This window comes from Rhizobium sp. ERR 942 (assembly GCF_007828395.1).
GTDB classification, from domain to species: domain Bacteria; phylum Pseudomonadota; class Alphaproteobacteria; order Rhizobiales; family Rhizobiaceae; genus Rhizobium; species Rhizobium dioscoreae.
Window position 1 is genome coordinate 392,660 of record NZ_VIUA01000006.1, and the last position, 55,035, is coordinate 447,694.

Genomic DNA, 55,035 nt, shown 5'->3' on the forward strand with positions numbered 1-55,035 from the left:
CGAGCCGCGGCGCGAGGAAGGAAACGCCGAAGCCATCAGGCGCGCCGATGCGCACCGTCCCGGTGATCGCGCTGTCGAGGTGGCCGACGCTCGCCTGCGCGCGCAGCATCTCCGTTTCCATGCGCTCCGCCGCATGCAGGAAGATCTCGCCTTCGGCGGTCAGATCACAGCCATTGGTGCGGCGCACGAGCAACCGTGTCTTCAAGCGCTCTTCCAGCGTCGTCACGCGACGGGAGAGGGTGGCGTGGTTGACGCCCAGCCGTTTCGAAGCGGCCAGGATCTGGCCCGTGCGTGCCACGGCCAGAAACATGCGGACATCATCCCAATCCATTTACATACCCTCTCTTGCACAAGAAGGACTTCAATTTTTGCACAACGGTTGCTTATAGCAGCTCATTGATTTGTGCAAATTGAAGTGCCATCCTGTCAGCATCCAAGAAAACGAGGAGGCACATCCATGCGTGAGATCGGTCATTTCATCGGCGGCAAGCACGTCGCCGGTACGAGCGGACGCGCGAGCAACGTCTACAATCCGGCAACCGGCGAAGTGCAGGCAACCGTCGCGCTCGCCAGCGTCGAGGAACTGCGCGCAGCCGTCGAAAATGCCAAGGCCGCTCAGCCGAAATGGGCCGCGACCAACCCGCAGCGCCGCGCCCGCGTCTTCTTCAAATTCGTCGAGCTTTTGAACCAGAACATGAATGAGCTGGCGACGCTTCTTTCCAAGGAGCACGGCAAGACGGTCGAGGATTCCAAGGGCGATATCGTCCGCGGCCTCGAAGTCTGCGAATTCGTCTGCGGCATTCCGCATCTGCAGAAGGGTGAGTTTACCGAAGGCGCCGGCCCGGCGATCGACATGTATTCCATCCGCCAGCCTGTCGGCGTTGGCGCCGGCATCACGCCGTTCAACTTCCCGGCCATGATCCCGATGTGGATGTTCGCCCCGGCAATCGCCTGCGGCAATGCCTTCATCCTGAAGCCGTCCGAGCGCGATCCCTCCGTGCCGCTTCGGTTGGCCGAGTTGATGATCGAAGCCGGCCTGCCTGCCGGCATCCTTAACGTCGTCAATGGCGACAAGGCCGCCGTCGACGCCATCCTGACCGATCCGGACATCGCTGCCGTTTCCTTCGTCGGCTCCACGCCGATCGCCCGCTACGTCTATGGCACGGCCGCGATGAACGGCAAGCGCGCCCAGTGCTTCGGCGGCGCCAAGAACCACATGATCATCATGCCCGACGCGGATATGGACCAGGCCGTCAACGCCCTGATGGGCGCCGGTTACGGCTCGGCCGGCGAGCGCTGCATGGCGGTATCTGTCGCAGTTCCGGTCGGCGAAGAGACCGCTAACCGTCTCGTCGAGAAGCTTGTGCCGAAGATCGAATCCCTGCGCATCGGCCCCTATACCGATGACAAGGCCGACATGGGCCCGCTCGTCACCAAGGATGCCTATAACCGCGTCAATGGCCTGATTGACCGCGGCGTCGAGGAAGGTGCCAAGCTGGTCGTCGACGGTCGCGGCTTCAAGCTGCAGGGCTATGAGGACGGCTATTTCGTCGGCGGCACGCTGTTCGATCACGTCAAGCCGGACATGGATATCTACAAGACCGAGATCTTCGGACCGGTTCTCTCGGTCGTTCGCGCCAAGAACTACGAAGAAGCGCTCGATCTGCCGATGAAGCACGAATACGGCAACGGCGTCGCCATCTACACCCGTGACGGCGATGCGGCCCGCGACTTCGCCTCGCGCATCAATATCGGCATGATCGGCGTCAACGTTCCGATCCCGGTTCCGCTCGCTTACCACTCCTTCGGTGGCTGGAAGGCATCGAGCTTCGGCGATCTCAACCAGCACGGCACGGATTCGATCAAGTTCTGGACGCGCACCAAGACGATCACTGCCCGCTGGCCGTCGGGTATCAAGGACGGTGCGGAATTCGTGATGCCGACGATGAAGTAAGCATCGCAATCACCGGCTCGTCAGCCGTCGTCCGGTATTTTCGGGCGGCGGCTTTTTTATTGCGTTTGCTTTCGATGGAGTCATCTTGTCAGGGCCGCTGTTTTCATCTAGAACAAAACAAGAACAACGGGAGGGCCGAGCGATGGCCATAACCTATCAGATCGACTATCTCGAATTTCCGTCAAAAGACGGCCTGAAGACCCGCCGCTTTTTCGAAGAAGCCTTCGACTGGAGCTTTGTCAGCTATGGGCCGACCTACCATGTCATCGAGGCGGCCGGAATAGATGCCGGCATTGACGGAGATGCGGGGGAGGCGGCCGGCACGCCTTTGCCCGTCGTGCGCACCACCGATCTGGAGGCCGCACAGCGCGCCGTCGAATTTGCCGGCGGCGTCATCACCCGTCCCGCTTTCGATTTTCCGGGCGGCCGTCGGTTTCATTTCCGCGAGCCGGGCGGCTGCGAAATGGCGGTCTGGATTTCCGTGCCATGAGCTTCGGGACATCGCCGATTGGAGATCGGCAGGGGCTGGACGGCAGGCTTTCTAAATAAGCTGAATATGAATTTCATATTTTGGAATTGTTCAAAACTAAGAAAGCCACTATATACGGGGTCAGCCCCTAAGCAGCCTTGATTCCAGGAGATCGGCATGCGCTTGACCAAGCAGACCAATTACGCCGTGCGAATGCTGATGTATTGCGCCGCCAATGAAGGCCATCTCAGCCGCATCCCGGAGATCGCCAAGGCATACAGCGTGTCCGAGCTGTTCCTCTTCAAGATCCTGCAGCCGCTGACCAAGGCAGGTCTCGTTGAAACTGTGCGTGGCCGCAATGGCGGTGTGCGGCTTGCGAAGCCGGCGACCGATATCAGCCTGTTTGACGTCGTCCGCGTCACCGAGGACAGTTTCGCCATGGCGGAGTGCTTCGAGGATGGGGTGGTGGAATGCCCGCTAGTCGATAGCTGCGGCCTCAACTCGGCGTTGCGCAAGGCGCTCAATGCTTTCTTCGACGTTCTGACCGAATATTCCATCGACGACCTCGTCAAGGCCCGCCCGCAGATCAACTTCCTGCTCGGCCTCACCGACAAAGATCACAAGGCGATTGCGAAGAAGCCGGTGGTCGCGGCCCCGGCCGCCTAATCGGTTATCCGAAGTTCGGTCATGTTTTGGTCCGCAGTTACCGCCGGTAGCTGCGGATTTTCGTTTGTATTGCCTCCTATCCGGGCAATAGGCCGTTGGCGGATGGAAAGAGGAAAACGGCAAATCATTCTGAATCAACTAAAAGCGTGTAATCTTTTGCCAGAAAATTACCAATTCAGAGGTTTTTTCGTCCAAAAATTTCCAAACTCTAGAAATTGGAAAAATTTTAGGCGGCGCTTGTTGCTTTCAAACTTAAAATAAAGTTCCATCGGCGCGATCCGGATGGGAACCTCTGGTGGTGTCCACGGCTTCAAAAGAATAACAAATCTGGGAAACGATATCATGAAAAAGATTTCTGTCCTGCTGGCAGTGACAGCCTTGGCTTCGGTCATGGCGACGTCCGCCTGGTCGAAAACGCTTGTCTATTGCTCGGAAGGTTCGCCGGAAGGTTTCGATCCCGGCATCTATACCGCCGGCACCACATTTGATGCTTCCTCGCGCACGGTTTATAGCCGTCTTGTCGAATTCAAGCACGGCAGCACCGAGATCGAACCCGGCCTCGCCGAAAGCTGGACCGTTTCCCCCGACGGCAAGGAATACACCTTCAAGCTTCGCAAGGGCGTGAAGTTCCAGACGACCGATTTCTTCACGCCGACGCGTGACCTCAATGCCGACGACGTCATCTTCTCGATCGGCCGTCAGCTCGGTACGGACAATCCGTGGGCCAAGTATGTTGCCGGCGGTTCCTATGAATATGCCGACGGCATGGGCTTCCCCAAGCTCATCAAGTCGATCGACAAGGTCGATGACCTCACCGTCAAGTTCGTTCTGAACCGTCCGGAAGCTCCGTTCCTCGCCGACCTCGCCATGGACTTCGCCTCGATCCTGTCGAAGGAATATGCAGACAAGCTGCAGGCCGACAAGAAGATGGAGCAGATGAACCAGCAGCCGCTCGGCACCGGCGCGTTCACCTTCGTCGCCTACCAGCCGGATGCCGTCATCCGCTACAAGGCGAACGAAACCTACTTCAAGGGCAAGGAGAAGATCGACGATCTCGTCTTCGCGATTACGCCGGATGCATCCGTCCGCGCGCAGAAGCTGAAGTCCGGCGAATGCAACCTCATGCCTTACCCGAACGCCGCCGACATCAAGGATCTGAAGGCTGACAAGAACCTCAAGGTTCTCGAACAGGCCGGCCTGAACGTTTCCTACCTCGCCTACAACACGCTCGTTGCGCCGTTCGACAAGGTCGAAGTTCGCAAGGCGATCAACATGGCCGTCAACAAGCAGGCCATCGTTGATGCCGTCTTCCAGGGTTCCGGCAAGGTTGCGACCAACCCGATCCCGCCGACCATGTGGTCCTACAACAAGGACGTGAAGGACGACGCCTACAATCCGGACGAAGCCAAGAAGCTGCTTGAAAAGGCTGGCGTCAAGGATTTGAGCATGAAGATCTGGGCAATGCCGGTTTCGCGTCCGTACATGCTGAACGCCCGCCGCGCTGCCGAACTCATGCAGGCAGACCTGGCCAAGATCGGCGTCAAGGTCGAGATCGTCACCTATGACTGGGCTCAGTACCTGAAGCTCTCTTCCGCCAAGGACCGCGACGGTGCGGCCATCCTCGGTTGGACGGGTGACAACGGCGATCCGGACAACTTCCTTGACACGCTTCTCGGCTGCGATGCCGTCGGCGGCAACAACCGCGCGCAGTGGTGCAACAAGGAATTCGACGATCTCGTGAAGAAGGCCAAGCAGACAGCCGACGTCAAGGAGCGCACCAAGCTCTACGAACAGGCTCAGGTCGTCTTCAAGCGCGAGGCTCCCTGGATGACCATCGACCATTCGGAAGAGTTCATCCCGATGACGAAGAATGTGTCCGGCTACTTCCAGGATCCGGTCGGCGTTCACCGCTTCGATGGCGTCGATATCGCCGAATAACGAAAAATCTGTGAGAATGCCCGGCTAAGACCGGGCGACCCGGCGGTCAGACACCCTGTCTGACCGCCGGAAAAATTTGGACATCTGCCATGTTGCGATTTCTTCTCAGCCGGCTAGCGGTGCTGATCCCGACATTTCTCGGCGTATCGATCGTCGCCTTCTCCTTCATCCGCCTGCTTCCCGGCGATCCCGTCATGCTGCTGTCGGGCGAACGCGTCATGTCGCCGGAACGTCATGCGCAAATCTCCCACGATCTCGGCTACGACCAGCCGATGGTGGTACAGTACGGCCGATATATCTGGAACGCCCTGCATGGCGACCTCGGTACCTCGATCACCACCAAGCGCGATGTGCTGACCGACTTCCTGACTTTCTTCCCGGCAACGCTCGAATTGTCGATCTGCGCCATGATCCTTGCGATCTGTCTTGGCATTCCGGCCGGCGTTTTCGCCGCCGTCAAGCGCGGCACATGGTTCGATCAAAGCGTCATGGGTGTGGCTCTTGTCGGCTATTCCATGCCGATCTTCTGGTGGGGCCTGCTGCTGATCATCGTCTTCAACGGCTATCTGCACTGGACGCCGGTTTCCGGCCGCATCGGCCTCATCTATTTCTTCAAGCCGATCACCGGCTTCATGCTGATAGACAGCCTCCTCTCCGGTCAGAAGGGCGCCTTCTGGTCCGCTTTGAATTCGCTGATCCTGCCGACCATCGTGCTCGGCACCATTCCGCTCGCCGTCATTGCGCGCCAGACGCGCTCCGCCATGCTGGAAGTGCTGGGCGAGGATTATGTGCGCACGGCGCGCTCCAAGGGCCTGTCGCCACTGCGCGTCGTTTCCGTGCATGCGTTGCGAAATGCGATGATCCCCGTCGTCACTACGATCGGCCTGCAGGTCGGCGTGCTGCTTGGCGGCGCCATCCTGACGGAAAGCATCTTCTCCTGGCCCGGTATCGGCAAATGGATGATCGACGCCGTCTTCAAGCGCGACTATCCGGTGGTGCAGGGTGGCCTGTTGCTGATCGCTGGCATCGTCATGCTCGTCAATCTTGCTGTCGACCTGCTCTACGGCTTCGTCAACCCACGCATTCGTCACTAGGAGCGGCCCCATGAGCACGGTTAGCGTCAAAACGGTTAGTGTCAAATCCGACCGTCCTTCCGCTCTTGCGGAGTTCTGGTATTATTTCTCTCGCAACAAAGGCGCCGTCATCGGCCTTGCGATCTTCCTCTTCGTCCTGTGTCTGGCAATCTTTGCCGGCGTCGTGGCGCCTCACAATCCCGATGCCGCTTACGGCAGCGACATGCAGCGCCTGCCGCCAGCTTGGGCGGAGGGCAGCAACAGCAGTTTCCTGCTCGGCACCGATGCCAATGGTCGCGATCTCCTGTCGCGCCTCATCTACGGCACGCGCTTCTCGCTGTTTATCGGCCTCGTCGTTGCCTCGCTTTCGGCGATCGCCGGCATCTTGATCGGCCTTGTCGCCGGCTACGCCCGTGGCCGCATCGATACGATCATAATGCGCATCATGGACATCATTCTTGCCATCCCGTCATTGCTGCTTGCCCTGGTGCTGGTGGCAATCCTCGGACCGGGCCTGACCAATGCGATGATCGCGATCTCCATCGTCAACCAGCCGCATTTCGTTCGTCTGACCCGCGCTTCCGTCATGGCAGAGCGCGACAAGGAATATGTCATCGCCTCGCGTGTTGCCGGCGCCGGTCCTCTGCGGCTGATGTTCAAGACGATCCTGCCGAATTGCCTCGGTCCGCTGATCGTGCAGGCGACGCTTGCCTTTTCGGCCGCCATTCTCGATGCCGCAGCCCTCGGCTTTCTCGGTCAAGGCGCCCAGCCGCCGACGCCGGAATGGGGCACGATGCTCGCCGACTCGCGCGAATTCTTCCAGAGCAACCCTTGGCTCGTTACTTTCCCCGGTCTCTGTATCCTGATTACCGTTCTCGCCATCAACCTGATGGGCGACGGCCTGCGCGATGCGTTCGACCCGAAGCTGAAGAGGTCGTAATGGCACTCCTCGATATTGAAAACCTATCCGTTGAATTCCAGACTTCGTCCGGCCTGTTCCGGGCGGTCGATGGCGTTTCGCTCACCTGCGACAAGGGAGAAATCCTCTCGATCGTCGGCGAATCCGGTTCCGGCAAATCCGTCTCCATGCTGGCCATGATGGGCCTTCTGCCCTGGACGGCGAAGATCACCGCCGACCGCATGATGTTCGATGGCAAGGATCTGCGCGGCATCTCCTCGCGCCAGCGCCGTAAGATCATCGGCAAGGACATGGCAATGATCTTCCAGGAACCCATGTCGAGCCTCAATCCGTGCTTCACGGTCGGCTTCCAGCTCGGCGAGACACTGCGCATCCACATGGGCCTCGACCGTAAAGCGCGCCGCCAGCGTTCGATCGAACTGCTGAATCTCGTCGGCATTCCAGCTCCCGAGGATCGTCTGTCGAACTTTCCGCATCAGATGTCTGGTGGCATGAGCCAGCGCGTCATGATCGCCATGGCGCTCGCCTGCAATCCGAAGCTTCTGATCGCCGATGAGCCCACGACCGCGCTCGACGTGACGATCCAGGCGCAGATCCTCGACCTGCTCGTGCGCCTGCAGCGGGAGCAGGGCATGGCGCTCGTGCTCATTACCCATGACATGGGCGTCGTCGCCGAAACGGCGGAGCGCGTCCAGGTGCAATATGCCGGCCAGAAGGTCGAGGAGCAGCCGGTCAAGGAACTGTTCCGCGATCCGCATCATCCCTATACGGCAGCCCTTCTTTCGGCTCTGCCGGAACGTGCCGAAGTCGGCGAGCGTCTGCCGTCGATCGCCGGCGTCGTTCCCGGCCAGCACGATCGTCCCAGGGGCTGTCTCTTTGCGCCGCGCTGCTCCTTTGCAACGCCGGAATGCGACAAGGGCGTCAAGCGTCAGGGGCCTGAACTGGGCGTAGCCCTATGCAATTATCCGCTGCAACATGGCAAGCCGCTCGGCCACCCCGGGATTGCCGCCACGCAAAAAGCAGGAGGTGCCGCATGACCGGCGCTGTTCTCGAAGGGCGCGATCTCGCCCGTTTCTACACCGTCAAGCGCGGCACCTTCAAACCGGAAGCGACCGTCAAGGCGCTGAACGGTGTCAGCTTCAGCCTGCAGTCGGGCCGCACGCTCGCTGTCGTCGGCGAATCCGGCTGCGGTAAGTCGACGCTCGCTCGCCTGGTGACGATGATCGAAAATCCGACGGCCGGCGAATTGCTGATCGACGGCAAGCCCGCCAGGCTCGGCGACCGCAGCCTGCGCAGCGCCGTGCAGATCGTGTTCCAGAACCCCTATGGCTCGCTGAACCCGCGTCAGAAGGTCGGCTCCATCCTGGAAGAGCCACTGAAGATCAACACGGATGATGATGCCGCGACCCGCCGCCGCAAGGTGGAGGAGATGATGGCGCGCGTCGGTCTGCGCCCGGAGCACTACGATCGTTATCCGCATATGTTCTCGGGCGGCCAACGCCAGCGCATCGCCATCGCACGCGCCCTGATGCTGCGGCCGAAGGTGCTGGTGCTCGATGAGCCGGTGTCCGCACTCGATCTGTCGATTCAGGCGCAGGTCCTGAACTTGCTGATGGACCTGCAGAAAGAGATGGGCCTTGCCTACCTCTTTATCTCGCATGGCCTTTCCGTCGTCCGTCACATCGCAGACGACGTGATGGTTATGTATCTCGGACGCCCGGTGGAAACCGGCACGGCGGAAGAGGTCTTCACCCGGCCGCGCCATCCCTATACTGCCGCCCTTCTGTCGGCGACGCCGATCGCCGATCCGGATCGCGAAAAGAACCGCATCCGCCTTCAGGGCGAATTGCCGTCGCCGCTCAATCCGCCGAAGGGCTGCCACTTCAATCCGCGCTGCTGGCGTGCCCAGGACAAGTGCCGGCAGGTCGAACCGGAACTCGCGGGCGAGGGAACGCATAAATTTTCCTGTTTCTTTCCGCTGGATTGATCCAAGTTGTGAGTCGGGCACGGCTGGCGAGACCGGTCGTGCCCCGTTCAAGTCAATCATTCCGGACAGGCCTTATGCGCGATAATCAAGACGTTCCCCTTGCCATCATCGTCATGGGTGTGAGCGGCAGTGGCAAATCCTCAATCGGTGAGGGTGTCGCGGCCAAGCTTGGCATCCATTTTATCGAAGGCGACGCGCTGCATCCGGCCGCCAATGTCGAGAAGATGAGCAAGGGCATCCCCCTGACGGACGAGGATCGTTGGCCCTGGCTCGAAAAGATCGGTCAGGAAATATCGGCAAGCCTTGCGAAAAACGAGGGAGTTGTCGTTACCTGCTCGGCGCTGAAGCGTGTCTATCGCGAACGCCTGCGGGCGTCTGCCGGCGGCCATCTCTATTTCATCTATCTCGAAGGCTCGAAGGAGCTGCTGACGAAGCGCATGGGCGAGCGCAAGGGGCATTTCATGCCGGCGTCACTGCTCGAAAGCCAGCTGCAGACTTTGGAAGTGCCGACCGGCGAGCCCGGCGTCGTCACCGTCGACATCGACGCCACGATCGGGGAGATCGTCGATGCCTCTGTCAAAAGCCTTCGGGCAATCCTCTAAAGCAATTCCAGGAAAAGTGGGTAGCGGTTTTCCGTCCGGAATTGCGTGCAACCAAAGAGATAGAGCGGTTCGGAGATTCCGTGAAAAGCTGAACCGCTCTAAGCCAAGGCTCAGGGCGCAAACCGGCTAGGAGCATAAGCCGAAATATCGATGAACGGCGTCTCGCCGGTGATGAGCTCGGCAAGCACGCGGCCGGTCACCGGCCCGAGCGTCAATCCATGATGGGCATGGCCGAAGGCGAACCATAGGCCGTTGTGGCGCGGTGCCTTGCCGATGATCGGCATCATGTCGGGCGTGCAGGGCCGCGCACCCATCCAGGGTTCCGGATCGAGCCGTTCGCCGAGCGGGAAGGCGGTGCGGGCGACGGCCTCCGCGCGATCGAGCTGCACCGGGGTCTTCGGTGCATCGCGCAGGGCGAATTCGGCGCCGGTCGTCAGCCGGATGCCCCGGCTCATCGGCGCCAGCAGATAGCCACGCTCGGCATCCAGCATCCAGTTGTTGAGGATGGCATTGCCCTCGGCGGCGTAATGCATGTGGTAGCCGCGCTTAACGCCGAGCGGGAAAGCATAGCCGAAGCGTTTCGTGACGATATCAGCCCAGGGGCCGAGTGCGACGACAACATCCTCCGCCTCGATCGATCCCTCGGCCGTCACCATTCTCCAGGCCGAACCTGCCATGCCGAGCGAGACGGCATCGCCGGTCGTAACACGGCCGCCAATACTTTCGAAATATCGCCGATAAGCCGCTGTCAAACCGTGCGGATCGAGCACCGACCAAGGATCGCGCCAGCGAAGTGCTCCGGCAAAGCTACCTCTCAGATGCGGCTCTATGGTCGCGATCTCCGCGCTGCTCAATGCGTCGTAGCCGATGCCGAATTCACGGTTGAGACGCTCGGCCTCGGCAAATTCCGCGTCGCGCTTTTCGTTCGAGCGGAACAGTTCCACCCAGCCGTTCTTGCGAATGAGCTCCTCGGCATGCGAGGCTTGGATGAGATCGTTGTGTTCGCTGACGGAATGTTCGATGAGCGGCGCATAGGCGCGCGAGATCATCTCGTGGCGCTTGGTATTGGAGTTCCACCAATAGCGTGCGAGGAAGGCGATCTGCGCCGGCAGAGCGCGCAGATGGTAATGCGCGTCGATGCGATTATTGAAGGCATAGCGCAGCAGCAGGCCGAACTGCTGGGGGAAGCCATAAGGCACCACGCCCTCGCGCTGGATAAGGCCGGCATTGCCGAACGAGGTCCCACGGCCCGGTGGCTGCCGATCGACGAGGACGACTTGCCGTCCCCGCCGCTGCAGATGGATTGCCGTCGAAACCCCGACGATACCAGCACCGAGAACGATTGCGTCCTTTGTCATCTCACCCTGCTATCCGCATGCTCATTGCATTGCCGCCCGGTCGTTCCGCATTGTCTGATCGCGCTCTAAGCATCGAAAATGCCTGCCAAATTTCAGTGGCGCAATTGAAAAATGCGGATCAGCTTGCAGTCTGTCGCAGGCAGGCGTTTTCGGCGCGGATGCGGATAGCAAGAATGATGCCGTTGAGCAGAGAAAAGATCGCGGCATAAAGCGGCATGCCGAAAGCGAGCGGCAAGACGGCGATCTCGCCGACGACAACGGCATAGTTCGGATGGCTGAGGAAGCGATAGGGTCCTTTGGTCACCAGCGGCGCGTGGGGCAGGATGATGATGCGTGTTGTCCAACGATCCTTGAGTGTCACCAGCACCCAGAGACGCAGTCCCTGCAGCACCATGAAGAGCACAAACCAGGCGGGATCGACCGACCGGCCGATGGCGAGCAACCACAATCCTATCAGCCATGCCGTATGCATCGCCACCATGAAGGGATAATGCTCCGGCGCATGTTCCCGAGCGCCGCGGGCAAGGAGCGCCGCGGTATTGTGCCTGGCATAGACGAGCTCTGCCAGCCGCTGCAGCGTCACGAAGGTCAGAAGCGCGATCGATGGCCACAGCATCACGCAACCCTCCTCAGGGTAATGCAGCTTGCCGAAAATCCCGGCCCCATGGCGAGTAGGGCGGAACGCTCCGGCAATCCGGCCGCAATCACCCGCTCCAGCACGAACAGCACGGTGGGAGAGGACATGTTGCCATAGTCGCCGATCACCTCGCGCTCGATATCGAGCGAACCTTCTTCAAGGCCAAGCGACTTCTCGAGGGCCGACAGCACCTTGGCACCGCCGGGATGGCAAATGAAGCGGTCGACATCGGAGATCAAAAGCCTGGATCGCTCCAGAATCCCGGCAACCGCGCGCCTCAGATGCGTTTCGGCGAAGACCGGCAGTGATTGTTCGAGGATGATGCCAAAACCGGTATCGTCGATCTTCCAGCCCATGATGCCGAGGCTGTCGGGGAAAAGATGTTCGCCTGTCGCTTCGATTTCCGCAATGCCGCCTTCGCCGGCTCGCAGCACACAGGCTGCTGCTCCATCGCCGAACAGCGCGGTGGCTATAATGTTGGGCCGTGTCAGTTCGTCTAGGCGGAAGGCGAGCGAGCAGAGCTCGATCGCGACGAAGAGCACGACGGCGCCCGGCCGGCTTCTTGCCATCTTCGTCGCAACGGCAAGGCCGGATACGCCGGCAGCACAGCCGAGCCCGAAGATCGGCACGCGCTCGATATCCAGGCGGAAGCCCATCTCGCTCGCAAGCCGTGCCTCGAGGCTCGGCGTCGCAAGCCCTGTGGACGAAGCCGTGACGATGCAGTTGACCTCTCTGGCTTCGAGACCGGCCCGCTGTAGCGCTGCTGTTGCGGAACGGCGAAAAAGCTCCGAGGCCACCTCCGTATAGGCAGCCATGCGGTCCTGCCAGCCATGCGGCTCTTCGAACCAGGAAAGGGGCCGCGCCACATGACGCTTGCGAATGCCGGTGCTCTCGAACACGCGCGCGAGATATTTGAAGTCCTGAAAGCGGTCCGAGAACAGACGGCCCGCCGTCTCGGCAGCGTCGGTCTGGAGGATAATGTTGTCGGGCGTTGCGACGGCAAGGCTTAGAAGTTTGACGGTATCGGTCACGAGTTTCTCCTGTGCCCTTGAGGGGCATGTCGGCTGAAACACGCGATAGAGGTGGTCTATTCGATGCCGGAGCAGTCACGAAAGAGTGACGGCGTCTCGACATAGGATGCGTCGAAAAAATTCTCGAGTCGTTCGAATAAAATATGCAGACGGTGTGTTCTCCCCTCGCAACGTTCATTTTGCCAAGGAGACATTCCATGACGACCAAAGCATTTCGCCTGGCTTCCATCGCCCTCGGTGCAGGCCTGACCGTCGGCGCTTTCGCCGTTCCCGTCTTCGCCGCCGGCGACGATTCCAGCACGACGCCGACCTGCAAGAAGGGCGAGATCTACGATCAGAAGGCGAAGAAGTGCGTCAAGCAGCAGAGCGCCAATGTCACCGACGAAAACCGCGCCGACTACGCCTATTCGCTCGCCAAGAAGGATCATCGTTACGAGGAAGCCCTGGCGGTTCTCGACACGATGAAGAACCCGAATACGGCAGAAGCGCTGAACTATCGCGGCTATGTTACCCGCAAGCTCGGCCGCACGGACGAAGGCATTTCCTATTACCAGAAGTCCGTCGCCATGGATCCGAAGTACACGCTGGTTCGTGAATATCTCGGCGAAGCCTACGTCATCAAGGGCCAGATGGACCTCGCCAAGGAACAGCTGAACACGATCAAGACGCTCTGCGGCAATACGAGCTGCGAGGAGTATCGCGATCTCCACGCCGCGATCAGGAATCCGTCCAGCCTGTGATCGCAGGTCCGGGTCAGTGATAAAGACGGCAAGCAGGGAGCTTTGCGAGAGATATGGGAGTGATGCCGGTCGCTCGTGGTGCTATTTCTGCTTATAGTCTGACAGCAACGGAGCCGCCGAAAAGGTCGGCGGCTTCCGGACCTGCGAATGCCGCGGAGGATGTCATAGCGAGCGAAGAGGATATCAGGGCAGGCCTGTCCCAGCACCTGACGCGGCTGTGGCGCTATGGCGTGGTGCTGTCGCGCCAGCGCGACGTGGCGGATGATCTTGTGCAGGCGACCTGCGTCAGAGCTTTGGAGCGGGCGGCGCAGTTCACCGCCGGCACGAGGCTCGACCGCTGGCTGTTTGCCATCCTTCATTCGATCTGGCTGAACGAGGTTCGTTCGCGCCGTGTGCGTATGGGGCAGGGCTTCGTCGATGCCGACGAGACGCTCGTATTTGACGGCGCACAGGAAACCGAAACGCGTGTTCTCGCCGGGCAGGTCTTGCAGCGCGTGCAGGCATTGCCGGAAGCACAGCGCACTGCCGTGTTCCTGGCCTATGTCGAGGGGCTTTCCTATCGTGAAGTGGCTGAAATTCTCGATGTGCCGATCGGAACCGTCATGAGCCGATTGGCGGCAGCGCGGGCGAAGCTCGCTGATGGCATGGGGCTGGCGGCTGACGGAAATGCATCCGGAGGTGGGCGACTGGGGAATGGAAATGAGTGAATTGAACAAAGGACAGATGGTTACGGACGAACAGCTCACCGCCTTCATCGATGGCGAGCTGGATGCTGCCGACCGCGATAGGATCGAGGGGCTAATCGCCAGCGACGAGCACGTGGCGGAGCGTTTCGATTTTTTGTCGCGCAGCACGCTGCCCTTTTCTGAAGCGTTTCAGCCGATGCTCGCCGAGGCGCCGGCTGCGAAGCTGGATGCCATGCTTGCCGCCATTCCCTCGTCAAAGGAAAGCAAGGTCCGCGCCGCTGGCATTGGCCGCCGCGGTTTCCTGGCCGCAATGGCTGCGAGTTTCGTAGCCGCCATCGCCATCGACCGCGCTGTGATCGACATCGGCCGTAAGCTTTCGAAGCCGGACGAGGATGCCGAATGGCGTGCCGTCGTGGCGGAATATCTTTCGCTCTATACGGCGGATACACTGAGTGCTCCGGCCGGAGACCATGCGCAGCAGGTCGCGCAGTTGAATGAGGTCGGTGTCAAGTTGGATCTGCCGCTGGCGCCCGAGGCGATTGCCATGCCGGGCATAGAGTTCAAGCGTGCTCAGATCCTGAACTATGACAGCAAGCCACTCGCCCAGATCGCCTATCTCGATCCGGAAAGCGGCCCGATGGCGCTCTGCATCGTTCAGTCCACCAGGGGTATGGCCGCGCCGGACATGGAAAATCGTCGCGGCATGAATGTCGTCTATTGGTCGAGCGCCACACACGCCTTTATGCTGATCGGTCACGCGCCGATCGATCGGATGCAGCAACTTGCAGCTGATGTCAGGGCGCACCTCATCGCCTGAGGGCTGTTTCCGGTGCGACTAAAATGGCGTGATTCAAAAAGAATTTGGCGAAAACCCATCCTGCTGGTATTGTTTGCCCAACGAAAATCGAACGAGCGCCAGCAGCATGCCCCCAAGGCCTTGCGCGGTGCGGTGGAAAAGATACGTGAGTGACCCCGAAAGCGGCCTAGCGCCGCAGGCAGACGGGGCGCCGGCAGCAGAGCGCAGGAAGGGTAAATCCTCCCGGCGCGCGAAGCGTAAGCGCGGTCATGGCCGCCCGAACGCTCATTCTGCGGAGGCTAGCCAGGCAGGTAAATCCAGCCAGGTGACGCAGCGCCCAGCAGAGGATGAGGCCGGCTCGCCGGCTAGAAAGCGCAAGCGCCGCCGCCGTGCACGCGGCGCAGCCCAGGGTGGCGCGCAGCCTTCTTCGTCAACACAGCAGTTTTCATCACAGGCGGAGCATCGCGCTTCGCCTGAGCATGGCCATCCCTCCTCGCATAAGAGCGGCAAGAATCGGCGCAAGCATCGCAGCAAGCGCGGCCTGCAGGGTCGGCCTCTCGTGCATGAGAAGACGGCGCAGATCGTCGCTCCAGCGAATACGCAGGCGAATGTCCACGCTCCGACCCACGACGATCACCGTCAGAACCGGCAGCCTCAGCCGCGACGTGAAGGCCAGGGGCAGCATCATTATGCCGAGGCTGATTCCCGTCCGCTCGATCTCTATGCCGCTCTCGATCTCGGCACCAACAATTGCCGTCTGCTGATCGCGCAGCCGACACGTCCGGGTCAGTTCCGAGTGGTTGATGCATTTTCCCGCATCGTGCGTCTTGGCGAAGGGCTCGGCGCCAGTGGCCGCCTCTCCAGCGATGCCATGGACCGCGCCGTGGAAGCGCTGCGCATCTGCGCGGCCAAGCTGAAGACCCGCGAGATCCGGCGCATGCGGCTGATCGCGACCGAGGCCTGCCGCGCCGCTGACAACGGCGAAGCGTTTCTAGCAAGGGTGACCGAAGAGACCGGATTGCAGCTCGAAATCATCGACCGCGAAACCGAGGCACGGCTTGCCGTTTCCGGTTGCTCGTCTCTTGTGGGGCCGGAAGCGCGCTCGGTCGTGCTGTTCGATATTGGCGGCGGCTCTTCGGAAATTGCCGTCATCCGCATCGGCGAGAATCGCTCCAGCCGCCTGGCCAATCACATCACCCATTGGACCTCGCTGCCCGTCGGTGTCGTCACGCTCTCCGAGCGGCATGGCGGTCGCGATGTAACGCCGGAGCTGTTCGAGACGATGGTATGTGAGGTTCAGCGCATGCTCGAGCGTTTCGATTGCCCGCCGGTTCATGGCGCCGCACGTGACAGCGGCGACTTCCACCTGATCGGGACTTCAGGCACGGTGACAACGCTTGCAGGCGTCCATCTTGATCTGCCGCGCTACGATCGGCGCCGGGTCGATGGCGTCTGGCTGTCGGATGATGAAGTGAGTGCGATGCAGGCGAAGCTCCTGTCCTGGGATTTTGCCGGCCGCGCCGCCAATCCCTGCATCGGGCCGGATCGTGCCGATCTGGTACTGGCGGGTTGCGCCATTCTAGAGGCGATCCGCCGCCGCTGGCCGAGCCCGCGCATGCGCGTTGCTGATCGCGGCCTGCGCGAGGGACTGCTGACCGACATGATGGCAGACGACGGCGTTTGGCGGCGAGGCCGCTCGCGCCGGGGTCATCGACCGAGGGATATGAAGGGGCCGCAGACGTGACCAAGCCAACCATCGCCGGCAACCGCACGGGCCGCAAACTCGGTCAGCGCGTCAAGAAAAAGAAGCTGAAGGCCTCGTCGCGGCAGTGGCTGCAGCGCCATATCAACGATCCCTATGTGCAGCGCGCCCAGCTGGAAGGCTATCGTGCCCGCGCCGCTTTCAAGCTGCTGGAGATCGACGAGAAGCATCAGATCCTCAAGGGCGCGCGACGCATCATCGATCTGGGTGCCGCTCCGGGCAGCTGGTCACAGATCGCCGCCAAGGTGACCGACTCGACGGAGGAGGATATCCGCGTCGCCGCCATCGATTTCCTCGAAATGGCGCCGATACCCGGCGTCAGTATCCTGCAGCTCGATTTCCTCGATCCGACAGCGCCGCAGCGGCTGATCGATGCCGTCGGCGGCACGCCGGATCTCGTGATATCCGATATGGCGGCGCCGACGACGGGCCATCACCGCACCGACCATCTGCGCACGATGCATCTTTGCGAAGTGGCTGCGCATTTCGCCGTCGAGGTGCTGGCCGAAGGTGGCCATTTCCTTGCCAAGACCTTCCAGGGGGGTACCGAGCGTGACCTCTTGACCTTCCTGAAGCAGAATTTCCGTCAGGTCATCCATGTGAAGCCCGGCGCATCCAGAGCCGAGTCGGTGGAAATGTTCCTGCTGGCGAAGGGCTTCAAGGGCCGGAAGCCGGAAGGCGAGACAGAAGAGGCGGAAGCCGCCGCCGTGCGTTGAGTTCGGCGGCTCTCGATCCATGAATCGGCGAGATCTCGATTACGCTACGGCTTTGCCCAAGCGTAGGGATCGTGTTGTCATTTTGCGGCCGGCTGCTGCACCTGCGGCTGAAGGGCGGCGACGCGCTTGAGACCGGCCTTATGGCCGGAGACCATGGCACCGGCACTGCGATCCATCCGGATGAAGGGGATGGTCGCAAGTACGGTCAGAACCGAGATGCAGAAGAAGGCGATATGGAAATCGCGGACCTGCAGTTCCGTTCCGCTGAAGAAGGTCGAGGTTTCCAGGATCATGGCGGCGACGGCGACACCGAGCGCCAGGCTGATCTGCTGCATGACGGAGCTCATCGATGTCGCCTGGCTTGCCTGCTTGTCGTTGATATCGGCGAAGGCGAGCGCATTGATGCCGGTGAAGAAGAAGGAGCGCGAGAAGCCGCCGATCAGCAGGATGCCGACAATGATGAGGTGCGGCGTCCAGGGCTGGAAGAAGCCCGTGCAGATCGTCGTCAGGGTGGTGATGGCCGCGGCCGAAAGCAGCGCTGTCTTGAAGCCGACGGCGGTAAAGACCCGGCGGGCGATGAATTTCGTCGAGATCGCGCCGATGGCACCGGCAAAGGTGATGAGGCCGGACTGGAATGGATTCAGGCCGAAGCCGAGCTGCAGCATCAAGGGTGTCAGGAAGGGCATGGCGCCGATGCAGATGCGGAACAGCGTGCCGCCGGTGACCGAGGCGCGGAAGGTGGCGTTCTTCAGCAGCGTGAGATCGAGGATCGGGGCTGTGTGACGGCGCGCATGGCCGATATAGAGAAAGCCGCAGACGAAGCCGATGACGACGGCGGAGATGCCGATATAGGGCGGCAGGGCCGGCAGGCTGATGACGGACATGCCGAAGACTATGCCGGATGCGGCGAAAGAGGTCAGCAGGAAACCGATGACATCGAGCTTCGGCGGCATTGTCGCTTCCACATCGGGCAGGAAGATTGACGCCAAGATCACGCCGAGGATGCCGACGGGCACGTTGATCAGGAAGATCCAGTGCCAGGAGGCATAGGTGGTGATGAAACCGCCGAGCGGAGGACCGGCAAGCGGGCCGACGAGCGCTGGAATCGAAAGCAGCGCCATGGCCGAAACGAGATCGCTCTTTTGCGTGGTGCGAACCAGTACGAGCCGCCCGACCGGCGTCATCATCGAGCCGCCGACACCCTGCAGGAAGCGGGCGAAGACGAATTCCAGGAGGCCGCCCGAGAAGGCGCACATGATGGAGCCGATGACGAAGACACAGATGGCCACTCGGAAAATGTTCTTCGCGCCGAAGCGATCCGCCATCCAGCCGCTGATCGGGATGAAGACGGCCAGCGACACCATGTAGGAGGTCAGCGCCAGCTTGAGCGTGATCGGGCCGACATGCAGATCATTGGCGATGGCCGGCAGCGCTGTCGCGATGACGGTGGAATCCATCTGTTCCATGAAAAGGGCTACGGCGAGGATCAATGGAACGATGCGATTCATGGGCATCCGCCTTGATAGGTCTGTCTTCGGAAAGCCGCCGCTCAGGGTGCGATCAGCCGCTCTGTAGTCCTATGCGAGGCTGCTGCCAATCCTGGATTTTGCTCCATCAGCGCTTGGGGATCACGTCTTCGTGATATCCACTGCCGCATCGGGTGGGACGCAGGATTTGACATATGCTAAGAGCATGGAAATGCTAAACGCATAAAACGTCGTCCGGTCTATTAGCGGATTTGGATTGTGTTGTCATGACCAAATTTTCGGTCGTAGACGCGCAACTTCCAGGCCGCCGTCACCGGAGGCTGCGATAGGCGCAGCTTACGCTGCGCATCAACATAAGGAGTGAGTTCATGACTGCCGTCCTGCCCCCGGATACGCATCGGTTCAAATTGGGATCCTGCATCGTCACCGTCGTCAAGGACGGCGCTAACATCATAGACAACCCCTGGGAGACTTTCGGCTCGAACCAGACGCCGGACACCGTTCGCAAACTGCTGGAGCAGAATTTCCTGCCGACGGAAAAATTCGTCAACAGCTATGCGCCCGCCATCATCGACACCGGCTCCGACGTGATCGTCGTCGATACCGGCTTTGGTGCCGCCGGTCGCGCTCGTGGCCTCGGCCGCTTTCGCGAAGGGCTGAAGGCGGTCGGCTACACGCCTGAGCAGGTCACGGTCGTCGCTCTCACGCATCTGCACGGCGATCATATCAATGGATTGATGGAGGAGGATGGCCCGGCCTTTCCGAATGCTCGCTACGTTGCCGGCGAGATCGAATATGGGTTCTGGACCGATACGGCGCGTGAGGGAACACCGGCGGAAGGCGGCCATAAGGCCGTCCTCGCCAATGTCGTGCCCTTCGCCGAAAAGATGACCTTCCTTAGGGATGGCGACCAGATCGTCAGCGGCATGACCGCCATGCTGGCGCCCGGCCACACGCCCGGCCATCTCGTCTTCCACCTGGAATCCGGCGGTAGCCAACTTGTCATGACCGGCGATACCGCCAACCATTATGTCCTGTCGCTCGGCCGCCCGGATTGGGAAGTCCGCTTCGATGCGGACAAGGCGCAGGCCGCGAAAACCCGCCGCCGCATCTTCGATATGATCGCCGCCGACCGCATTCCCTTCCTCGGCTTCCACATGCCTTTCCCCGCCGTTGGCTTCGTCGAAAAACAGTCGGAAGGTTTTCGCTACATTCCGAAAAGCTACCAGTTCGATGTTTGAAGACAGCGACTTGATGGCGGGATGTAAGCTCAAGAACGGTCGCGAAAGAGACCATTATCTTGATGCGTAACGGCACGGATGGCGCCTGCAAAAGCAGCAGGCGCCTCCTGCGGCAGATTGTGTCCAACCCCTGCAATAATACGTCGTTGGTAAAACGCGGCCTTGAAATGCGGCGCGGCATGGTCGATTGCATCAGGTGGATCGACACCGTCGTCGGCACCTTGCAGAACAAAGGTTGGCACGACGATATCAGGTTGCTTGGCTAGTTCTGCCTCTATGGACTGCAGCTCTGGATCTCCGGGAGTACCGCCGAACCGATGTCGATAGGAATGAATGACGACATCCACAAAATCCGGATTTTCAAATGCCGCAAAGCTCTGTTCGTAAGTTGCGTCAACAAAACTCCATGTGGGAGACCATAGCTTCCAGATGAAACGGCAAAGCTCGCAGCGTTTCTCGCTCAGTCCTCTTCGGCCACGCTCCGAATGGAAGTAATATTGATACCAATAGCGATATTCCTCTTCGGGCGACGCGGGTTGGCCGGCGGCGGTGATGTTCTGGATGTTGTATCCCGTCCCGCAGCTTACCAAACCGCGAACACGCTCGGGCCAAAGGGCAGCGACAATACAGGCTGCCCGGCCACCCCAATCATAGCCGCCAAGCGTCGCCGAAGAAATACCAAGCGCGTCCATGAAAGCCAGAAGGTCCGAACCGAGAGCGGCTTGCTCTCCTGACCGGAAGGTTTCGTCGGAAAGGAATCGCGTCGAGCCGAATCCACGCAGGAACGGCACGAAGCAATGCCATCCATCTCCAGCGAGTCGCTCGGCCACTTGGTCATAAGAATGAATGTCATACGGAAAGCCGTGCAGAAGGATCACCGGCTGGCCGTCGGGCGGCCCGCTTTCCCGATAAGCGATTTCCAGAACGCCGGCTGTGACTGTCTTCATGTGGCATTCCTCTACCGATCAATGGTGCATCCGAGAGGCATTTCAGCATGGCAAAACCGGCTCCAGGTCACAACCGAAATTCGCAAAAGCTCCGCGCATTCAATTCCGGACCACGGCACTTCGCCCGAGACGAGGTTCCGTTCCTGCCAGCAGTCGCTGAATATTCATACGATGGCGCACGATCACATAAAGGCTACCCGCAATCACCAGCAATCGATATGGCAACGGCTGCTCCAAGCCGCAGACAAGGGCAATCGCCGTCAAAGCTGCCAGGATTGAGCCGAGAGAAACAATCCGAAAAATAGCCAGCGTAATGCCAAAAACGGTCACTGCACCTAATCCCACCGGCCAGGCTATCGCCAGCAACAGGCCAAGTCCCGTTGCGACGGATTTGCCGCCCTTAAAATTCAGCCAGATCGGGCGGCTATGCCCCAGCAAGACTGCGAGTCCCGCTAAGCAAACCGCCCACAAAACGAAGTTTTGCTGATCAAGCGCAATCGGCGGCGATATGGATGGCAATGTTTGGAGCCAAGGATAGAACCAACGGGCAAAGACGATTGCCGCGGCTCCTTTCAGCACATCGACCAGGAGCACCACCAAGGCTGGCCACTTCCCAAGGGTCCGCAATACGTTCGTTGCGCCAGTCGATTTGGAACCGAGTTCCCGAATATCAACGCCCTTGAGCAATCTCCCCGCCAGATAGCCCGTGGGTATGGAGCCCAAGAGATAGGCGATCGCCAATCCCGCGACGCTTGCTATCCAGAAACCCATGAGTGTCACCTCTGTCTAAGTCTTTGCCCGTCGCATCGGCCGCAGGAAAGTTCGCTCGTAGCTGACGAATGGCGGATTCTTTCCGAAGCGTTCGTTTGCGGCAATTCCGTCCGGATCGGCTGCAACACGCTCGCGGTATTGCAGGTAGGTTGTCTCATCTGGAAATGTAAATAGTGCGACCGCTATGTCGCCGGGGCCTTCTTCACCTATGCCCGGAAAGCTCACTCCCGCCTCCGCCGGCTTGTCTCTGGGTATGAAGTAGCCGTGATGCGTTCCGCCATGGCGTTCGATGAGCTCGATCCAAATCCGGCTGTAAGCTTCGAATTCCGAAATTCTATGGTGATCGATGCGGTAGCGAACTTCGCACGTAACCGGGCTTTTGAGCATTGAAAGACCATTTCTTTAACCAGCAGGCCCAAGGGCTCCTGCGTCCGGCCGACCGTGATACCTTATGTCATGGCACAATTTCCCGGAATAGACTGCCGCCGTTGCCCCTGTCGGAAGCGCCTGACGATGACGTGGAGCCGAATAACCGGGTCCGCTTCATCGAGGCCTTTGTCGATGGCCACGCCAACATCTAGCGTAAAAATCTCTGAACATTGCAGCCGAATCCCGCGCTGAAGCCAAGGCTTAGCATATCTGCCCCTCGCTTTTTGCTATTCCCTTCCTGTCATGAACGTGTTACCAGCCCTCGCCAACTTCCAAGCAACACTTGCAAGATCGCCCGGTAGACGATTCGTTCCGGGCTTTCCTGTTTTTCACAGACGAAGGAATTGGCCATGGCACGCATTATTGAAACGTCAACCGGGTTGGATGCCCTCACATTCGACGACGTGCTCCTGCAGCCGGGACACTCGGAGGTCATGCCGGGCCAGACGAATATCGCCACCCGCATCGCCCAGGACATCGAGCTCAACCTGCCGATCCTCTCCGCCGCCATGGATACGGTCACGGAAAGCCGTCTTGCGATCGCCATGGCCCAAGCCGGCGGCATGGGTGTTATCCACCGCAATCTGACACCGGTGCAGCAGGCCGAAGAGGTCCGCCAGGTCAAGAAGTTCGAAAGCGGCATGGTGGTCAATCCGGTCACCATCGGCCCCGACGCCGCGCTTGCCGAAGCGCTTGCTCTGATGAAGGCCCACGGCATTTCCGGAATCCCGGTCGTCGAAAAGTCGCACCGCCTCGTCGGCATCCTCACCAATCGCGACGTCCGCTTCGCCTCCGACCCCTCCCAGAAGATCTTCGAGCTGATGACCCGCGAAAATCTGGTCACGGTCGCAGAAAGCGTCCAGCAACAGGAAGCCAAGCGCCTGCTGCACAAGCACCGCATCGAAAAGCTGCTTGTCGTTGACGCTGACAGCCGTCTGGTCGGTTTGATCACCGTCAAGGATATCGAGAAGTCGCAGCTGAACCCGAACGCTTCGAAGGATGCCCAGGGCCGCCTGCGCGCTGCCGCCGCCATCAGCGTCGGCGATGACGGTTTCGAACGTGCCGAACGCCTGATTGAGGCCGGCGTCGACCTTCTGGTCGTAGATACCGCCCATGGCCACTCGCAGCGTGTTCTCGATGCCGTCACCCGCGTCAAGAAGCTGTCCAACTCCGTCCGCATCATGGCCGGCAATGTCGCCACCTATGACGGCACGCGGGCGTTGATCGATGCCGGCGCGGATGCCGTCAAGGTCGGTATCGGCCCCGGCTCCATCTGCACGACCCGCATCGTCGCTGGTGTTGGTGTGCCGCAGCTCGCAGCCATCATGTCGGCGGTCGAGGCTGCGCAGGCTCAGAACATTCCCGTCATCGCCGATGGCGGCATCAAGTTCTCCGGCGACCTGGCAAAGGCGATCGCCGCCGGCGCTTCCGCAGCGATGATCGGCTCGCTGCTTGCCGGTACGGATGAAAGCCCGGGCGAGGTCTATCTCTACCAGGGCCGCTCCTTCAAGGCCTATCGCGGCATGGGCTCCGTCGGCGCCATGGCGCGCGGCTCGGCCGACCGCTACTTCCAGGCCGAGGTCCGCGACACGCTGAAGCTCGTGCCGGAAGGCATCGAAGGCCAGGTTCCCTATAAGGGGCCAGTCTCCGGCGTGCTGCATCAGCTCGCAGGCGGCCTCAAAGCGGCCATGGGCTATGTCGGCGGTGCCGACCTCAAGGATTTCCAGGAGCGCGCGACCTTCGTGCGCATCTCCGGCGCGGGCCTGCGCGAAAGCCATGCCCATGACGTCACGATCACCCGCGAAAGCCCGAACTATCCGGGCGCAGGCGGCTGATTGATGGCAGATCGCGCTTCGGGCAACGCCAGGTCCTTACAGGGCCTGGCGGCGATCCTTGCGGCCCTTTCGCTGGCACTCTTCGCCTGGATTTATGCCGGCTTCGCCAGAGCCTTCAGCGATGCCGCAGCCGGCCAGTCGATGCTTGATGTGCGCATCGGCGGCTATGAGAGCGAAGATGTCATCGCCATGCTGCGCTATCTCCGGGAGCATCCCGATCCGGCCGCGATCCTGCATTCCATGTATCTCGGGCCGGAGCTGATCTTCCCGCTGGTGCTGGGCGGGTTGCTGTTTTGCCTGATGCGGCTGGTCGGCCCCGGCGGTTTTTTCTTCGGCCGGCCGATCCCACCGGGTGGGACCACGGTCATTTTCTGCCTGCCGATCTTTTATACGCTTGTCGATTATGCTGAGAATATCGCCGGCCTGATGCTCTATCCGCCGGCAATGCCCTCCGATGCCACGGTAACGCTGCTTGCGACCCTCCTGCCCATCATCATCAGGCTGAAATTTCTGACGCTGGTTGTGACAGTGATTCTGCTGGTCCGTTTTGCGATTTTTCGCTACCTATCGCGCGACAGTTCCAAACCGTCCTGATCGACTACAGTGCCGCGCGTCATATGCGACGCGCAAAGGTCGCTGTAGCATTTCAGATCTACTGTATAGCTTTCGGAAGTTCCAAAGGAGTTGGCCGCGTGACAGGCTATGAAATGTTCTGGCCCATGGTGGCGCATGCGGTACTGGTTTTCATCCTCTATGCGCTCCTGGGATGGCGCCGCCGTGTGCTGGTGAAGGCTGGCCGCATTCAGCCAGAGCAATTCCGCGAAAATCATGCAGCCGATGAGCCAGCGGAAAGCTTGGTAGTGCGAAACAGCCTCGCCAATCAGTTCGAACTTCCCTTGCTCTTCCATGCCTGCTGCATCGTACTCTACACCACACAGGCCGATAATCTGGCGGCCGTGATCCTCGCCTGGATTTTTGTCGCGGCACGCTACGCTCATGCCTTCGTGCATGTGACCAGCAACGATCTGCGCTATCGGAGTCCGCTCTTCGCCCTTGGTTTTGCAGCCCTGGTCTGCATGTGGGGCTGGCTCGGCATCTGGCTCACCTTCTCCTGATGCAGGATGACGACCGCAGCCGCAACCTGCGGTAACGCGTTTGTGTTTTTCCTTTCCCATTGCGGTGAGATCCGCTGACCTATCTTGTCAGCGGGTGGCCGGTCGTTTGTTGCCTGCTGCCGGGGAAACAGGGAGAACAGGACCATGAGCACGGAAAAGCCCGTTGTGACGCAGGCGATGATCAACGCCTATGACGAATATACGCATCTGACGCTCGATCGTCGGGGTTTCATGGAAAAGCTGACCAAGCTTGCTGGCTCGGCCGGGGCCGCCGCTGCCATCGCGCCGCTGCTCGCTGCCAACAAGGCGAGTGCCGAGATCATTGCCGCCGATGACAGCAGGCTGGAAACGAAGGACGTGACCTTTGCCGGCAGCAAGGGCGAGATGAAGGGGTATCTCGCCCGCCCGAAAGATGCGGCCGGCAAGCTCGGTGGTGTCATCGTCATCCACGAGAACCGAGGCCTCAACCCGCATATCCGCGATGTCGCCCGCCGCGTGGCGCTGGAAGGTTTCGTGGCGCTGGCGCCGGATTTCTTGTCTCCGCTCGGCGGCACGCCCGAGGATGAGGACAAGGCACGCGACATGTTCACCAATCTCGATCCGGCATTGACGGCCGCCAATGCCGAAGCGAGCCTGACTTACCTCGCAAAGACGGATGGCGCCAACGGCAAGGTCGGTGCCGTCGGCTTCTGCTGGGGTGGTGGCCTAGTCAACCGTTTTGCGACCATCTCGCCGGAGCTGAAGGCAGGCGTTGCCTATTACGGCGCGCAGCCGCCCGCGGGCGAGGTTCCGAAAATCAAGGCGGCCCTATTGCTACACTATGCCGGCCTCGACGATCGTATCAACGCCGGTATCGATGCCTATCGCAAGGAGCTGCAGGCAGGCGGTAAGACCTTCGAAATCTTCGTCTATGAAGGCGTCAATCATGCTTTCAACAATGACACGTCGGCCGCCCGTTACGACAAGAAGGCAGCCGATCTCGCCTGGGGAAGGACGGTGGAATTCTTGAAGAAATACGTGTCCTAGAACGACACAAATCGCCGATGTCGACGTGTCGGCGATCGGTTGGTTACGAGGGCGAAACCATGTTTCGGCCTCGTTTTCCGGAGTCCGATTACGGCTCCTAAGTGATGATTAAAATTGAGCTTTTCCCGTTTACGCGCATTGAACGCGTCTGGTGTCATAGCGTCTGCGCGCTTGAGCGCCGTTCAGTGTGAGAATGAAACGGGAAGAGCATGAATCCGGATAGTCCCGACCGCATTACGTTCCGAAAGAGGCCACAGCAGGAGCGAAGCATCCAGCGTGTCGATGCCATTCTGTCGGTCGCGGCCGCGCTGATCGCCGAGAAGGGGGTGAGCGCAATGAAGATGACCGAGCTGGCTGCGGTTGCCGCGATCCCGATCGGCTCCGTCTATCAGTATTTTCCGGACAAGGCGGCGATCGTCCGTGCCTTGCTCGAACGGCATTCCAGCCGCATCAGGCTAAAGGTGGGAGAGGCTTTTGCCTTCGTGACATCGCTCGATCACGCCATCGAGCTCGTCTGCACCATGATCGATTGGTATTATCGCGAGTTTCGCAGCGACCCCGCCTATCTCGGCGTCTGGCTAGGTACGGACATCGACAGGGATATCCTTCAGCTCAACATTCAACACAGCAATCGTGTCGCCGAAATTTTCCTGGACAGCATTCGGCCTTTTCTGCCGGCTGGAAGCCGCATCGACCTCGAGGCGCGCACGCAGCTGTTCAGCCATCTGATCGGCGCATCCGTCCGCTTTGCCATCATGAGCGACGACGAGATGGCAAAGCGCATGTTGCACGAATGGAAGCAGGTGATCCGCGCCACCCTGCTGGCGGAGCCGGAGCAGTAACCACTCGAAAGTAACAGGCTAGTGCGCTTCGATCTCACCAGCCCGGTAGAATGTGCCCAGCGCGCAGGCGCGGATAGAATCGCGTGTAGGTTTTCACCTCGCCATCAAGATCGTCATCCACAGCAGCCGGCGTGATGTTGTCGAGGCAGGCCGAGATATGCGCGGTGATGGCATTCATCAGCGACACGGAAAGGCCGGCCCGCTTCATGATGCCGATCTGCACCGGCGGCAGCGGTGGGAAGCCATCGGCTTGGGTCAGTACCTTCATGCCGGTCCTGAGCGCCGATTCCGGCATGACCGAAACCGCCATGCCGGCCAGCACGGCCGCGGCAACGACAGTGCAGGACCAGCTGGTGAACAGGATTTGATAGTCGCGGCCGCCGGCATCAAGCGCCGAGCAGGCGAGCTGGCGCCACTGACAATCACGACGGCCGACGGCGAGCGGAATGGGCGCATCGTCGCGCAGCGGATGGTTGGCAGAGCCGACCCAGCAGAGCGGCTCCGTTCGAACGACGTCCGACATGCGTTCGCGCGGATTGTGGGTGACGAGCGCGATATCGAGTTCGCCCCGATGCATGCGCTCGGCAAGGTCGACCGAGGGTTCGCAGACGATGTAGAGCTCGACATTCGGATGCGTCTTGGCGAAGCGGCCGATGATTTCGGGCATGTAGCGATCGGCATAATCGTCCGGTGTGCCGATGCGCAGCGTGCCTTCGAGACGGTTGTCATCGAAAGCGGCGATGGCCTCGTTGTTCAGGCGAATGATGCGGCGGGCATAGTTCAGCAGCTTGTCGCCTTCCGCCGTCAGGCGGTTGCCGCGTCCATCCTTGATGAAAAGCTGCTTGCCGACGCGCTCTTCCAGCCGGCGCATCTGCATGGAGACGGCCGATTGTGTCTTGAACACCCGGTCGGCCGCCTTGGTGAAGCTTCCGGAATCCACGATTGCGATGAAGGTCTGCAACTGATCGATATCAAGCGGCGCGGACATGGGCTCACCTATAAAGGAGTTTGATAGTTATCATTAGAAACATTCGTTGGACTGATCAATAGGCCTTTGGCATCTTCTGAATGTAATTCAGCATACCAATCGAACAGAAACACCTGTCGAACTCCTCCCGGCCTACGCCCCTTTTCCGGATCGCCGAAAAGGGGCTGGGCTCGCGTGTGCCCAAAAAAGGAATACGGAAATGCGCACGACAGATCGGACCTTTGACCTCGGCCTAGCAACGCCATCGCTGTCGCTGACGGCACGGGTTATGCTTGCTTTGAGCAATGTCGCATCGATCTGGCGCGCAATCCGAAATCGCAAGGAAATCGAATATCTGAATGAGCTGAACGACAGTCAGCTGCACGATATCGGCCTCACCAGGCAGGATCTGAACGCTGCGCTGACCACCTCGACCTTCTTCGGGGATCCGTCCGGCCATCTCACCAATTCCGCGCGTCGCTGCACGCGCCTCTCTGCCTCCAGCAGCTTAAGAGGCTGATGGCGGACAATAGTTTCCCCGCAGGGTGATAGCCAATAAGCCCTGCCTCTTTCCCGGTGTTCGGCCCAAGGGCCAACACCGGGTTTTTTCTTTCTGAAGACCGTGTTTCCGCCATAGATCATGCGCGGGCAAGTTGCTTCCGGCGGCAACCGTCTTATCTAACGACCAGATCCGAACAATAGGGAAGCAACGATGGCAACCGTGATCTTCTTCCATTCCGTCTATGGTCTGCGCTCACTCGAGCATGAGGCGGTCGAGCGTGTGCAGGCGGCAGGCCACAAGGCTTTCGCGCCGGATCTCTATGACGGCCTGATCGCCCGGTCGATCGAAGAAGGGTCCGAATTCAAGGACGAGATCGGCTGGGCAACGATCTGCGAGCGCGCCGAATGGGCGTTGGCCGGTTTGCCGGCCTCGACCGTGCTGGCCGGCTTTTCGATGGGCGCCGCCGTCGCCGCCAGCCTCTGGCCGAAGCGGGAAAAGACCGCCGGCATCCTGTTCCTGCATGGCATTGCCTCCATCGCCGAAAATGCCCGCAAGGGTCTGCCCCTGCAGCTTCATCTGGCAGATCCCGATCCGTTCGAACCGGAGGAAGACGTTGCCACCTGGCGGCAAGGCGTCACCAAGTCCGGCGTCGCGGCAGAAATCTTTCGGTATCCGGGCGGCGGCCACCTATACACCGATGCCAGCCTGCCGGATTATAACGCCCAGGCCGCCGATCTCACTTGGAAGCGGGTCATCGACTTCCTCGATGCCATTGACGTCAATGCGTGAAATGCCTGCATCTTCACTCGCAGGACTTGAACTGATGATGCCACTCGCCTAATTTATGAGCATCGTTGATACCAACAGGATGTGTGCAGCAATGGATTCCATCTCGACCGCAATGCCGTTCAGCCTTGCCATCGAGGACATCCTTGCTCATGCCCATATCCATCGTTCTATCCAATCTTTCGTGGTCCGCGCCTGACGGCCGGCCGCTTCTTTCCCATCTCGATCTCAGCTTCGGCGCCGAGCGCACCGGCCTTGTCGGACGCAACGGCGTCGGCAAGACGACGCTGATCAAGCTGATCTCCGGCGAGCTGCAGCCGCAATCCGGCAGCATCTCGTTCAACGGCCGATTGGGAATCCTGCGCCAGAGCGTGCAGGTGGAGGCGGACGAAACCGTCGCCGATCTCTTCGGTGCAAGCGAAGCCCTTGCTGTCCTGAAGCGGGCGGAAGCCGGCGAGGCGACCAATGATGAACTCGCCTTGGCTGACTGGACGCTCGAGTCACGCATTGCCGCGGCTCTTGATCGTGTTGGGCTGGACGTCGTCCCGGAAACGCTTCTCGTGACCCTGTCGGGGGGACAGCGCACCCGTTGCGGTCTTGCTGCCCTTATCGTCGACGATCCCGATTTTCTCATTCTCGACGAACCCACAAACAATCTCGATCGAGACGGCCGCGCAGCTGTCATCGATCTGCTTGCGGGCTGGAGGGCAGGTGCCATCGTCATCAGCCATGATCGCGAGTTGCTCGACACCATGGATGCGATTGTCGAACTGACATCGCTCGGCGCCTCCCGTTATGGCGGCAACTGGACGCAGTATCGCGAACGCAAGGCGCTGGAGCTTTCCGCCGCCGAACATGATTTTACCGAGGCAGAGAAGCGTGTCGCCGAAGTCGAAAGAAGCGCCCAGGCGGCCGTCGAACGGCAGGCACGGCGAGACAAGGCGGGCCGGAAGATGGCGGCCAAGGGCGGTATTCCGCGCATCATGCTCGGCGGCTTGAAGGAGCGGGCTGAAATGACAAGCGCGGAGAATACGCGGCTCGCCGAACGCCGCCGCGCCCAGGCTCTGCAGGACGCCGCTGCTGCCCGCGAGAAGATCGAGATACTGCAGCCCCTGACCGTGAAGCTGCCGACATCAGGATTGCCAGCAAACAGGATCGTCCTCAAGATGGAAGGCGTCACTGCTGGCTACGAGCCAGAGCGGCCAATCCTGCGCGACTTCAATTTCATCATGACGGGGCCGGAACGCGTTGCCGTCACCGGGCCGAACGGCTCGGGCAAAACGACACTGCTGGCGCTGGTCTCCGGCGCGCTAAAACCCTGGAGCGGCACGGTGCGGGTCGTCCATTCCGCTTTGCTGGACCAAAGGGTCAGCCTTCTCGATCCATCGATTTCGATCCGCGACAATTTCCGCAGGATCAACCCGGATGCGGATGAAAATGCCTGCCGGGCTGCCCTGGCGCGCTTCATGTTCCGGGCTGATGCCGCGTTGCAGACCGCCTCCAGTCTGAGCGGCGGCCAGCTTCTGCGCGCCGGGCTTGCCTGCGTGCTCGGCGGCACGGTGCCGCCATTGCTGCTGATCCTCGACGAACCGACCAACCATCTCGATATCGACTCAATCGCCGCGGTCGAGGCCGGGCTGCGAGCCTATGACGGCTCGCTTCTGGTCGTCAGCCACGATGAGGTGTTTCTCGACAATATCGGCATAGAGAGGCGGCTCGAGTTGCCTGCTCGATTCCCCTCGGATCGGTGAAGGGGCGTCAGGTGTGACTGGTGCTGGCGATGCGATCGAGTTCGGCAATCGCATCCTCCGGCAGCTTGAGTTCCGCAGCCGCGATATTCTGCTTGAGATGCGTAAGCGACGACGTACCGGGAATGAGCAGGATATTGGGGGCACGCTGCAGCAGCCAGGCAAGAGCCACCTGCATGGGCGTCGCGTTCAGCCGGGCAGCGACATCGGAAAGCGCTGAGGACTGCAGCGGCGTGAAGCCGCCGAGCGGGAAGAAGGGCACATAGGCGATCCCGTCGCGCTCAAGCTCATCGACCATCGCGTCATCCGCGCGCTGAGCCAGATTGTAGAGGTTCTGGACGCAGACGATCTCGGTGATCTTGCGTCCCTCGGCAATCTGGCTGCGTGTGACGTTGCTCAGCCCGATATGGCGCACCAGACCCTGCTGCTTAAGTTCCGCAAGGGCGGTCAGCGGCGCCTCGATGGAGCCCTCTGTCGGATGATGCGGGTTGATCATGACGCGGAGGTTGACGACGTCGAGTACATCCAGCCCCAGATTGCTTAGATTATCGTGCACCGCCTGCTTCAGCTCATCGGCGGAGAAGGCCGGGAGCCAGGAGGCATCTGCGCCGCGCCGTGCGCCGATTTTTGTGACGATGACGAGATCGTCGCGATAGGGATGGAGCGCTTCCCGGATCAGCTGGTTGGTCACATGCGGACCGTAGAAATCGCTGGTATCGATATGGTCAATGCCGGAGGCGATGGCTTCGCGCAGAACCGCGAGTGCCGTCTCGTGGTCCTTCGGCGGGCCGAACACGCCGGGGCCTGCAAGCTGCATGGCGCCGTAGCCGAGCCGTTTGACCTTGAGGTTGCCGAGGGTGAAGCTTCCGGATTGATCGATGCTGGACATGGCTATCTCCTTTTCAAGATGAAAGCAGAAATAGGCTCAGTCGCAGTGTATGATAACTGGGTGCAATGTGTACGGGCTGTGCGGAATTGCGAACAGTGAGCAGGAATCGAAAGCAAGTAGCCAAGCATCACTTCTGTTTCGGAGCAGGCTTGTCCTCGCTCTTCAAATAGCTGTCGAAGATCGCTTCCATGTTTTTCTGATAGGTCTTCTGCACTTCGAGGCCGCTGTCGAACATGGCGTTGAACATCTCGGTATAGGCCGCCATGTCGACGCCGGCGGCGGGCTTGGCTTTCGGCTCTTCCTTCGGCGGCTCTGACGGCATCGGGAAGTTCTTCATCATGTCCTGAAACGCCTTGGCGAAGGGATTGTCGAGGAAAGGATTGGTCGGCGCCGGCTTCTCGCGCTTGACCGAATCGGCGCCGAACATCAGCTCCATTGCCTGGGTGAAAGGATTGTCGAAGATGCTCGCCTGCGGCGTCGGCTGCTGCTTGGGCGCAAACCCGATGCTCTGCAGCCAGCCCTGCATCATCTCACCCATATCGGTGTTGAGGAAGGGATTGGCCATCTGCGGGATCTGGCCGCTGGTTTCCTTGAAGAGACCGCCCATCAGCGTATCGGCCATGGCGGGCAGCATGCGCTTGTAAATTTCCTGGCCGATGCCGGTCATCTGTGCGGCCTGGGCAGCGATCGCGCGAGAAACGTCCTTCGAGCCGAACAGCCGTCCGAGCACGGCATTGCCGTCGGCAATGCCCTCGGGCGTAAAGGCCTTGGTCATGTCCTCGAAATATTTGGCATAATTGCCGGACGAGATATCCCTCATCACGCCGACGAAATTATAGGGATCGGTGGCGCTGCGCTTGAAGCCGGAGGAAAAGGCCGGCATCAGAGCGGCCATGGCCTTCGTCGCCTGCTCCTGCGCCAGATTGAACTGCTTGGCCATGGCGTCCGTGGCGGCGCCATTCTGTGCCTGCATCATCATGTCGAAGAGTGGCAGCATCGAAGTCCCTTTCCCCGCTAGAGCGTGATGCCGAAAAGTGTAGGCGGTTTTCGGATGACATCACGCTCTATTTCTTTGATTCTAGAGCGGATTCAGATTTTAGGTCGAACAGACCTAAAATCATCCGGCTCTAGGAGGCCGCTTCGGAATCAGGCGGCGCTTGATTCCGATAGTATAGCGGAAAAGGGAGGGCGCATACCGGTTTCTGCCGTGGGGTCGCCGGGCAGCGACGGCAGATAAGCGCCTATCAGTACTGATATTCCTCGAAGATCGGCTCGACCGACTGGTTCCAGCGGCCGTTGTAGAGCATCAAGAGATCGTCGGCGAGCGTGCCCTTCTTGGCGAGCACTTCGTCGAGCGGTGCGAGGAAGACGGTTTCATCCTGCCCGTCGCCATTCAAGCGATTGCGATTCTTCAGCCCGAGACGGGAAATGCCGACCACTTCGCGAGCGATGTCGAGGAGGCCATGGCCCTTGATCGCCGCCTTCAGGCCCTGTGCCGGTACGACGTTCCGCAGCGCGTTGACCTCTTGGAAGTTCCAGTCCTTGGTCAGCTCGTCGGCGGCTGTCAGTGCCTCGTCGTCATAGAGCAGGCCGACCCAGAAGGCCGGCAGCGCACAGATGCGGCGCCAGGGGCCGCCGTCCGCGCCGCGCATCTCAAGGAAGCGCTTGAGGCGGACATCGGGGAACAGCGTCGAGAGATGGTTCGTCCAGTCGCCCATCGTCGGCTCCCAATCGGCGATCTCACCCTTCAGCGCACCGTCCATGAACTGGCGGAAGGTGACGTGCGTACAGTCGTGATACCGGCCGTCGCGAACGACGAAATACATGGGCACGTCGAGCGCCCACTTCACATAGTCTTCGAAGCCGAAATCATCCTTGAAGGTGAAATCGAGCAGGCCGCCGCGGCGATTGTCGGTATCCTTCCAGATTTCGCCGCGCCAGGAGGAAAGCCCGTTTGGCTTGCCGTCGGTGAAAGGGGAGGAGGCGAAGAGCGCCGTTGCCAGCGACTGCAGTTTCATCGACACGCGCATCTTGCGGCGCATGTCGGCTTCCGACGAAAAGTCGAGGTTCACCTGGATGGTGCAGGTGCGGTACATCATGTCGAGACCCATGGTGCCGACCTTCGGCATGTAGCGGGTCATGATCTCGTAGCGCGATTTCGGCATGCGCGGCGTTTCGGCGAGCGTCCATTTCGGGCTGCCGCCGATGCCGAGGAAGCGGATGCCCATCGGCTCGGCGATTTCGCGCACCGTCGCTAGATGGGCATTCGATTCTTTACAGGTCTGGTGAATGGTTTCGAGCGGCGCGCCGGAGAGTTCGAACTGCCCGCCCGGCTCGATCGAGATGGCGCCCATGCCCGAGGGTTCACCGAGCCCGATGATATTGTCACCGTCCATGATGGGATCCCAGCCGCTCTTCTTCTGCAGCCCCATGAGGAGCGCGGAAATGCTGGCCTCGCCGAAATAGGGCACAGGGCTGTTGTCGGCGCGGAAGAACACGAATTTCTCGTGCTCGGTGCCGATGCGAAATTTCTCCTGCGGTTTGCAGCCTGCGGCCAGATAGGCCGTCATTTCCGAGACCGAGGAGAGCGGAGTCTGGTCGGTAGTATCGCGCGCCATGGTATTACCTTAGATCTCGGAGGAGAACCCGCGCAAGCCGCAGGTCAATAGGAGGGTGATTGACGCGGATTGAGGTACGGTGCAAGTGAATTTCTTTCAAGGGTCGTTCAAAAAAATAGGATTTTATGTCTCGCAACTGCATCACAGCCGTGTCAGCCACCGGCATATTTGCACAAGCGTTCAAGACATCTCGCTAGTCACGCCGATAGCTTTGCTTCCACTGACATCAGGCGGAGCATATCGATGAACGGTCCGAACGACCTTTACTATCCTATACTGACGCTGCTTCTGGCCTCGCTCGTCATCATGGGAAGTCCCGGTCCCTCGACCATCAGCGCGACGGCGATGGGAGCGGCCTACGGCTTCCGACGGTCGCTCGGTTACGTCTCCGGCCTTATTGCGGGCACCGTGGCTGTTCTGCTCGCGGTAGCGGCTGGCGTCGTTGCCGTCCTGCTGTCGGTGCCGCATGGTGCCCTCCTGCTGACTGTGGTCTCGGCGCTCTATATCCTTTATCTCGCCTTCAAGATCGCCACCGCGCCGCCGCTGTCTCGCCGCGACGATCAGGTCGCGGCGCCTGCCTTTTCCGGTGGGTTCCTGCTGGCCGTCGCCAATCCCAAGGCCTATCTCGCGATCGCAGCCGTCTTTGCCGGTGTCAGCCTGTTCCAGGATCAGAGGCTGCTCGACGCCGCCGCCAAGATCGCGCTGCTCATGGCCATGATCGTCGCCATCCATATGGTCTGGCTTCTCGTTGGTGCTTCCCTATCCCGTTTCCTTCAAGATCCGAAGATCTCGCGGATCGTCAACATCTCGCTGGCGATCCTGCTGATCGTTGCGACCGTCGCTGCCATACTGGAGTGAAGCCTCAGTTCCAGTCGCCGATCGCGGCCTGGATCACCGCCATGGCCGCAACAGCCGCCGTATCGGCACGCAGGATACGCGGGCCAAGCGGAATGGCGGTGACGAAATCGAGGCTGCGCAAGAGGGAGCGCTCTTCCTCGGAAAAACCGCCTTCGGGGCCGACCAGCAGCGCCAGATGCTTCTCCTTTACCCGCGTCAAAAGCGGCAGCGGATTTTGGCCGGCATCGCCCTCGTCGCAATAGATGATGCGGCGCTCGCGCGGCCAGCGGGCGAGCAGATCGGCAAGCTTCACAGGTTCGGCCACGTCGGGAATGCCGAGGATGCCGCACTGCTCTGCTGCCTCGATGACATTGGCCCTGACCTTGTCGAGGTTGGTGATCTTGCCTTGCACATGCTGTGTCATCACCGGCTGCAAGAGGCCGGCGCCCATTTCGACCGCCTTCTGCACGAGATAATCCAGTCGCCCGACTTTCAGCGGCGCGAAAAGGTAGTGCAGGTCGGAGGGGGCCGGCTGCGGGCGTGTCTCCTCGACCGGCGTCAGCAGGATGCGCTTGCGGGTGGGGAAGGAGACACGGACTTTCCACTCTCCGTCGCGGCCGTTGAAGACAAGAAGTTCAGCACCATCCTCCATGCGCAGCACGTTGGCGAGATAGTTGAACTGATCCTGGTCAACCTCGATGGCGGTACCAGCCTTGATGTCTGCCGTCACGTACAGCCGCTGCATGCGGAAATTGGCGCGCATGGATTACCCCCGGAATTAACTGGAACACTGAGATGGAGCGGCTCGAAGATCCGGTGAGAAGCCGAACCGCTCTAAATGAAGAGCGCGACCATAACCCAATATACGGCGGCGGCAAGCAGGGCAGCGACCGGCACGGTGATCGCCCAGGCGGCGATGATGGTCATGAAATGCGAGCGGCGCACGAGCCGGCGGCGATGAACCTCATCGGGATTGCGCTCATCGGTGGCTTCCGGCTCGCTCCAGGGTATGCCCGCCGCCTCGGCCTTTTTACGCATATAGTCAAATCGCCGCTTGGAACGGACGGTGGACCACTCGCGAAAGAAGCCAACGCCGAAGACCGCGCCAACGGTAATGTGGGTCGAGCTCACGGGGAAACCGAACCAGGCGGCGACGATGACGGTGAGGGCCGCAGACACGGCGACGCAATAGGCACGCATCGGATTGAGCTTGGTGATCTGTTCGCCAAGCAGACGGATGAGCCGCGGCCCATAGAGCAGAACGCCAACGGAGATGCCGCAGCCGCCGATCATGACGACCCAGAAGGGCGCCTTCTGCGTGCTTGTCTCGGCCAGCACGGTGAGCGAGCCGCCAAGCCCGACATCGCGAACGATCGCAGCGAGCGGGCCGATGGCGTTGGCGACGTCGTTGGCGCCATGCGCGAAGGACATCAGCGCTGCAGAGCAGATCAACGGCAGGCGGAAAAGCTTGCGCAACGAGCTGTTCTTGTTTTCCAATCCCGCCGATTGCGCCGCCACAAGCGGCCATGCGCCGAGCCACGCGATGATGCCGACACTGAGGCCGATCGCAAGATTGAGGATATTGGGTATCGTACCTTTGGGTTCGAGCTGGACCACGAGATAGCCCGAGAAGGCGCCGGCCATCAGTCCGATCAGGATCGGAATCCAATATCTGGCGGCGGCAATCTTGTCGTCGCGATAGATGATGAAGGTCTCGATGAAGTAGAGGATGCTGGCCGCGATGGTGCCGCCGAGAAAGGGTGTTATCACCCAGCCGGCCGAGATGGCCGCCAGCGTGTTCCAGTTCACGAGTTCCGGGCCGACGGCGGCAAAGCCTGCACCCACGACGGCGCCGACGATCGTATGTGTCGTCGAAACCGGCGCTTTCAGCCAGGTGGCGAAATTGATCCAGAGTGCTGCGGCAAGCAGGGCCGCCATCATCAGCCAGGCAAGTTTGCCGATGCTGACGATGCGATTGGTATCGACGATATGGGTCGAGATCGTGTTGATGACCGGGCCGCCGGCTATCGTCGCGCCGAGGATCTCGAAGATGGCGGCCATGACGAGGGCCTGCGTCATGGTGATCGCGCGCGCACCGACCGCTGCGCCGACATTGTTGGCGACGTCTTTCGCGCCGATGTTCATGGCCATGTAGCCGGCAAGGGCTACGGCGGCAAAGATCAGCGTCGCGCGCGGCTGGTTGAAAACGTAGATGCCGGCGAAGACCATGGCGAGACCGAGGAAGATCAGGCCGATACCCGGCGCCACCAGACGCCTCGTGACGTGATGCGTCGCGTCCTCGACATAGGTGAATTTGTCGAGGTCCTTGTCGAGCGTCCTTTTTACAGGTGTGGCCGGTCGGTCGGGCATGCAATTCTCTGGATCAAAACTCTCGTATTGCGCTGACCGATAAGGCGCGCAATATCCACCAAGCATACTGGCACAGTTTTTTGTGAGTAATGTGGCTTACTCGGCCTGCGAAACCACCGGAGCGGCCGGCATCCGGCGCGCGAAGGCGAGAATGAGATCGTGCAGTTCCGGTTCGCGAACGCGTTCGGCTGCTTCCTCGCAGGAGACCCACTCCATGGAGCGCTCGCCCTTTTCCTTGAAGTTCTTGACGAGTTCGTTGACTTCGAGAGCGTAGACCTGCACGCGGCATGGCACCTGGATGCCGTCCTTGAGCACCTTGTCGTAGCCGAACGAGCCGAGCGGCTCAGTTTCCACCACGCCGCGCACGCCTGCCTCTTCATAGGCTTCGCGAGCAGCAACTTCATGGGAGAGCTTGCCGGGCATAGGCCATCCCTTGGGGATTACCCAGCGACCGGTGTCGCGGCTGGTCAGCAACAACATCTCAAGATGACCGGTTTTCTTTTTCACCCGATAACAAAGCGCAGCATATTGCTGTCGCGGCGGACGCCGAAACATGAGTTGCACATCATTTGCTATGCGGCTGAGAAAGGCCAATTGTCGGTTCACCTTTGAGAGTTGGAGTGAAGGCTGGAATCTATATTATCACGGTGCGGAAAAATTTTGCGCTCCATATAAGGCTATATGGTATTTCCCCACAAAATTATTGAGTGTTGCGTAGAGAAAAATGCAAAGATTTGTCTTCTGATATTCGCCAGCGATTGTGCTGAAAGCGACATTCAACAGCATTTTCGTGCCGCAGATGGCGCAATCGCATGGATGTGGCTGCTATCGTTTTGGAAAGAAAGAAAAACTTATTATGTCCGAACGCATCCCGCCTCGACGCCTGCCGCCCTTGAACGCGCTGCGTGCCTTCGATGCGGTTGCGCGCTGCGGCAGCATCCTGAAGGCGGCCGATGAGCTTGGCGTCGTGCGCGGGGCTATCAGGCAACAGCTGAACCTGCTGGAGGCACATTTTGGCGTACCCCTGTTCGACCGGGAGAATGGCAGGCTGGTGTTGACGGCGAAGGGCAGGGCATTCGCCGATTCCGTTGGTGTCGCCTTTGGCATCCTCACGCGGGCCTCCGTCGAACTTTCCGTTGGCGAACGGCGGTCGATTCGGCTCGGCGTTCCCTCGGCTTTTGCCGTCTGGTGGCTGATGCCGCGCGTCGCCGCGCTTCAGACGGTACTTCAGGATATCGATATCGACATCGTGCCGATGGCGACAGTCGAGCCGCTTGCCAAGCGCCCCGACCTCGAAGCGGTCATCATGGGCGGCGAATACCGGCCGATGCGCGATATCACCGCTATCCGCTTCATGGAGGATGAGTTCGGTCCCATCGCAACGCCCGATGTCGCCGATCGCCTCGGACTTGCCAACGGTGTTCCGGCACTTGCCGGAGCCGTTGCCCTTGCAAGTCGTTCCGCCCCGAGCCTGTGGGAGGATTGGTTTGCCGAAAGCGGCCATGCCCTCATCCGCTTTGCCGGCCATCGCGAATTCGAAGACCTGCTGCTTGCGATCGGCGCCGCCCGCTCGGGCCTCGGGGTCGCCATCGCCCCGCGCACCGCCATTGGCGAGGATTTCGATCGCGGTACTTTGGTCGCGCCATTCGGCTTCATCCGTAGGCCGGCGGGCTATAGCCTCAGCCTTCGCAGCAGCGATGTGAAGGACCCGGCGTTGGTGCGATTGGCGGATTGGCTAAGCAAGGCGGGGGCCGAACCAGCTTAGCACAACATCAAAGAGAGACGCATTCATATGGCAGATTTTCTGCCATGCAACGCAGTGCAATGTCCATCGACACCTCCTTCGGGATCATGCCAGATCGCGGCATCGAACCAACCGGCAGGAGCGCATCATGGATCAGCCTTCTTCTCTTTCGCGTATCGACTGGGTGGCGCGCAGCTGCCGTCTGCTGGCGGCCACAACAGCGGAATTTCGTGACACAAAACCCTTTGCCGGCCTCACAATCGGCACCGGCATTCACCTTGAGCCGAAGACCGTTGCGCTGCTGATGACGCTGCGTGCCGGCGGCGCGGATCTCGTCTGCACCGGCAATCTCAACAGCACCCAGCCGGAAACGGTGGACTATCTGCGCGCTCAGGGCATCAAGGTCTTTGCGACACAGACCCGCGACGCGGAGGAGCATGGTGCGAGCCTCGACGCGATCCTGGCGGAAAAGCCGGACCTGCTGCTAGACAATGGTGGCGATCTCTTCGCCCGCGCGGCCGACAGGCCCTATGCCAATCTGCTTGGCGGCACCGAGGAAACCACATCCGGCCGCACCCGGCTGCTGCCGATGCGCGACAAGCTCAACATGCCGATCCTCATTATCAACGACAGCCCGATCAAGCAGTTCGCCGAAAACCGGCATGCTGTCGGGCAAAGCCTCTTCGAGAGCTATCTGCGCTTCACCAACCGCTCCACCAATGGCAAACATGTGACCGTCTTCGGTTACGGTGCCTGTGGCAAGGGCACAGCCGCATGCTTCCGCAATGCATTCTCCACCGTCAGCGTTGTCGATATCGATCCGGTCACGACGCTTGAAGCACATCTCGACGGCTTCACGACGCCGCTGCGTGGATCGGCGATCCGCTCTGCCGATATCCTGATCACTGTGACAGGCTATCCGGACATTATCACGGTTGCCGATCTGCCCTTGATCAAGGATGGCGCGATCCTGATGAACGGCGGCCACTTCCCGCATGAGATCGATGTCGAAGGCTTCCGCGATAGTCCCGATGTCGCCGGCGTCGATCAGTACGAAGCTGAGCAGATCGAGACCGTCCGCATGCGAGATGGCCGTGCCTTCCACATTCTCGGCGGCGGCCACATGGCCAATCTGGCCGGCCCGCGCCCGCTGGGGAATACCGTCGAATCCATGGATCTCGGCTTTGCCCTGCAGGCGCGATGCCTGGAGAGGGTCGCCAGGGGCAGCCTCGGCAAGGAAGCCTGCGTCATCCCCGTTCCCACTGACATCGATGCCCTAGTCGCCTCCGCCTATCTCAACCTGGCGCGATAGGCATCAGGTTCCGGACAGCGCCTGCGGCAGCAATCGGTCGTAGAGTGCCGCCATTTCGTCGCCGAAGCAGCAGAAGATGATCTCATCGAAGGCGCCATCCTCGCTTTCGGCAAGGGTAGTGCGGATCGCGATTCCCGCTGCTGGCTCGGCGGGAAAGCGATAGACGCCGGTGGAAATGGCAGGAAAGGCGATGGTCTTCAGATCGTGTTGCCGGGCAAGGTTGAGACTGTTGCGATAGCAGTCGGCAAGCAGCTCCTCTTCGCCATGGTTTCCGCCATTCCAGACGGGGCCGACCGTATGGATCACATGCGTTGCAGGCAGGCGATATCCGCCGGTCATCTTTGCCTGGCCGGTCTTGCAACCATTCAGCGTCCGGCATTCCGCCAGGAGATCCGGCCCGGCGGCGCGATGGATCGCCCCGTCCACGCCACCGCCGCCGAGCAGGCTGCTATTGGCCGCATTGACGATGGCATCGACCGAAAGCTTGGTGATATCGCCAAGCATCACGGTGAGGCGCGTCTTCGAGTTGAGATCAAGATCGGAACGGATGGTCTCGGGCGCGGACATGACGGTCTCCTCGATCCTATAAGGGTTCTCATCGCTCCCAATAGGGAACAGGGCCGTAAAGTTCCGCGAGAAAATCGATGAAGACGCGCACTTTCGCCGGCAGGAACTGCCGGCTGGGGTAAACGGCCGATAGCGTCACATTGTGCGAGCCTTCATAGGCCGGCAGCACCTGAACGAGGCGGCCGTCCCGCAATTCCGGCCCGATATCCCAGGTGGAACGCAGCGCAATGCCGAGGCCGGCGATGACGGCTTCGCGCACGACCTCGCTGGAATTGGTGATGAGCCTGCCTTCGGGGCGGAAGATCAGGCTGCCTTTCGGTCCCTCCAGCCGCCACGGATCGAGATTGTGCGCGGGCAGACAGATATGCCGGCGCAGATCGTCGATATCCTCGGGCATGCCATGGGCGTCGATATAGGCAGGGGAGGCGCAGAGCACGCGGCGCACCGGCGCGAGCCTGCGCGCGACGAGACTGGAATCCGTGAGCTCGGCAATGCGGATGGCAAGATCGAAGCCGCCGCCGACGATATCGACGAATTCGTCGCTGAGCACCAGATTGAGCGCCAGTTCGGGATGCGCCTGCATGAAGGATTTCAGATGCGGCGCGATGTGCATCCGGCCGAAGGATGTTGGAGCGGAGATTTTCAGGGTGCCGTGCATCTGCGAAGAGCGCCCGGCAATATAGGCTTCCGCTTCTTCCAATCCGGCAAGAATGGCAAGCACCCGATCGTAGAAACCCTGACCCGCTTCCGTCAGCGAAATCTGCCGCGTGGTACGCTGCAGAAGCCGCGTGCCGAGCCTGTCTTCAAGGCGCTTGATCCGCTTGGAAATGACGGCCGGCGAAAAGCCGAGTGCGCGGCCGGTCAGGGACATGCTGCCGGTCGCAACTACGCTGGCGAAGATTTCGAGATCTCCTAAATTGGTCATGCAGAATTATTTCCTGTTTTGGAATAAGTGCTTATCATTTGCTCCAAACTTGGGAAAGCGCTAAGCCTGTAATGCGCTAAAAGGGGCTGCGTCCGTAATGGGATGCAGAAGGAGGACCGCATGGCCGAGGCCATTTCATTTCTGGAGCCGCGTGCGGATGTTCTGGCGCGGCGCAGCGCGATCGTTGCAGACCTCGCGGATCTTCTCGCGCCGGAATGCCTGATCCACGAGCAGCGCGAACTCGTGCCCTTCGAAACCGATGCCTTCGTGTCCTATCGCCGCCTGCCTCTCGCCGTCGCCTTGCCACGCTCGACGACGGAAGTGGCGGCCGTCATGAAATATTGTCACCGCTACGGCATTCCCGTCGTGCCGCGCGGTGCTGGCACATCGCTCTCCGGCGGCGCGATACCGCAGGAGGATGCCGTCGTTCTCGGCCTCTCCAAGATGAACCGCATCCTCGATATCGATTATGCCAATCGCACCGCGACCGTGCAGGCGGGGGTGACGAACTTGCTCGTTTCCGAAAGCGTCTCGGCCGACGGCTTCTTCTATGCGCCCGACCCGAGTTCGCAGCTTGCCTGCACCATCGGCGGCAATATCGGCATGAATTCCGGCGGCGCCCACTGTCTGAAATACGGTGTCACGACGAACAATCTGCTCGGCGTCAAGCTGGTGTTGACCGACGGCACCGTTATCGATCTCGGCGGCAAGGCGCTGGATGCGTCGGGCTACGATCTGCTCGGCCTTGTCTGTGGCTCCGAAGGCCAGCTCGGCATCGTCACCGAGGCGACGGTGCGGCTCATCGCCAAGCCGGAAGGCGCCCGGCCGGTGCTCTTCGGCTTCGACAGTTCCGAGGAGGCCGGCGCCTGCGTGGCCGATGTCATCGCCGCCGGGATCATCCCTGTTGCCATTGAATTCATGGACAAGCCGGCGATCGAGATCTGCGAAGCCTTTGCCAAAGCCGGCTATCCCCTCGATGTAGGGGCCTTGCTGATCGTCGAGGTTGAAGGCTCGGAAGCCGAAATGGACGATATGCTGACTAGCATCGTCGCCATTGCCCGCACCCACAAGGTCAAGACCGTGCGCGAATGCCAGTCGGCGACCGAGGCGGCGCTGATCTGGAAAGGCCGGAAATCCGCCTTCGGTGCCACCGGCCGCGTCGCCGATTATATTTGCATGGATGGTACCGTGCCGCTCAGCCAGCTCTCCTATGTCCTGCAGAAGACGACGGAAATCGTCGATCGCTATGGCCTGCGCGTCGCCAATGTTTTCCACGCAGGCGATGGCAATATGCATCCACTGATCCTCTTCAATGCCAATGACCCCGATGAGGCAGCCAAGGCGGAAGCGGCCGGCAACGATATCCTGCGGCTCTGCGTCGATGCCGGCGGTTGCCTCACCGGCGAGCATGGTGTGGGCATCGAGAAGCGCGACCTGATGCGTCATCAATATGCCGATGTCGATCTTGCACAGATGATGTCGGTCCGCGCCGCTTTCGACCCGGGCTGGATCCTCAACCCATCCAAGGTCTTCCCGCTCGATGGACGCAATGCCGCATGACGGAATTTCACCCCAGGACTGACGAAGAAGCGGCCTCCATCATCCGCGATCACACGGCACGCGGCGCAGCTTTGGCGATCGTCGGCGGCAATACGCGATCCGGCTTCGGCAATGCCGTCGCGTCCGAAGCGGTGCTCTCGTCAAGTGACCTGACCGGTATCGTCGCCTACAATCCAGGTGAGATGGTGATGACGGCCCGCGCCGGCACCCCGGCCGCGGAGATCGAGGCCGCTCTTGCCGAGGCCGGCCAGATGATGGCCTTCGAGCCCATGGATCATAGGCCGCTGATGGCGACCGAAGGCGAGCCGACGATCGGCGGCATTTTCGCGGCCAATGTCTCCGGCCCGCGCCGTTTCGTCAGCGGTGCCGCGCGCGACAGCCTGCTCGGTGTCCGCTTCGTCAATGGCCGGGGTGAGATCGTCAAGGCCGGCGGGCGGGTGATGAAGAATGTCACCGGCCTCGATCTCGTCAAGCTAATGGCCGGTTCGCACGGCACGCTCGGCCTTCTGACCGAAGTAACGTTCCGCGTGCCGCCAAAGCCGAAGACGGAGGAAACGATCGTCGTCTCCGGTCTCAACGATGCGGAAGCCGCCAATGCCATGGCTGCGGCCATGGCTCTGCCGCTCGAGGTATCGGGCGCCGCCCATCTGCCGCTGACCGTCGCCTGGTTCTTTCTCGACGGCAAGCTGCCGCAAGGGGAGGCGACTGTGCTGCGCATTGAGGGGCTTCCGGGCTCCGTCTCGGTCCGCCGCGAAAAGCTTACCGCCGCGATGGCCCGGCTCGGGTCGGTGAAGCGCCTTGCAGAAGACGACAGCCGCAGGCTCTGGCGCGAGATCCGCGATGTAAAGCCCTATGCGGATGGCACGACGCGCCCCGTTTGGCGTGTGTCCGTGGCACCCAGCATCGGCCACCAGCTCGTCGCGGCACTCCGCCTGGAAGAAGGCGTGGATGCCTATTATGACTGGCAGGGTGGTCTTGTCTGGATGCGCATGGAAGCAGAACCCGAAGGCGATATGCTCAGGCGCTACATTCATGCTTTAGGCGGTGGGCATGCCACCTTGATGCGCGCCACCCCGGCCCACCGCGCGACGACAGCGGCTTTCCAGCCGCAGCCCGAAGCGGTGGCGCTGCTTTCGGCGCGCGTGAAGGAAAAATTTGATCCGGCCGGGATTTTCAATCCGGGGAAGATGGGGTGATGCGGATGGAGTCTTTGGCTGGTTACCCCCTCACCCTAGCCCCTCCCTGCGGCGGAGAGGGAATGACCTTGTTTGCCGCGATTCCACGATTTTCTTTCCGGCAGGGGAGGAGGAAGATGGATTCCTCCTTCTTCCCCCTGGGGAGAAGGTGCCCGACAGGGCGGATGAGGGGGCTCGACGGGATATGATGGGCGCCTTTGTTCTGGTAGGAAAGAATCGAGGGCTCGGCTGATGCAAACCAATTTCACGCCCGAACAGCTTGCCGATCCGCATGTGGCCGAATCCGAGGCGATCCTGCGCAAATGCGTGCATTGCGGCTTCTGTACCGCCACCTGTCCGACCTACGTGACGCTCGGCAATGAGCTCGACAGCCCGCGCGGCCGCATCTATCTCATCAAGGATATGCTGGAAAACGGCCGGCCAGCCGATGCCGAAGTGGTGACACATATCGACCGCTGCCTTTCCTGCCTTGCCTGCACCACGACCTGTCCTTCCGGTGTCGATTACATGCACCTGATCGACCATGCGCGCGTTCATGTCGAGAATACCTACAAACGTCCGCTGATGGACCGGCTGACCCGCAATGTGCTGGCCGCTGTTTTGCCCTATCCCCGCCGCTTCCGGCTGGCCCTGCAGCTTGCGAACTTTGGCCGACCGTTCAAGGGGCTGTTGAAGCGCGTTCCAGCATTGAAGGCTTTCGCTGCCATGCTCGATCTTGCGCCGCGCAGCATCCTAGCGCCGTCTACCTTTGCCAAGCCCGCCCGCTACGAGCCGCAAGCAGAGCGGCGCGGTCGCGTGGCGATCCTGACGGGCTGCGCCCAGCCGGTGCTCGATCCCGAAATCAACGCAGCCGCCATCCGCCTGCTGACGCGCCTCGGTGTCGAGGTCGTCGTGCCGGAGGGAGAAGTGTGCTGCGGTTCGCTGGTTCATCACATGGGCCGCGAGGAACAGGCGCTCGCCGCCGCCCGCGCCAATGTCGATGTGTGGCTGCGCGAGATCGAGGCCGGAGGGCTTGATGCCATCATCGTCACCGCTTCAGGCTGCGGCACGACGATCAAGGATTATGGTCATATGTTGCGCCTCGATCCGGCCTATGCCGACAAGGCGGCAAGGGTCTCGGCGCTTGCCAAGGACGTCACGGAATATCTCGCAAGTCTCGACCTTCCGTCACATATGCCGCGGGGCATCGCGGTCGCCTATCATTCTGCCTGTTCCATGCAGCATGGGCAGAAGATCACAATGGCGCCGAAGCTGCTTTTGAAGGCGGCCGGCTTCACGGTGCGCGACCCGGCGGAGGGACATCTTTGTTGCGGCTCGGCCGGCACCTACAACATCATGCAGCCGGAAATTTCGGCCGAGCTGAAAGCGCGCAAGGTCAGGAACATCGAGGCGACGAAAGCCGATATCATCGCAACGGGCAACATCGGCTGCATCACCCAGATCGCGACAGGGACTGGTATTCCCATCCTGCATACGGTGGAGCTGCTGGACTGGGCCTATGGCGGCGAGATGCCCGCGAAACTGAAGGGCCTGCAGCCGGCTGCTGCTTAGAGCAATTCCAGGAAAAGTGCAGAGCGGTTTTTCGTCTGGAATTGCGTCCTAATGTAGCTTGTCCGGCGTGGGCAAACGATGAGCCTGCCATTCGACCTCGAACCGGTCGGCGGCAATCTGCGTCATGCTGATGCGATCCTGTCCTTCCTCGAAGAAGAGGCCATCCACCAGGCCGGCGATGCCGTCATAGAACGAGCCTTCCACAAGGCTGGTGACCCGCGGCCTCTCACGGCCCAATGCAGCATAGTCGGCAACCGACATACAATGCCGGCGGCCGTCCGCGAACACGTCGATCAGTCGCGGAACATCGCCGGCGACATCGACTTCATAATAAACGATGACTGGCTCCTCGCTTTCCGGATGGATCCAGTCACATCGGTAGTAGAAAAAGCTCATGGCTGAAACATAGCACAAGATCCCTCAAGCCTGAACCGGTTTGAGGGATCGATTGCGACTTCAGCCTGAGGAACGTCAGAAGTTGAACGAGACGCCGAAGTCGAGCGCGTGCGTAAAGACCCTGGTCTTCAGCGTATCGCCGCTGTCGATCGAGACGTTGTTCACGAAGTTGTAGTTGCCCTTGTATTCGACGAAAGTCGACCAGTGCTTGGCGAACTGATAGCTGACGCCCGCCTGTGCCTGCAGCGAAGCACCGCCGAACTGGTAGTCGAAGGTTGTGCCCGATGCGCGGGTGACTTCGACGTGCGGCACGTTGATACCGGCACCCAAGCCCACATAGGGCGTCCAGTTGCGGCTCGGATCCTGGAAGCGGTAGAGCGCGTTCAGCGTCAGCATGTTCAGGCCGTCTGTGAATTCGAAATGCGACCAGCCGGGCGTATTGCCGAGATCGCCATAGACCTTCGCATGGGTATAATCGAGCGACACGCCCCAGTTCGGCTTGTCGAACTCATCGAGCCACCAGATGCCGCGGAAGCCGAAATAGGGCGGCATCTTGAAGGATTTGCCCGACCAGTTCGGGTCGAAATCGGCGCCGTCCGACGTGGTCACATTGCTGCCTGTTGCGCCTTGTATGCCGCCGTAAGCGGAAAATTGCATCTCTGCCGAGGCAGAGCTTGCGGCAAATATGAATGCGGAAGTCGCAAGCGCGGCGAATGCCGGCTGCTTGATGCGAAATGCACGATGCATATGAAATCCCCGAATGCCAAAGTGCCGCCATCTAAACGCGCTTCCATGACACTTCTATTGCAGTCATGGGTCGGCAAGTACGGCTTAGGCGGGAAAACTGACGTCAAACTGAAGGCGACGCTCCGTTTTTCAGCGGTGCAGCGTGATAAATTTCAGGCTGTAACACCGGCGCAACAGTGTCTCCATCCGCGCCTGCACGCAATAGGCTATTGCAAGTGATACGGGCGTCCTTCCGTGGCGTGAATGATGCCATGCCAGGAAAGGACGCCCGTTATCTTGATGCCTGATTCGGGCGGAGGCTATCAGCCGCCGAACAGGGTTCTCAGCACATCGACGCCGCGATCCTGGTAGCTGACCTCGCCCTGTTTGTTGCCGGGACCGACGACGATGACCTTCGTGCCGACCGGAACGCGGTCATAGAGATCGATCACATCCTTGTTCATCATGCGGATGCAGCCGGAGGACATGTTGAGGCCGATGCTCCATGGCTGGTTGGTCCCATGGATTCGGAAGGCGGTGTCGTTACCGTTGCGATAGAGGTACATGGCGCGCGCGCCGAGCGGGTTATCCTCGCCGCCTTCCTGATAGGCCGGCAGCTTGTGGCCCTTCTTGGCTTCGCGAACGATCATTTCCGGCGGCGGAGTCCAGCCGGGCCATTCCGCCTTGCGGCCGACCTTGACTACGCCCGACCAGCCGAAGCCATCGCGGCCGACGCCGATCCCGTAGCGTCTTGCGCGATTATTGCCTTCGACGAGGTAGAGATACTTGTTGTTGGTGTCGACGATGACTGTGCCCGGCTCCTCGTTCGTTGCCAGCCGCACCATGCGCCGCTGAAACTGCGGCTTCACCTGGCCCTGTGGTTCCATCGCCACCTTGATTACGTCGGCGCGCGTGGCCGACGTCGCAATGGGTGCTGAAGCGGTGAAGGCTGCTGCGTTCGATGCTGCAAGAAGACACGCCGCAACGACACCTGTCGTCACGATCGACAATGCTGCTTTCATAATGGCATTCCCCTCGTTGAATTCGCTAGGAAACTACCGGAACCGACGAAGGGATCAAGATCAAAATGCCCGATGAGGAGAATGGCCTGGAAGAACCGGCCTCTCTTCTATCGCGGATCAGACTATAGTCTGAACTATAGTGGAGGGCTTTCCGGTGCGGCGAATACTGCCCCTTCGATGGGATAGTATCGCCGCATAGGTCCCTGTCCTTCAAGATTACATGACGGTGACGCGGGTGCCGACCTTGACGCGGTTGTAGAGGTCGATGACATCCTCGTTGCGAAGCCGGATGCAGCCGGAGGAGACGGCACTGCCGATCGTCCAGGGTGCGTTGGTGCCATGGATGCGATAGAGGGTGGAGCCGAGATACATGGCGCGGGCGCCGAGCGGATTGCCTTCACCGCCTTCCATGTGCGCCGGCAGATAATGGCCCTTGGCTGCTTCGCGGGAGATCATTTCGGCCGGCGGCGTCCAGTCCGGCCATTCCTGCTTGCGGGTCACGGTATGAGCGCCGGCCCATTCGAAGCCCGGCTTGCCGACGCCGACGCCATAGCGCCGCGCCTTGCCGCCATCCATCACCAGATAAAGGAAACGGTTGTTGGTATCGATGACGATGCTGCCGGGCTTTTCCTTCGTCTGATAGTCGACGATCTGCGGCAGGAACTGCGGATCGATCTGGCCACGGATTGCCGGATATTGCGGACGGGCCATGGCGACCTGCTGCACGGCGGGACGTGCAAACAGCCCGCGCGGCTGCACGACCTGGCGCACCTGCGGATTGGCCTGCTGCTCCATTCTGGGATCGGCGGCGCGGCGCGCCATCGGGCGGGGATAGACGACCGGCTGCACGTTGCCGCCGCCAAGCTGCATCACCCAGGGGGCGGTCAGATCGGGACTGACGATGACGGGCGGGCGCGACTGATAGCGATCGTCGGCAAAGGCGGTGGAGGCAAGCAGGCTTAGAGCGCCCGCGGCAAACAGGACGGCATGTTTCATCATCGGACAAACTCTCTACACATGGGCCGAAGATGGGCGCGAAAGCACCCGGTCGAAACCATGGTGCCACTTGCACGCGAGCGAATGGTAAACATCTATTCATCAAAATGCCGCGAAGCCGATAAAGCTTTGTCAGGGTTACCGCTTGGTTTGGAAAGATGGTTTGCAAGTGGTAAATCATGAATCGGAATGCGCGGTCGTCGAAGTCAGTCTATGAATTTAAGCGTTTGATTGATCTCAATTTATCCGATAGTTGCATACCGGCTCCCGGTAGCGCCTGCTGAAATAGGGGACGAAACGCGAAAATGGCCGAAACAGGCATTATCACCGGCGAAGATGGCAAGAACCGCTGCTTCTGGCACGGCAATCTGCCGGAATATCAGCGCTATCACGACGAGGAATGGGGGCGGCCTGTTGTCAATGACGTCAGGCTGTTTGAAAAGATCTGCCTCGAAGGCTTCCAGTCGGGCCTGTCCTGGCTGACGATACTGCGCAAGCGCGAGAATTTTCGCGCCGCTTTTGCGGGCTTCGATTTCGAGAAAGTCGCCAAGTTTGGCGAGGCTGATATCGAGCGCTGCCTCGGCGATGCCGGCATCATCCGCCATCGCGGCAAGATCGTTTCCACCATCAACAATGCTCGCCGCGCCATTGAGATGCGCGACGAATTCGGTTCGCTCGCCCGCTATTTCTGGAGCCATGAGCCGACCGCCGCCGAGCGCCCGGAGATCTTTGACCTTGCCCATCTGCGCGCCAATCCGACCACAGCGGCTTCGGTGCGGATTTCGAAGGATCTGAAGAAACGCGGCTGGACCTTTGTCGGCCCGACCACAGTTTATGCCTTCATGCAGGCCATGGGCCTGGTCAACGACCACATCGAGGGCTGCTATTGCCGGAAAGAGGTGGAGGCGATGCGTTGCGCATTGGTGCGACCGTGAGAGCTGTGCTTCTTGGTCTTTCGCTGACGATGGTTGCGCTGTTCAACGCCGCAGTGGCCCATGCGCAAAGCAATACCCAGCAACAGCAGCTGCCGCAGCTCGATCGTGGCGAAAAGCTTGAAAAGATCGCCCTGCCGGCCGTCCTCGAGCGGCTGACGGGCTGGACGAAATTCGGCAAGGGCAAGGTCTACATGCTGCCGCTGAAGAAGGGCCAGCATGTGCGGATTACCTTCAACTCGAAGAGCAAATATGCCTATATGGCGATCTTCGACCTCTCGTCGAGCGAGGATGAATCCTTCTTTGGCACGGATGAAGACGGCAACACCGCCGACGTCACCGTCAATGAGGATACGACCTGGCTGATCAAGCCCTATTATTCGCGCGTCACGCGCCGGCGCGGTCTCGGCGCGCCATACGAGATCCTCATCGACCCCAATCCGCCGGCCGCGCAGCAGGCGCCGGCTGATCAGCAGAAGGATCAGGGACCGATGCTCTTTCCGCCGCGTTCGAAGCAGGGACAGTAGACGCAGGGACAGTAAGGGTTATTGCAACGCTTCGATCACGCCATGCAATTCGCCGAGATGGCCGATCTTGCGGAAACGTGGTGCGTCGGTCGGTTCCTCGACATGCTCGAACGACCATGTAAGTTCGTGGGGCACGAAGACACCGTAGCTGCCGGCAGCAAGCGCCGGCACGATGTCCGATTTCAGTGAATTGCCGATCATCATGGCCCGTTCCGGCCCATCGCCCACCTTGGAAAAGATGCGGCGATAGGTGGACGCATTCTTGTCCGAGACGATCTCGACCGCATCGAACAGGTCGCCGAGCCCGGATTGGGCAAGCTTGCGCTCCTGATCGAACAGATCGCCCTTGGTAATCAGCACCAACAGATACTTTCCCGAAAGAGCCTCCAGCGTTTGACGCACATGCGGCAATGTCTCGACGGGGTGGGCGAGAAGGTCGCGGCCGATGTCGAGGATTTGCGCGATGACGGTCGATGGCACTTCGCCCTCGGTGATCTCGATGGCCGTTTCGATCATCGAGAGGGTGAAACCTTTGATGCCGAAGCCGTAGTGACGAAGATTGCGCTTTTCCGCCTCCAGCAGGCGCGCGGAAATGACATCGCTTGCGGCGTGATCGGCGAGTAGCTCGGTAAACTGCAGTTCCGTCAGCCGATAGAATTGTTCGTTCTGCCAGAGCGTGTCATCGGCGTCGAAGCCGATTGTCGTTAGGGGACGTTGCGTCATCGATCTATCCGTTCTGCGCATGATATGAAGGCTGGAGTCTAATCCGCGCCCGGTCGGACGCAAGAGCAAGCGTCGGTCACCGCATCGTGATCGGTCCGAGGTCTCGCGTTGAAATCGGTTTCCGGTGCATTATGTCCTTGTTGTCTCGATCGCCGCGGAGCCAGAGCCCGGCCTCGACGACTGTCTTATGACCTCCCAGGGCAGCGCCGACAGCGGCTGCCGTGCCGAGGCCAATCTATAGCGAAAAGATAAGCGTTCACCGGCCGGAAGAGTCTTCCGGCTGACCACAAGGGAATTTCTCCTATGCGTTACAATCAACTCGGCAATACCGGCCTTTTCGTCTCCGAACTCTGCCTGGGCACGATGACCTTCGGTGAAGCCAATCCCAACACTCCCTGGGGCTCGATCGCAGATGTCGACCAGGCTCTGGCCGACAAGATCGTCGAAGGCTCGCTTGCCGCCGGCGTCAACTTCATCGACACCGCCGACGTCTACTCCTTCGGCAATTCCGAAAAGCTGCTCGGCCAAGCTCTCAAGAATCTCGGCGTTCCCCGCAAGGATGTCGTCATCGCTACCAAGGTCTATGGCGTCATGGGCGACAAGCCGAATGATCGCGGCGCCTCGCGCGGCCATATCATGGACTCGGTGCAAGCAAGCCTTGACCGGCTGCAGACCGATCATATCGATCTCTATCAGATCCACGGCACGGATATCGTGACACCGATCGACGAGACGCTGCGGGCGCTGGACGATCTCGTTTCGCGCGGTCTTGTGCGTTATGTCGGCGTCTCCAACTGGCAGGCTTGGCGCATCGCCAAGGCGCTCGGCATTTCTGAGCGCCGCGGTTTCGCCCGCTTCGAGACGGTGCAGGCCTATTATTCCATCGCCGGCCGCGATCTGGAGCGTGAAATCGTGCCTGTCATGATCGAGGAAAAGCTCGGGCTCATGGTCTGGTCGCCGCTGGCGGGCGGCCTGCTCTCGGGGAAATACGGCCCGGGCGCCCCGGGCAACGGCGAGGGCCGGCGCGCGAGCTTCGATTTCCCGCCCGTCGACAAGGACCGCGCCTGGGCCTGCGTCGCCGCCATGCGCGAAGTGGCCGAGAAGCATGATGCAAGCGTCGCCACGGTGGCACTTGCCTGGATCCTGGCGAAGCCCTTCGTCACGAGCATCATCATCGGCGCCAAGCGCCTCGATCAGCTCGATCAGAATTTGGCGGCCGTCAAGCTGAAGCTTGATGCCGACGATATGACCAAGCTCGATGAGGTCAGCGCGCTTGCGCCCGAATATCCCGGCTGGATGCTAGCCCGTCAGGGTGCCCAACGCGTGCCGCAGCCCTTCGAACCGAAGGCCTGATATCGTTCAAAGCCGGGCCGCAGCTTCTCGCGGCGGCCCGGCTCCACGTCAAAGCTCGATGACGATCTTGCCGAAGGGGCCGCGATCGAGCTGGTCGAAGGCGGCCGGCACCTCGCTGAGTGCATAGCGATGGCCGATGACGGGCTTCAGGCCGATGCTGTCGACCGCGAGCACGAAGTCTTCAAGCGAGCGGCGATGGCCGACGCCGATGCCCTGCACGGTGGGAGACTTTAGCAGCAGCGGTGCCACCGGACCGGAGATGTCGAAGCCCTCGAGGACACCGATAACGGAGATCCGTCCATGAGGCGCCACCGCCTTCAAGGACTGGCCGAAATTCGGGCCACCGGCAATTTCGATGATATGGTCGATGCCACGATCGTTGGTGAGGCGATAGACCTCTTCCACCCAATCGCTTTTGTTGCGGTCGATGCCGTGATGAGCGCCCAAAGCCTTGGCCCGCTCGAGCTTTTCCGGTCCAGAGGAGGTTACGAAGACCTCGGCGCCCTGGGCCGCGGCAATCTGCAGACCAAACAGCGCCACGCCGCCCGTTCCCTGCACCAATACGCTGTCACCGGGCTTGACCTTGCCGCGTTCCACCAGCGCGAACCAGGCCGTAAGGCCGGCGCAGGGCAAGGTGCTTGCCTCGGCATAATCGAGGCTCTTGGGTGCCGATACGAACCATCCTTCCGGCATGGAGATATATTCGGAGAGCACGCCGGGATAGAAGCCGCCAAGCGTCTTGTAGGGCGGTGTACGTGCATCGCCGAGCGGCTTGCCGTCGATCCAGCCGGGGTGGAAGGTCGAAATGACCCGGTCGCCGACGGAGAATCTGGTGACATCGTCTCCCACCGCTTCGACGACGCCCGCCATATCGGAGGCCGGCACGAAGGGAAATTGGATCGGTAGGCCCATGCCGGTCTCACGCACGAGCTTGTCGCGATAGTTCAGTGAAACGGCTTTGACTCGCACAAGCACTTCGCCGCGCGCGGGTTTGGATACTGCCGTTTCCGTGAGGTTCAAGGGAGCACCGACGGCAATCGTATCGAGAGTCCAGCGCTTCATGGTCTTCGTCATCATGATCTCCTGGAAGAAATTGGAAGCAATGGACCGAGCATATCGTTGCTTTCTGATCGCCAGTGGCGATATTATTTCCGCTTACTGGTTCCTTAAGGGAAGCAATCATCATGAATGACATGCTCAACGGCATTCCGGAATTCGTGGAAGCGGTCGAAGCCGGGGGCTTTTCGGCAGCGGCGGCGCGCATGAATCTCTCCCGCTCGGCGATCGGCAAGACCATCGCCAAATTGGAGCGGCGCCTGAATGTGCGCCTCTTTCACCGCACCACCCGCATGCAGAGCCTGACGGACGAAGGCCAAGCTTTTTACGAGCGCTGCCGCCGGGCGCTGGATGAGATACAGTCTGGCGAGGCTATGCTGGAATCGGGCAAGCGGGAGGTTACCGGACGTCTTCGTATCTCCATGCCTGTCCTTTTCGGTCGTCGCTGCGCTGCTCCGCTGTTGCTGGAATTGGCGCGTATCCACCCCAAACTTGAGCTCGACCTTTCCTTCAGTGATCGTGTGGTCGATCTCTTCGACGAGGGCTTCGATCTCGCCATTCGCAACGGCGTGTTGCGGGACGAAGCCGGCCTTGCCGCGCGCAAGATCGCCCTCCATCGCATGACGCTATGCGCCTCGCCGGATTATCTAGCCGCCAGAGGTACGCCCCAGACCATTGCCGATCTCGATAGCCACGATCTCGTCG

57 protein-coding genes (2 of these 57 only partly in view) are annotated in these 55,035 nt (G+C 60.6%); 33 read left to right on the forward strand and 24 right to left on the reverse strand.

Translation table 11 applies throughout. From position 1 onward, the window contains the following. Positions 1-331, reverse strand: the beginning of a protein-coding gene (locus tag FBZ97_RS25190) for a LysR family transcriptional regulator (protein ID WP_069612336.1). 551 nt of this gene lie to the left of the window's left edge; only the first 331 of its 882 coding nucleotides appear in the window; its start codon is at positions 329-331; the stop codon falls past the left edge of the window. A 126-nt stretch (positions 332-457) separates the two neighbouring features. Between FBZ97_RS25190 and FBZ97_RS25195 the strand changes: the two genes are divergently transcribed. From FBZ97_RS25195 to FBZ97_RS25235, 9 genes are all read left to right on the forward strand, one after another. Continuing rightward, positions 458-1,954 (forward strand): CoA-acylating methylmalonate-semialdehyde dehydrogenase, encoded by a 1,497-nt coding sequence (locus FBZ97_RS25195; protein WP_145322535.1) that lies wholly within the window; start codon positions 458-460, stop codon positions 1,952-1,954. Positions 1,955-2,096: 142 nt separating this feature from the next. Further along, complete coding sequence (locus FBZ97_RS25200; protein ID WP_113330104.1) at positions 2,097-2,444, forward strand: VOC family protein; 348 nt, start codon at positions 2,097-2,099, stop codon at positions 2,442-2,444. 156 nt (positions 2,445-2,600) lie between these two features. After that, positions 2,601-3,089 (forward strand): iron-responsive transcriptional regulator RirA, encoded by a 489-nt coding sequence (gene rirA / locus FBZ97_RS25205; RefSeq protein WP_113330105.1) that lies wholly within the window; start codon positions 2,601-2,603, stop codon positions 3,087-3,089. A 342-nt stretch (positions 3,090-3,431) separates the two neighbouring features. Beyond that, positions 3,432-5,027 (forward strand): ABC transporter substrate-binding protein, encoded by a 1,596-nt coding sequence (locus FBZ97_RS25210; RefSeq protein ID WP_113330106.1) that lies wholly within the window; start codon positions 3,432-3,434, stop codon positions 5,025-5,027. 89 nt (positions 5,028-5,116) lie between these two features. Further along, positions 5,117-6,121: an ABC transporter permease subunit gene (locus FBZ97_RS25215; RefSeq protein ID WP_113353798.1), complete on the forward strand. Its 1,005-nt coding sequence runs from the start codon at positions 5,117-5,119 to the stop codon at positions 6,119-6,121. A gap of 10 nt (positions 6,122-6,131) precedes the next feature. Further along, positions 6,132-7,040 (forward strand): ABC transporter permease subunit, encoded by a 909-nt coding sequence (locus tag FBZ97_RS25220; protein WP_145322537.1) that lies wholly within the window; start codon positions 6,132-6,134, stop codon positions 7,038-7,040. Continuing rightward, positions 7,040-8,056, forward strand: coding sequence for an ABC transporter ATP-binding protein (locus FBZ97_RS25225; protein WP_113330108.1), 1,017 nt, complete (start codon positions 7,040-7,042; stop codon positions 8,054-8,056). Before FBZ97_RS25220 ends, FBZ97_RS25225 begins: the two co-directional genes overlap by 1 nt. Then, positions 8,053-9,006 (forward strand): peptide ABC transporter ATP-binding protein, encoded by a 954-nt coding sequence (locus tag FBZ97_RS25230; RefSeq protein WP_145322539.1) that lies wholly within the window; start codon positions 8,053-8,055, stop codon positions 9,004-9,006. Before FBZ97_RS25225 ends, FBZ97_RS25230 begins: the two co-directional genes overlap by 4 nt. Before the next feature lie 74 nt (positions 9,007-9,080). After that, positions 9,081-9,608 carry a gluconokinase gene (locus tag FBZ97_RS25235; protein WP_145322541.1) on the forward strand — a complete coding sequence of 176 codons (528 nt, stop codon included), beginning with the start codon at positions 9,081-9,083 and terminating at the stop codon, positions 9,606-9,608. 110 nt (positions 9,609-9,718) lie between these two features. Here FBZ97_RS25235 and FBZ97_RS25240 read toward each other — a convergent pair whose 3' ends face one another. From FBZ97_RS25240 to FBZ97_RS25250, 3 genes are all read right to left on the reverse strand, one after another. Next, positions 9,719-10,966: an FAD-binding oxidoreductase gene (locus FBZ97_RS25240; protein ID WP_145322543.1), complete on the reverse strand. Its 1,248-nt coding sequence runs from the start codon at positions 10,964-10,966 to the stop codon at positions 9,719-9,721. A 118-nt stretch (positions 10,967-11,084) separates the two neighbouring features. Beyond that, complete coding sequence (locus FBZ97_RS25245; RefSeq protein ID WP_145322545.1) at positions 11,085-11,582, reverse strand: isoprenylcysteine carboxylmethyltransferase family protein; 498 nt, start codon at positions 11,580-11,582, stop codon at positions 11,085-11,087. Beyond that, positions 11,582-12,634: a type III polyketide synthase gene (locus tag FBZ97_RS25250; protein ID WP_145322547.1), complete on the reverse strand. Its 1,053-nt coding sequence runs from the start codon at positions 12,632-12,634 to the stop codon at positions 11,582-11,584. Before FBZ97_RS25250 ends, FBZ97_RS25245 begins: the two co-directional genes overlap by 1 nt. 197 nt (positions 12,635-12,831) lie before the next feature. Here FBZ97_RS25250 and FBZ97_RS25255 point away from each other — a divergent pair, with 197 nt between their 5' ends. The 5 genes from FBZ97_RS25255 to FBZ97_RS25275 all read left to right on the forward strand — a co-directional run bounded on the left by FBZ97_RS25255 (position 12,832) and on the right by FBZ97_RS25275 (position 17,334). Next, the gene (locus FBZ97_RS25255; RefSeq protein WP_145322549.1) at positions 12,832-13,374 is read left to right on the forward strand and encodes a hypothetical protein; all 543 of its coding nucleotides are present in this window, start codon (positions 12,832-12,834) and stop codon (positions 13,372-13,374) included. A gap of 62 nt (positions 13,375-13,436) precedes the next feature. Next, positions 13,437-14,081: an RNA polymerase sigma factor gene (locus tag FBZ97_RS25260; protein WP_145322551.1), complete on the forward strand. Its 645-nt coding sequence runs from the start codon at positions 13,437-13,439 to the stop codon at positions 14,079-14,081. Beyond that, on the forward strand, positions 14,074-14,877 hold the full coding sequence (locus FBZ97_RS25265) for an anti-sigma factor (RefSeq protein ID WP_246661841.1): 804 nt from the start codon (positions 14,074-14,076) through the stop codon (positions 14,875-14,877). The genes FBZ97_RS25260 and FBZ97_RS25265 overlap by 8 nt, the downstream gene beginning before the upstream one ends. Positions 14,878-15,022: 145 nt before the next feature. Then, a complete protein-coding gene (locus tag FBZ97_RS25270) occupies positions 15,023-16,600 on the forward strand; it encodes a Ppx/GppA phosphatase family protein (protein ID WP_145322553.1) in 1,578 nt (525 codons plus the stop codon). Beyond that, positions 16,597-17,334: an RlmE family RNA methyltransferase gene (locus FBZ97_RS25275; RefSeq protein WP_145322554.1), complete on the forward strand. Its 738-nt coding sequence runs from the start codon at positions 16,597-16,599 to the stop codon at positions 17,332-17,334. Before FBZ97_RS25270 ends, FBZ97_RS25275 begins: the two co-directional genes overlap by 4 nt. A gap of 77 nt (positions 17,335-17,411) precedes the next feature. Here FBZ97_RS25275 and FBZ97_RS25280 read toward each other — a convergent pair whose 3' ends face one another. Further along, positions 17,412-18,842, reverse strand: a complete 1,431-nt coding sequence (locus FBZ97_RS25280) for an MFS transporter (protein WP_145322556.1) — start codon at positions 18,840-18,842, stop codon at positions 17,412-17,414. A gap of 347 nt (positions 18,843-19,189) precedes the next feature. On the opposite strand from FBZ97_RS25280, the gene FBZ97_RS25285 reads away from it, so the two are divergent. Further along, positions 19,190-20,062: an MBL fold metallo-hydrolase gene (locus FBZ97_RS25285; protein ID WP_145322558.1), complete on the forward strand. Its 873-nt coding sequence runs from the start codon at positions 19,190-19,192 to the stop codon at positions 20,060-20,062. Positions 20,063-20,091: 29 nt separating this feature from the next. Here FBZ97_RS25285 and FBZ97_RS25290 read toward each other — a convergent pair whose 3' ends face one another. The 3 genes from FBZ97_RS25290 to FBZ97_RS25300 form a co-directional block, all read right to left on the reverse strand. Beyond that, entirely contained in the window at positions 20,092-21,009 is a 918-nt protein-coding gene (locus FBZ97_RS25290) for an alpha/beta hydrolase (RefSeq protein ID WP_145322560.1), read from the reverse strand. A 99-nt stretch (positions 21,010-21,108) separates the two neighbouring features. Next, entirely contained in the window at positions 21,109-21,780 is a 672-nt protein-coding gene (gene plsY, locus FBZ97_RS25295; protein WP_145322561.1) for a glycerol-3-phosphate 1-O-acyltransferase PlsY, read from the reverse strand. Between the two features lie 15 nt (positions 21,781-21,795). After that, positions 21,796-22,167, reverse strand: coding sequence for an NIPSNAP family protein (locus FBZ97_RS25300; RefSeq protein WP_113353807.1), 372 nt, complete (start codon positions 22,165-22,167; stop codon positions 21,796-21,798). Between the two features lie 392 nt (positions 22,168-22,559). Between FBZ97_RS25300 and guaB the strand changes: the two genes are divergently transcribed. The 5 genes from guaB to FBZ97_RS25325 all read left to right on the forward strand — a co-directional run bounded on the left by guaB (position 22,560) and on the right by FBZ97_RS25325 (position 27,027). Then, complete coding sequence (gene guaB / locus FBZ97_RS25305) at positions 22,560-24,044, forward strand: IMP dehydrogenase (protein ID WP_145322563.1); 1,485 nt, start codon at positions 22,560-22,562, stop codon at positions 24,042-24,044. Between the two features lie 3 nt (positions 24,045-24,047). Further along, positions 24,048-24,638, forward strand: coding sequence for a hypothetical protein (locus FBZ97_RS25310; RefSeq protein WP_145322565.1), 591 nt, complete (start codon positions 24,048-24,050; stop codon positions 24,636-24,638). Between the two features lie 98 nt (positions 24,639-24,736). Beyond that, on the forward strand, positions 24,737-25,159 hold the full coding sequence (locus tag FBZ97_RS25315; RefSeq protein WP_113353810.1) for an MAPEG family protein: 423 nt from the start codon (positions 24,737-24,739) through the stop codon (positions 25,157-25,159). Positions 25,160-25,303: 144 nt separating this feature from the next. Further along, the gene (locus FBZ97_RS25320; protein ID WP_145322567.1) at positions 25,304-26,185 is read left to right on the forward strand and encodes a dienelactone hydrolase family protein; all 882 of its coding nucleotides are present in this window, start codon (positions 25,304-25,306) and stop codon (positions 26,183-26,185) included. Between the two features lie 209 nt (positions 26,186-26,394). Then, on the forward strand, positions 26,395-27,027 hold the full coding sequence (locus FBZ97_RS25325; protein ID WP_145322569.1) for a TetR/AcrR family transcriptional regulator: 633 nt from the start codon (positions 26,395-26,397) through the stop codon (positions 27,025-27,027). Between the two features lie 34 nt (positions 27,028-27,061). Here FBZ97_RS25325 and FBZ97_RS25330 read toward each other — a convergent pair whose 3' ends face one another. Then, entirely contained in the window at positions 27,062-28,015 is a 954-nt protein-coding gene (locus FBZ97_RS25330; protein WP_069612360.1) for a LysR substrate-binding domain-containing protein, read from the reverse strand. Positions 28,016-28,214: 199 nt separating this feature from the next. On the opposite strand from FBZ97_RS25330, the gene FBZ97_RS25335 reads away from it, so the two are divergent. Next, positions 28,215-28,514: a DUF1127 domain-containing protein gene (locus FBZ97_RS25335; protein ID WP_113353813.1), complete on the forward strand. Its 300-nt coding sequence runs from the start codon at positions 28,215-28,217 to the stop codon at positions 28,512-28,514. 192 nt (positions 28,515-28,706) lie between these two features. Then, a complete protein-coding gene (locus FBZ97_RS25340) occupies positions 28,707-29,285 on the forward strand; it encodes a dienelactone hydrolase family protein (protein WP_145322571.1) in 579 nt (192 codons plus the stop codon). Between the two features lie 13 nt (positions 29,286-29,298). Here FBZ97_RS25340 and FBZ97_RS34535 read toward each other — a convergent pair whose 3' ends face one another. Further along, a complete protein-coding gene (locus FBZ97_RS34535) occupies positions 29,299-29,436 on the reverse strand; it encodes a hypothetical protein (RefSeq protein ID WP_156090769.1) in 138 nt (45 codons plus the stop codon). On the opposite strand from FBZ97_RS34535, the gene FBZ97_RS25345 reads away from it, so the two are divergent. Beyond that, positions 29,435-31,033, forward strand: coding sequence for an ABC-F family ATP-binding cassette domain-containing protein (locus FBZ97_RS25345; RefSeq protein ID WP_145322573.1), 1,599 nt, complete (start codon positions 29,435-29,437; stop codon positions 31,031-31,033). The two genes, FBZ97_RS34535 and FBZ97_RS25345, sit on opposite strands and share 2 nt — an antisense overlap. A 7-nt stretch (positions 31,034-31,040) precedes the next feature. On the opposite strand, the gene FBZ97_RS25350 is transcribed toward FBZ97_RS25345, so the two are convergent. The 3 genes from FBZ97_RS25350 to FBZ97_RS25360 form a co-directional block, all read right to left on the reverse strand. Beyond that, positions 31,041-31,919 carry an aldo/keto reductase family oxidoreductase gene (locus FBZ97_RS25350; protein ID WP_145322575.1) on the reverse strand — a complete coding sequence of 293 codons (879 nt, stop codon included), beginning with the start codon at positions 31,917-31,919 and terminating at the stop codon, positions 31,041-31,043. A gap of 127 nt (positions 31,920-32,046) precedes the next feature. Further along, entirely contained in the window at positions 32,047-32,916 is an 870-nt protein-coding gene (locus FBZ97_RS25355) for a DUF937 domain-containing protein (RefSeq protein WP_145322576.1), read from the reverse strand. Positions 32,917-33,163: 247 nt separating this feature from the next. Beyond that, positions 33,164-34,537 (reverse strand): glutamate--cysteine ligase, encoded by a 1,374-nt coding sequence (locus FBZ97_RS25360; protein WP_145322578.1) that lies wholly within the window; start codon positions 34,535-34,537, stop codon positions 33,164-33,166. A 243-nt stretch (positions 34,538-34,780) separates the two neighbouring features. Here FBZ97_RS25360 and FBZ97_RS25365 point away from each other — a divergent pair, with 243 nt between their 5' ends. Continuing rightward, positions 34,781-35,395 (forward strand): LysE family translocator, encoded by a 615-nt coding sequence (locus FBZ97_RS25365; RefSeq protein WP_113330128.1) that lies wholly within the window; start codon positions 34,781-34,783, stop codon positions 35,393-35,395. A 4-nt stretch (positions 35,396-35,399) separates the two neighbouring features. Here FBZ97_RS25365 and FBZ97_RS25370 read toward each other — a convergent pair whose 3' ends face one another. The 3 genes from FBZ97_RS25370 to FBZ97_RS25380 form a co-directional block, all read right to left on the reverse strand. Then, positions 35,400-36,137: a 16S rRNA (uracil(1498)-N(3))-methyltransferase gene (locus FBZ97_RS25370; RefSeq protein WP_113353818.1), complete on the reverse strand. Its 738-nt coding sequence runs from the start codon at positions 36,135-36,137 to the stop codon at positions 35,400-35,402. Positions 36,138-36,208: 71 nt separating this feature from the next. Further along, the gene (locus FBZ97_RS25375; RefSeq protein ID WP_113353819.1) at positions 36,209-37,744 is read right to left on the reverse strand and encodes an inorganic phosphate transporter; all 1,536 of its coding nucleotides are present in this window, start codon (positions 37,742-37,744) and stop codon (positions 36,209-36,211) included. A 96-nt stretch (positions 37,745-37,840) separates the two neighbouring features. Then, positions 37,841-38,338, reverse strand: a complete 498-nt coding sequence (locus tag FBZ97_RS25380) for an NUDIX hydrolase (protein ID WP_173002498.1) — start codon at positions 38,336-38,338, stop codon at positions 37,841-37,843. A 262-nt stretch (positions 38,339-38,600) separates the two neighbouring features. Between FBZ97_RS25380 and FBZ97_RS25385 the strand changes: the two genes are divergently transcribed. Continuing rightward, positions 38,601-39,509 (forward strand): LysR substrate-binding domain-containing protein, encoded by a 909-nt coding sequence (locus FBZ97_RS25385; RefSeq protein ID WP_145322580.1) that lies wholly within the window; start codon positions 38,601-38,603, stop codon positions 39,507-39,509. 127 nt (positions 39,510-39,636) lie between these two features. Next, positions 39,637-40,800: an adenosylhomocysteinase gene (locus FBZ97_RS25390; RefSeq protein WP_145322582.1), complete on the forward strand. Its 1,164-nt coding sequence runs from the start codon at positions 39,637-39,639 to the stop codon at positions 40,798-40,800. A 3-nt stretch (positions 40,801-40,803) separates the two neighbouring features. On the opposite strand, the gene FBZ97_RS25395 is transcribed toward FBZ97_RS25390, so the two are convergent. Both FBZ97_RS25395 and FBZ97_RS25400 read right to left on the reverse strand, forming a co-directional pair. Beyond that, positions 40,804-41,367: an O-acetyl-ADP-ribose deacetylase gene (locus tag FBZ97_RS25395; protein WP_145322584.1), complete on the reverse strand. Its 564-nt coding sequence runs from the start codon at positions 41,365-41,367 to the stop codon at positions 40,804-40,806. A 28-nt stretch (positions 41,368-41,395) separates the two neighbouring features. Then, positions 41,396-42,292 (reverse strand): LysR family transcriptional regulator, encoded by an 897-nt coding sequence (locus FBZ97_RS25400; RefSeq protein WP_113330134.1) that lies wholly within the window; start codon positions 42,290-42,292, stop codon positions 41,396-41,398. A gap of 120 nt (positions 42,293-42,412) precedes the next feature. Between FBZ97_RS25400 and FBZ97_RS25405 the strand changes: the two genes are divergently transcribed. The 3 genes from FBZ97_RS25405 (at position 42,413) to glcF (ending at position 46,599) form a co-directional block, all read left to right on the forward strand. Further along, complete coding sequence (locus FBZ97_RS25405; RefSeq protein ID WP_145322586.1) at positions 42,413-43,852, forward strand: FAD-linked oxidase C-terminal domain-containing protein; 1,440 nt, start codon at positions 42,413-42,415, stop codon at positions 43,850-43,852. Beyond that, positions 43,849-45,048 (forward strand): glycolate oxidase subunit GlcE, encoded by a 1,200-nt coding sequence (glcE, locus tag FBZ97_RS25410; RefSeq protein ID WP_145322588.1) that lies wholly within the window; start codon positions 43,849-43,851, stop codon positions 45,046-45,048. The genes FBZ97_RS25405 and glcE overlap by 4 nt, the downstream gene beginning before the upstream one ends. A gap of 231 nt (positions 45,049-45,279) precedes the next feature. Continuing rightward, entirely contained in the window at positions 45,280-46,599 is a 1,320-nt protein-coding gene (gene glcF, locus FBZ97_RS25415; RefSeq protein ID WP_145322590.1) for a glycolate oxidase subunit GlcF, read from the forward strand. 48 nt (positions 46,600-46,647) lie between these two features. Here the strand turns inward: glcF and FBZ97_RS25420 are convergent, their stop codons facing one another. The 4 genes from FBZ97_RS25420 to FBZ97_RS25435 form a co-directional block, all read right to left on the reverse strand. Beyond that, positions 46,648-46,995: a hypothetical protein gene (locus FBZ97_RS25420; RefSeq protein WP_113353826.1), complete on the reverse strand. Its 348-nt coding sequence runs from the start codon at positions 46,993-46,995 to the stop codon at positions 46,648-46,650. Between the two features lie 75 nt (positions 46,996-47,070). Beyond that, a complete protein-coding gene (locus FBZ97_RS25425) occupies positions 47,071-47,742 on the reverse strand; it encodes a porin family protein (RefSeq protein ID WP_113232119.1) in 672 nt (223 codons plus the stop codon). 302 nt (positions 47,743-48,044) lie between these two features. Then, positions 48,045-48,743 carry a L,D-transpeptidase gene (locus FBZ97_RS25430; RefSeq protein ID WP_113353828.1) on the reverse strand — a complete coding sequence of 233 codons (699 nt, stop codon included), beginning with the start codon at positions 48,741-48,743 and terminating at the stop codon, positions 48,045-48,047. Between the two features lie 216 nt (positions 48,744-48,959). After that, a complete protein-coding gene (locus FBZ97_RS25435; protein ID WP_113330142.1) occupies positions 48,960-49,742 on the reverse strand; it encodes a L,D-transpeptidase in 783 nt (260 codons plus the stop codon). Between the two features lie 302 nt (positions 49,743-50,044). On the opposite strand from FBZ97_RS25435, the gene FBZ97_RS25440 reads away from it, so the two are divergent. Then, positions 50,045-50,674 carry a DNA-3-methyladenine glycosylase I gene (locus tag FBZ97_RS25440; RefSeq protein WP_113421429.1) on the forward strand — a complete coding sequence of 210 codons (630 nt, stop codon included), beginning with the start codon at positions 50,045-50,047 and terminating at the stop codon, positions 50,672-50,674. Positions 50,675-50,679: 5 nt separating this feature from the next. Then, positions 50,680-51,198 carry a hypothetical protein gene (locus FBZ97_RS25445; protein ID WP_246661115.1) on the forward strand — a complete coding sequence of 173 codons (519 nt, stop codon included), beginning with the start codon at positions 50,680-50,682 and terminating at the stop codon, positions 51,196-51,198. Between the two features lie 18 nt (positions 51,199-51,216). Here FBZ97_RS25445 and FBZ97_RS25450 read toward each other — a convergent pair whose 3' ends face one another. Next, a complete protein-coding gene (locus FBZ97_RS25450) occupies positions 51,217-51,921 on the reverse strand; it encodes an HAD family hydrolase (protein ID WP_015338919.1) in 705 nt (234 codons plus the stop codon). 303 nt (positions 51,922-52,224) lie between these two features. Between FBZ97_RS25450 and FBZ97_RS25455 the strand changes: the two genes are divergently transcribed. Continuing rightward, on the forward strand, positions 52,225-53,274 hold the full coding sequence (locus FBZ97_RS25455; protein ID WP_145322592.1) for an aldo/keto reductase: 1,050 nt from the start codon (positions 52,225-52,227) through the stop codon (positions 53,272-53,274). A 48-nt stretch (positions 53,275-53,322) separates the two neighbouring features. Here FBZ97_RS25455 and FBZ97_RS25460 read toward each other — a convergent pair whose 3' ends face one another. Further along, the gene (locus tag FBZ97_RS25460; protein WP_145322788.1) at positions 53,323-54,348 is read right to left on the reverse strand and encodes an NAD(P)-dependent alcohol dehydrogenase; all 1,026 of its coding nucleotides are present in this window, start codon (positions 54,346-54,348) and stop codon (positions 53,323-53,325) included. A 110-nt stretch (positions 54,349-54,458) separates the two neighbouring features. Here FBZ97_RS25460 and FBZ97_RS25465 point away from each other — a divergent pair, with 110 nt between their 5' ends. Next, positions 54,459-55,035, forward strand: partial view of a LysR family transcriptional regulator gene (locus FBZ97_RS25465; RefSeq protein ID WP_145322594.1) — the 5' portion only. Its footprint extends 323 nt past the window's final position; only the first 577 of its 900 coding nucleotides appear in the window; it begins with the start codon at positions 54,459-54,461; its stop codon lies off the right edge, out of view.

What these genes read in the sequence shown, in the direction of transcription:
- FBZ97_RS25195 (WP_145322535.1), top strand. Translation starts at nt 458, where the DNA reads ATGCGTGAGATCGGTCATTTCATCGGCGGCAAGCACGTCGCCGGTACG.
- FBZ97_RS25200 (WP_113330104.1), top strand. Translation starts at nt 2,097, where the DNA reads ATGGCCATAACCTATCAGATCGACTATCTCGAATTTCCGTCAAAAGAC.
- rirA (WP_113330105.1), top strand. Translation starts at nt 2,601, where the DNA reads ATGCGCTTGACCAAGCAGACCAATTACGCCGTGCGAATGCTGATGTAT.
- FBZ97_RS25210 (WP_113330106.1), top strand. Translation starts at nt 3,432, where the DNA reads ATGAAAAAGATTTCTGTCCTGCTGGCAGTGACAGCCTTGGCTTCGGTC.
- FBZ97_RS25215 (WP_113353798.1), top strand. Translation starts at nt 5,117, where the DNA reads ATGTTGCGATTTCTTCTCAGCCGGCTAGCGGTGCTGATCCCGACATTT.
- FBZ97_RS25220 (WP_145322537.1), top strand. Translation starts at nt 6,132, where the DNA reads ATGAGCACGGTTAGCGTCAAAACGGTTAGTGTCAAATCCGACCGTCCT.
- FBZ97_RS25225 (WP_113330108.1), top strand. Translation starts at nt 7,040, where the DNA reads ATGGCACTCCTCGATATTGAAAACCTATCCGTTGAATTCCAGACTTCG.
- FBZ97_RS25230 (WP_145322539.1), top strand. Translation starts at nt 8,053, where the DNA reads ATGACCGGCGCTGTTCTCGAAGGGCGCGATCTCGCCCGTTTCTACACC.
- FBZ97_RS25235 (WP_145322541.1), top strand. Translation starts at nt 9,081, where the DNA reads ATGCGCGATAATCAAGACGTTCCCCTTGCCATCATCGTCATGGGTGTG.
- FBZ97_RS25240 (WP_145322543.1), bottom strand. Translation starts at nt 10,966, where the DNA reads ATGACAAAGGACGCAATCGTTCTCGGTGCTGGTATCGTCGGGGTTTCG.
- FBZ97_RS25245 (WP_145322545.1), bottom strand. Translation starts at nt 11,582, where the DNA reads ATGCTGTGGCCATCGATCGCGCTTCTGACCTTCGTGACGCTGCAGCGG.
- FBZ97_RS25255 (WP_145322549.1), top strand. Translation starts at nt 12,832, where the DNA reads ATGACGACCAAAGCATTTCGCCTGGCTTCCATCGCCCTCGGTGCAGGC.
- FBZ97_RS25260 (WP_145322551.1), top strand. Translation starts at nt 13,437, where the DNA reads ATGCCGGTCGCTCGTGGTGCTATTTCTGCTTATAGTCTGACAGCAACG.
- FBZ97_RS25265 (WP_246661841.1), top strand. Translation starts at nt 14,074, where the DNA reads ATGAGTGAATTGAACAAAGGACAGATGGTTACGGACGAACAGCTCACC.
- FBZ97_RS25280 (WP_145322556.1), bottom strand. Translation starts at nt 18,842, where the DNA reads ATGAATCGCATCGTTCCATTGATCCTCGCCGTAGCCCTTTTCATGGAA.
- FBZ97_RS25285 (WP_145322558.1), top strand. Translation starts at nt 19,190, where the DNA reads ATGACTGCCGTCCTGCCCCCGGATACGCATCGGTTCAAATTGGGATCC.
- FBZ97_RS25290 (WP_145322560.1), bottom strand. Translation starts at nt 21,009, where the DNA reads ATGAAGACAGTCACAGCCGGCGTTCTGGAAATCGCTTATCGGGAAAGC.
- plsY (WP_145322561.1), bottom strand. Translation starts at nt 21,780, where the DNA reads ATGGGTTTCTGGATAGCAAGCGTCGCGGGATTGGCGATCGCCTATCTC.
- FBZ97_RS25300 (WP_113353807.1), bottom strand. Translation starts at nt 22,167, where the DNA reads ATGCTCAAAAGCCCGGTTACGTGCGAAGTTCGCTACCGCATCGATCAC.
- guaB (WP_145322563.1), top strand. Translation starts at nt 22,560, where the DNA reads ATGGCACGCATTATTGAAACGTCAACCGGGTTGGATGCCCTCACATTC.
- FBZ97_RS25310 (WP_145322565.1), top strand. Translation starts at nt 24,048, where the DNA reads ATGGCAGATCGCGCTTCGGGCAACGCCAGGTCCTTACAGGGCCTGGCG.
- FBZ97_RS25320 (WP_145322567.1), top strand. Translation starts at nt 25,304, where the DNA reads ATGAGCACGGAAAAGCCCGTTGTGACGCAGGCGATGATCAACGCCTAT.
- FBZ97_RS25325 (WP_145322569.1), top strand. Translation starts at nt 26,395, where the DNA reads ATGAATCCGGATAGTCCCGACCGCATTACGTTCCGAAAGAGGCCACAG.
- FBZ97_RS25330 (WP_069612360.1), bottom strand. Translation starts at nt 28,015, where the DNA reads ATGTCCGCGCCGCTTGATATCGATCAGTTGCAGACCTTCATCGCAATC.
- FBZ97_RS25335 (WP_113353813.1), top strand. Translation starts at nt 28,215, where the DNA reads ATGCGCACGACAGATCGGACCTTTGACCTCGGCCTAGCAACGCCATCG.
- FBZ97_RS25340 (WP_145322571.1), top strand. Translation starts at nt 28,707, where the DNA reads ATGGCAACCGTGATCTTCTTCCATTCCGTCTATGGTCTGCGCTCACTC.
- FBZ97_RS25345 (WP_145322573.1), top strand. Translation starts at nt 29,435, where the DNA reads ATGCCCATATCCATCGTTCTATCCAATCTTTCGTGGTCCGCGCCTGAC.
- FBZ97_RS34535 (WP_156090769.1), bottom strand. Translation starts at nt 29,436, where the DNA reads ATGAGCAAGGATGTCCTCGATGGCAAGGCTGAACGGCATTGCGGTCGA.
- FBZ97_RS25350 (WP_145322575.1), bottom strand. Translation starts at nt 31,919, where the DNA reads ATGTCCAGCATCGATCAATCCGGAAGCTTCACCCTCGGCAACCTCAAG.
- FBZ97_RS25355 (WP_145322576.1), bottom strand. Translation starts at nt 32,916, where the DNA reads ATGCTGCCACTCTTCGACATGATGATGCAGGCACAGAATGGCGCCGCC.
- FBZ97_RS25360 (WP_145322578.1), bottom strand. Translation starts at nt 34,537, where the DNA reads ATGGCGCGCGATACTACCGACCAGACTCCGCTCTCCTCGGTCTCGGAA.
- FBZ97_RS25365 (WP_113330128.1), top strand. Translation starts at nt 34,781, where the DNA reads ATGAACGGTCCGAACGACCTTTACTATCCTATACTGACGCTGCTTCTG.
- FBZ97_RS25370 (WP_113353818.1), bottom strand. Translation starts at nt 36,137, where the DNA reads ATGCGCGCCAATTTCCGCATGCAGCGGCTGTACGTGACGGCAGACATC.
- FBZ97_RS25375 (WP_113353819.1), bottom strand. Translation starts at nt 37,744, where the DNA reads ATGCCCGACCGACCGGCCACACCTGTAAAAAGGACGCTCGACAAGGAC.
- FBZ97_RS25385 (WP_145322580.1), top strand. Translation starts at nt 38,601, where the DNA reads ATGTCCGAACGCATCCCGCCTCGACGCCTGCCGCCCTTGAACGCGCTG.
- FBZ97_RS25390 (WP_145322582.1), top strand. Translation starts at nt 39,637, where the DNA reads ATGGATCAGCCTTCTTCTCTTTCGCGTATCGACTGGGTGGCGCGCAGC.
- FBZ97_RS25395 (WP_145322584.1), bottom strand. Translation starts at nt 41,367, where the DNA reads ATGTCCGCGCCCGAGACCATCCGTTCCGATCTTGATCTCAACTCGAAG.
- FBZ97_RS25400 (WP_113330134.1), bottom strand. Translation starts at nt 42,292, where the DNA reads ATGACCAATTTAGGAGATCTCGAAATCTTCGCCAGCGTAGTTGCGACC.
- FBZ97_RS25405 (WP_145322586.1), top strand. Translation starts at nt 42,413, where the DNA reads ATGGCCGAGGCCATTTCATTTCTGGAGCCGCGTGCGGATGTTCTGGCG.
- glcE (WP_145322588.1), top strand. Translation starts at nt 43,849, where the DNA reads ATGACGGAATTTCACCCCAGGACTGACGAAGAAGCGGCCTCCATCATC.
- glcF (WP_145322590.1), top strand. Translation starts at nt 45,280, where the DNA reads ATGCAAACCAATTTCACGCCCGAACAGCTTGCCGATCCGCATGTGGCC.
- FBZ97_RS25420 (WP_113353826.1), bottom strand. Translation starts at nt 46,995, where the DNA reads ATGAGCTTTTTCTACTACCGATGTGACTGGATCCATCCGGAAAGCGAG.
- FBZ97_RS25425 (WP_113232119.1), bottom strand. Translation starts at nt 47,742, where the DNA reads ATGCATCGTGCATTTCGCATCAAGCAGCCGGCATTCGCCGCGCTTGCG.
- FBZ97_RS25430 (WP_113353828.1), bottom strand. Translation starts at nt 48,743, where the DNA reads ATGAAAGCAGCATTGTCGATCGTGACGACAGGTGTCGTTGCGGCGTGT.
- FBZ97_RS25435 (WP_113330142.1), bottom strand. Translation starts at nt 49,742, where the DNA reads ATGATGAAACATGCCGTCCTGTTTGCCGCGGGCGCTCTAAGCCTGCTT.
- FBZ97_RS25440 (WP_113421429.1), top strand. Translation starts at nt 50,045, where the DNA reads ATGGCCGAAACAGGCATTATCACCGGCGAAGATGGCAAGAACCGCTGC.
- FBZ97_RS25450 (WP_015338919.1), bottom strand. Translation starts at nt 51,921, where the DNA reads ATGACGCAACGTCCCCTAACGACAATCGGCTTCGACGCCGATGACACG.
- FBZ97_RS25455 (WP_145322592.1), top strand. Translation starts at nt 52,225, where the DNA reads ATGCGTTACAATCAACTCGGCAATACCGGCCTTTTCGTCTCCGAACTC.
- FBZ97_RS25460 (WP_145322788.1), bottom strand. Translation starts at nt 54,348, where the DNA reads ATGACGAAGACCATGAAGCGCTGGACTCTCGATACGATTGCCGTCGGT.